A 43,565-nucleotide genomic window follows, 5' to 3' on the forward strand; every position below is an offset into this window, starting at 1 on the left:
GTGCGCGGTCCGGCCCCGCCGGCATGAGGGGGAGGGGATTTCAGGCGGCTTCGGGCTGCTTGCCGTCGTGCAGGGCGATCGCGCGCTGCATCGCCTTGCGGGCCCGCGGGGTGTCGCGGGCGTCGTGATAGGCGACGGCGAGGCGGAACCAGGTGCGCCAGTCGTCGGGAGCGGCCTCCGTCTCGGCCTTGCGCCGGGCGAAGACCTCGTCGGCGGAGTCGCGGTCGATGCGGCCGCTGGGAGTGCGCTTCAACTCGTCCACGGGCAGGCCGCCCTCGGCGTCGAGTTCCGCGGCGAGGGCGTTGGCCCTGCGGACGAACTGGGTGTTCTTCCACAGGAACCACACGCCGATGACCGGCAGGATCAGCACCGCGAGACCGAAGGCGACGGTGACGGGCGTGCCGGTCTCGATGAGCAGGACGCCGCGGCTGCCGACCAGGACGAAGTAGACGACCAGGACGGCGGCCGTGAGGGCGTAGGAGAGCTTCGCGCGCATGACGGTCAGGGGCTCAGTTCAGGTCCAGGAAGTGTTCCAGGCCGAAGGTCAGGCCCGGGGTGCTCACCACGCGGCGGGCGCCGAGCAGGATGCCCGGCATGAAGCTGCTGTGGTGGAGCGAGTCGTGCCGGACCGTCAGGGTCTCGCCCTCGGCGCCGAGCAGGACCTCCTGGTGGGCGAGGAGCCCGCGCAGCCGGACGGCGTGGACCGGGACGCCGTCGACGTCGGCGCCGCGGGCGCCGTCCAGGGCGCTGGTGGTGGCGTCGGGGGCGGGGGCGGAGCCGGCGTTGCGGCGGGCCTCGGCGATGAGCTGGGCGGTGCGCGTGGCGGTGCCGGAGGGGGCGTCGACCTTGTTCGGGTGGTGCAGCTCGACGACCTCGACGGACTCGAAGTACGGGGCGGCGATCTGCGCGAACTTCATGGTCAGGACGGCCCCGATGGAGAAGTTCGGCGCGATGAGCACGCCGGTCTCCGGGGACTGCTCCAGCCAGCCGTTCAGCTGCGCGAGGCGCTCGTCGGTCCAGCCGGTGGTGCCGACGACCGCGTGGATGCCGTGGCGCACGCAGAAGTCGAGGTTGGCCATGACCGAGTCGGGCGTGGTCAGTTCGACGACGACCTGGGCGCCGGCTTCGGTCAGCGTCTCCAGCTTGTCGCCCCGGCCGAGGGCGGCGACCAGCTCCATGTCGTCGGCGGCTTCGACGGCCCGTACAGCTTCCGAGCCGATCCGGCCCTTGGCGCCGAGGACCGCCACGCGCAGCTTGCTCATCTCTTGTGCTTCCTTCACCAGGGGGTTGTCAGGCGACGGCGTCGTGCAGGCGGGCCGCCTGTTTGTCCTTCAGCGGGCCGATGACCGACAGGGAGGGCCGCCGTCCCAGGATCTCGCGGGCGACCGAGCGGACGTCGTCCGGGGTGACCGAGGCTATCCGGGACAGCATGTCGTCCACGGACATCTGCTCGCCCCAGCACAGCTCGCTCTTGCCGATACGGTTCATCAGCGCGCCGGTGTCCTCCAGGCCGAGGACCGTGGAGCCCTGGAGCTGGCCGATCGCGCGCCCGATCTCGTCGTCCGAGAGGCCGTGCTCGGCGACGTGGTCCAGTTCGTCGCGGCAGATCTTCAGCACGTCGTGCACCTGCGACGGCCTGCAGCCCGCGTACACGCCGAACAGGCCGCAGTCGGCGAAGCCCGAGGTGTACGAGTACACGCTGTAGGCCAGGCCGCGCTTCTCGCGGACCTCCTGGAAGAGGCGGGAGGACATGCCGCCGCCGAGGGCGGTGTTCAGCACGCCCAGGGCCCAGCGGCGCTCGTCGGTGCGGGACAGGCCCGGCATGCCGAGCACGACGTGGGCCTGCTCGGTCTTGCGGTCGATCAGCTCGACGCGGCCAGCGGTGCGCAGGGCGCGCTTGCCGTCGCGGGGGGCGACGGGGTCGGCGGTGAGGTCCTTGAAGGCGCCGGCCTTCTCGAAGGCGGCGCGGACCTGCCGGACGACCTTGGCGTGGTCGATGTTGCCGGCGCACGCGACGACCAGGTGGGTCGGGTCGTAGTGCTTCTTGTAGAAGCGGCGGATGCGGTCGGCGGTGAGGGCGTTGACCGTGTCGACCGTGCCGAGGACCGGGCGGCCGAGGGGGTTGTCGCCGAACATCGTGTGCGCGAACAGGTCGTGCACGCAGTCGCCCGGGTCGTCCTCGGTCATGGCGATCTCTTCGAGGATGGCGCCGCGCTCGACGTCGACGTCCTCCTCGAGGATGAGCGAGCCGGTGAGCATGTCGCAGACGACGTCGATGGCGAGCGGCAGGTCGCTGTCGAGCACGCGTGCGTAGTAGCACGTGTACTCCTTCGCCGTGAACGCGTTCATCTCGCCGCCGACGGCGTCGATGGCGGAGGAGATGTCCAGGGCGGACCTGCGGTTCGTGCCCTTGAAGAGCAGGTGCTCCAGGTAGTGCGTGGCGCCGTTCAGCGCGGGGGTCTCGTCACGGGAGCCGACGTGCGCCCAGATGCCGAAGGTCGCGGAGCGGACCGAGGGCAGGGTCTCGGTGACGATGCGCAGGCCGCCCGGGAGGGTGGTCTTGCGGACCGTGCCGATGCCGTTCTGGCCTTTGATGAGGGTTTGGGTACGGGCGACGGCCCGCGCCTCGGAGGAGGTGCGGGCCGTCGCCTTGGAGCTGCTCGACGTCACTTGTCGGTGTCGTCCTTCTGGTCGTCGTCGGCTTCGCCCTCGATCACGGGGATGAGGGAGAGCTTGCCGCGCGAGTCGATCTCGGCGATCTCCACCTGGACCTTCGCGCCCACGCCGAGGACGTCCTCGACGTTCTCCACGCGCTTGCCGCCGGCCAGCTTGCGGATCTGCGAGATGTGCAGCAGACCGTCCTTGCCGGGGAGCAGGGAGACGAACGCGCCGAAGGTGGTCGTCTTCACGACCGTACCGAGGTAGCGCTCGCCGACCTCGGGCATCGTCGGGTTGGCGATGCCGTTGATCGTGGCGCGGGCGGCCTCCGCGGCGGGGCCGTCGGCGGCACCGATGTAGATCGTGCCGTCGTCCTCGATGGTGATCTCGGCGCCCGTGTCCTCCTGGATCTGGTTGATCATCTTGCCCTTGGGGCCGATGACCTCGCCGATCTTGTCGACCGGGATCTTCACGGTGATGATCCGCGGCGCGTTCGGGGACATCTCGTCCGGCGTGTCGATCGCTTCCATCATCACGTCGAGGATGTGGAGGCGGGCGTCACGGGCCTGCTTGAGGGCGGCGGCCAGGACGGAGGCGGGGATGCCGTCCAGCTTGGTGTCGAGCTGGAGGGCGGTCACGAACTCCTTGGTGCCGGCGACCTTGAAGTCCATGTCGCCGAAGGCGTCCTCCGCACCGAGGATGTCGGTGAGGGTGACGTAGTGCGTCTCGCCCTCGATCTCCTGGGAGATCAGGCCCATGGCGATACCGGCGACGGGGGCCTTGAGCGGCACACCGGCGTTCAGCAGCGACATGGTGGAGGCGCAGACGGAGCCCATGGACGTCGAGCCGTTCGAGCTGAGCGCCTCGGAAACCTGGCGGATCGCGTAGGGGAACTCCTCGCGCGTCGGCAGGACCGGGATCAGGGCGCGCTCGGCGAGGGCGCCGTGGCCGATCTCGCGGCGCTTCGGGGAGCCGACGCGGCCGGTCTCGCCGGTGGAGTACGGCGGGAAGTTGTAGTTGTGCATGTAGCGCTTGCGGGTCACCGGGGAGAGGGTGTCCAGCTGCTGCTCCATGCGGAGCATGTTCAGGGTGGTGACGCCCAGGATCTGGGTCTCGCCACGCTCGAACACGGCGGAGCCGTGGACCCGCGGGATGGCCTCGACCTCGGCGGCGAGCGTACGGATGTCCGTCAGCCCGCGCCCGTCGATGCGCTTCTTCTCCTTGATCACGCGCTCGCGGACCAGCTGCTTGGTGAGCGAGCGGTACGCGGCGGAGATCTCCTTCTCGCGGCCCTCGAACTCCGGCAGGAGCTTCTCGGCGGCGAGCTGCTTGACGCGGTCCAGCTCCGCCTCGCGCTCCTGCTTGCCGGCGATGGTGAGCGCCTGGGCGAGCTCGGGCTTGACGGCGCCGGTGAGCGCCTCCAGGACGTCGTCCTGGTAGTCGAGGAAGATCGGGAACTCGGCGGTCGGCTTGGCGGCCTTCGACGCGAGGTCGGCCTGGGCCTTGCAAAGGACCTTGATGAAGGGCTTCGCGGCCTCCAGACCGGCGGCGACGACCTCCTCGGTCGGAGCCTCGGCGCCGCCCTTGACCAGCTGGATGGTCTTCTCGGTGGCCTCGGCCTCGACCATCATGATCGCGACGTCGCCGTCCTCCAGGGTGCGGCCCGCGACGACCATGTCGAAGACGGCGTCCTCGAGCTCGGTGTGCGTCGGGAAGGCGACCCACTGGCCGTTGATCAGCGCGACGCGGACGCCGCCGATCGGGCCGGAGAAGGGCAGGCCGGCCAGCTGCGTGGACGCGGAGGCGGCGTTGATCGCCACGACGTCGTACAGGTGGTCGGGGTTGAGCGCCATGATCGTGGCCACGACCTGGATCTCGTTGCGCAGGCCCTTCTTGAAGGACGGGCGCAGCGGGCGGTCGATCAGGCGGCAGGTGAGGATCGCGTCCTCGGAGGGACGGCCCTCGCGGCGGAAGAAGCTGCCGGGGATCTTGCCGGCGGCGTACATCCGCTCCTCGACGTCCACCGTGAGCGGGAAGAAGTCGAGCTGGTCCTTGGGGTTCTTGGAGGCGGTGGTGGCCGACAGCACCATGGTGTCGTCGTCCAGGTACGCCACGGCGGAGCCGGCGGCCTGCTTGGCCAGGCGGCCCGTCTCGAAACGGATGGTGCGGGTGCCGAAGGCGCCGTTGTCGATGACGGCCTCGGCGTAGTGGGTCTCGTTCTCCACTAGCGTTTTCTCCTCGTCTTCGTCCCGGCTGCCCGTGTGGCAGGGGGACGGTTGCGGAGATGCGCGCCGTGCTGTGCTGGCCGGTCTTCGATCGAAGCACCCGGGGCTCGCTTCCCCCCGGGGGCCACTACCGAGGACCGGCGGCGGCCTGGTGCGCCTCTCCTCTTCTTGTCGTGCTGTGTCGTCCGTATTGCGTTGTGCTACCACACTACAAAGGGGTGGTGACACTCCGCACGTACAGTTCCGCGCGTACAGCAAAGGGAGCGGTCCCGTTTCGTCCGGGAACCGCTCCCTTCACGGCGTCTTACTTGGCGCCCGCCGCACCACGGCGGATGCCGAGGCGGTCGACCAGCGCACGGAAGCGCTGGATGTCCTTCTTCGCCAGGTACTGGAGAAGGCGGCGACGCTGACCCACCAGGATCAGCAGGCCACGGCGGGAGTGGTGGTCGTGCTTGTGGGTCTTGAGGTGCTCGGTCAGGTCGGAGATCCGACGCGACAGCAGAGCGACCTGGACCTCGGGGGAGCCGGTGTCACCCTCCTTGGTACCGAACTCGGCCATGATCTGCTTCTTCGTAGCGGCGTCGAGCGACACGCGTACTCCTCATAATCTGTGGGATAGCCACCGAGTGCCCCCGGTCTGCTTCTCGGGGGAGCTTCCATGACTCGGAAGGCGGGGATCCGCTGGGCGCGGCCTCCAGGGCGATCGGCTCCGGGGGTGCGTACACAAACGGCCGTCGACCAGGGTACCAGGCGGTCGGGGGTGTCTTTGCCCTGGTCCCCGAACCTCCCGGGCGGGGCCGGGGCGGCCACTAGGGTGGGCGGGCTCGGATCGTTCGTACGTCGGGAAGGGGTCGCTGCGAGATGGCGGAGACGGCTGAGGAGATCAAGGCACGCAAGGAGCGGGAGCGCGACGAGCTCTACGCCCTCGACATCTCCGGTGTCGAGTGGCACTGCGCGCCGGGCACCGAGGAGCACGAGGAGCGGGTCGAGATCGCCTATCTGCCCGAGGGGGCCGTGGCCATGCGGTCCTCACTCGACCCGGGGACGGTGCTGCGCTACACGGAGGCGGAGTGGCGGGCGTTCGTGCTGGGGGCGCGGGACGGGGAGTTCGATCTGGAGCCGCGGTCGTCCGACGAGGGCCTCGCCGCCACGTGAGCCCTGTCAAAGCGGGTGGCACGCGCGCGTGCCACCCGCTTTGACATGCGGTGCCCTAGCGCATGCGCTAGCCGGTCATGGCCCGCGCCTGCGCGTATACGTCGAAGACGGCCAGGGCCAGCGGGATCAAAGTGAGCAGGACGAAGCCCTCGGCAATCTCCAGGAAGCGCCCCCAGACGGGGGTGACGCCGCGGCGCGGAGCGATCAGGCCGATCGCGGTCACCAGGGCGGTGGCTCCGGCGATGGCGGCTGCGAGCCAGACGGAGCGGATGTCGAGGCCGGCGGTGTCGCCTTGGAGGGCGTCCCGCCAGGACTCCACGGGCGGGTTCAGGGCGAGTCCGAGGCCGAGGAAGATCAGGGCGGCCAGACCGGCGGCGAGTGTGGCGCCGACCTGCGCCGTGTAGCGGAACAGCTGGGCTCGCATCAGCATCGCGACGCCTGTGGCCAGGGCGAGGAGCTGCGCCCATACGTTGCCCTCGAAACCGAGAACGATCGACGCGCCGACGGCGACGAGTGCGCATCCGCCAACAAGGCCGACGAGGAGTTCGTGGCCGCGGCGGGCCTGGGCGGCGATGCGCTCGGCGTCGAGGGGCTCCTGCAGTGCGGTCTCCTCCCTCGTGTAGCCGCCTGCGGGGGTGGGAGCTTCGAAGCCGATGGGCAACCGGGCGAAGCGCATGGACAGGCCGGGCAGGAAGGCGAGGGCGCAGACCGCGAGCGGGGCACATACAGCGGCGGTCTCAACGGGCCTGAGATGGGTGAGCATCGCAACGAACGTGGTGAGCAGGCCGATCGCGGAGGCGAATACGAACGCCACGAAGGGGCCGTCGCCACCCGGCGACACCAGTGTGAGGACGACGGAGGCGACGAGGACCGCCGCACAGGCGAGCAGGAACTGCAGCCGCCCGATGCCCTGCCCCGCCGACAGGGGCAGCAATCCGGATCCCGCGACGGCGATGTTAGGGAGGGCGCCGAGGCCCAGGGCGACCGCGGAGCCCCGGTCCGTGTACACGCGCGCGCGAACGCACGCCATGGTGGTCAGGAGGACACCGGCGACGGCGGCCAGAATGCCCTGGAGGCTGTGCATGTCGTGGCGGGTCTGGGAACTCCAGATCACGAAGGCGAGCAACGCGGACAGGATCCCACCCGCCATCAGCCCGGCGACACGGGTGAGGGCGCCACTCCAGAGCGTGCGATCCTGGGTGACAGCGGCAGCCACCGCCTCGGAGACGTCGTCGAAGACCGCGGGGGGCAGCGACTCGGCAAAGGGCCGCAGCGTAAGCAACTCGCCGTCGAGGATCCGCTGTGCCGCGAAGGAGCGGGAACTGTCGAGAACGGTGCCGTCACGGCGTACGAGGTGATAGCCGACGGGAGCGCCCTCGGCGGGGCTCTGCCGGGAGAGCCGCAGGATCTCAGGGTAGAGGTCGGCGACCGCTAGGTCGTCGGGCAGTGCCACGTCGATCCGGCTGTCAGGCGCCACGATGGTGACCCGGCAGAAGCCAAACCCGGTGCCCACCCCGAGAGGGGCTCCGGTGCCCGCTCCGCTGGTCGCGCCGGTCGGCACTGAGGCCGTCATACTCACCTGCTGTTCCCCTCGTCAGTGGTGAAGGCGATCGCGGCGCCAAGCGCCCGACCGCCGGTAAGGATCTCCGTGCGTCGCGCCCGCCGCCCGCGCCGCCGGTCACATGCGCTGCTCGGCTGAGGAGCAGGCGGCGGCACTCGTATCGAACGTTGCGGATTGCCCGGTTCTCCTGGTCCGATTCGCAACTGCTCACACGTCTCGGGAGGCACCCTACCGTCCGCCGATGTCATTGCTTGTCAGTAGGATCACGCTTCGCGATCGACGTTCGCCGGACACGGGGCGGCAAATGGAACTGGTCGGCTGGGCAAGGGAATTGGTGCGAAGTGAGCCACATCGTCGTCAAGCGCCCACCGCGAGCACTGCCTAGGGAAGTGCCCACGGAAGAAGTAATGCTGCAACCACCGCCCGAGCTTCCGCGCGGGCAGCAGGAAGGCGCCCTGATGCAGCTCCTGCCCATGCTCGGCATGGGCGGGTCCGTGGTGTTCTTCTTCAACCCCCAGGCCCATCCCTTCATGAAGATCATGGGCATGGTGATGGTGGCCTCGACGATCGCCATGGGCATCGCCATGCTGATCCGATATCGGCGGGGCAGCCAAGGTCAGTTGGCCGACATGCGCCGCGACTACCTCAGATATCTGTCCCAGACCCGCCGGCACGCGCAAGATACGGCCAAGGCCCAACGCGACGCCCAGTACTACCTGCATCCTTCACCGGAGCAACTGTGGGCGCTGGTGGCAGAGGGCAGCCGGGTGTGGGAACGCCGCACTGGTGATGAGGACTTCGGGCAGGTACGCGTGGGCCTCGGCCCGCAAGCCCTGGCCACACCTCTGATTCCGCCGCAAAGCGCGCCGGTGGACCAGTTGGAGCCGTTGACGGCGGGCGCCATGCAGCGTTTCCTGGCCGCACACAGCACCCTCGAGGACCTGCCGATGGCGGTCTCTCTGCGCGCCTTCTATCACGTGTCGATCAGCGGCGAGCCGGCCACCGTACGCGGCACCGCCCGCGCGATGACCGCTTCCCTCGCGTCGCTGCACTCCCCCGAGGATCTCGTCATCGCCGTCGCCGTCACCGGTGAGGCCGCACCCGAGTGGGAGTGGGCCAAATGGCTGCCACATGTGCAGACGCAAAGCGAAGCTGATGGTGCCGGCAGCCTTCGTCTGATCACCACCAGTACGGTCGAACTCGAGGAACTGCTGAGCACCCGGCTCCAGGGCCGTCCGCGCTTCCATCCCACCGCACCGCCGGTGCCCGAGCAGCCGCACGTGGTGGTCGTTCTCGACGGTGTCTCCCTGCCCCCCACCTCACTACTGGCCAGTCCGGAAGGCCTGCAGGGCGTGACAGTTCTCGAGGTGGCACCCGGCCACCTCACGGGCGGACGCGGTGATCTCTCCGTCGTCGTGCATCCTCGCGAGCTGCGCCTGGAATCGGCGCACGGCATGGTCTACGAGGGCACGCCCGACGTGCTGTCCTACGAGGCAACGGAAGCCCTGGCCAGGCAGTTGGCTCCGCTGCGGCCGGCGTCGGGCGGTGACGACGACCAACCTCTCCTGGCGAACCTGGAGTTCACGGACCTGCTCAACCTCGGCGACGCCGCCGCCGTCGATCCCCGGCGCACCTGGCGGCCACGCTCGCAGTCCGAACGGCTACGCGTGCCGATCGGTGTCGGCGAGGACGGCCGGCCCGTCATGCTCGACCTCAAGGAAGCCGCGCAGGAAGGCATGGGCCCACACGGCCTGTGCGTCGGTGCCACGGGCTCGGGCAAGTCGGAGCTCCTGCGCACGCTCGTCCTCGGCCTCGCCGTGACTCATTCCTCGGAAACCCTGAACTTCGTCCTCGCGGACTTCAAGGGCGGTGCGACCTTCGCCGGCATGGCCCGGATGCCGCACGTCGCCGCGGTCATCACCAATCTTGCGGACGACCTGACCCTCGTCGACCGCATGGGCGACTCCATCCGCGGTGAACTCAACCGCCGGCAGGAGATGCTGCGCGACGCCGGCAATTACGCCAACATTCATGCCTACGAGAAGGCGCGCGCGGCCGGTGCCCCGCTTCAGCCGATCCCCTCGCTCGTCATCGTCATCGACGAGTTCAGTGAATTGCTCACAGCCAAGCCGGACTTCATTGAGATGTTCGTGCAGATCGGCCGTATCGGCCGATCGCTCGGTGTGCACCTGCTGCTGGCCTCACAACGCCTTGAAGAGGGGCGTCTGCGCGGCCTGGAAACGTACCTGTCGTACCGGATCGGCCTGCGGACGTTCTCGGCTGCGGAGTCGCGTGCCGCAATCGGCGTCCCGGACGCCTACGAGCTGCCGAACGTCCCCGGTTCCGGCTTTCTGAAGTTCGGCACCGACGAAATGGTCCGCTTCAAGGCCGCGTACGTCTCTGGTGTGTACCGCGCTGGTTCCCAGCAGGCAGCGGCGTTCAACGGACCGATCCCGGTCGACCGCAAGCCCGTGCTGTTCACCGCGTCCCCGGTGCCGGTCCAGTACATGGCGGTGCCCCAGCAGCGTCAGGAGGAGGAACCGGACAGGGCCGACGACGCACTCGCCGATACCGTGCTCGACGTCATCGTGCGGCGTCTTGAGGCGCAGGGTCCGGCGGCCCACCAGGTGTGGCTGCCACCCCTCGACAGCCCGCCCTCACTGGACTCGTTGCTGCCTGGCCTGGCTGCGGTACCGGGCCGCGGTCTCACCCAGCCCGGCTACGAGGGCGCGGGCCGGCTCGTCGTCCCGATCGGGCTCGTCGACAAGCCGTACGAGCAGCGACGCGACCCGCTCTGGACGGACTTCGCAGGCGCGGCCGGCCATATGCAGATCCTCGGTGGCCCGCAGTCCGGCAAGTCGACCTTGCTGCGCTCGATCCTCGCGTCGTTCGCGCTCACGCACACCCCGCAGGAGGTGCAGTTCTACGGGCTCGACTTCGGCGGTGGCGGCCTGTCGGCGGTGGCGGGGCTGCCGCACGTGGGCGGGGTGGCCTCGCGTCTGGACCCCGAGAAGGTCCGGCGTACGGTCGCCGAGGTGTACGGCATCATGACGCGGCGCGAGGAGTACTTCCGCACCGCAGGCATCTCCTCCATCGCCGAGTTCCGGGCCCGTCGCGCGCGGGGCGACATCTCGACGACCGACCAGCCGTGGGGTGATGTCTTCCTCGTCATCGACGGCTGGGGCAACTTCCGTTCGGACTACGACGGGCTGGAGCCCGCGGTGCTGGACATCGCGGCGCGCGGTCTCGGCTACGGCATCCACGTGATTCTCACCGCCTCGCGCTCGATGGAGGTCCGTGCCAATCTCAAGGACCATCTGATGAACCGCCTGGAACTGAGGCTCGGTGACCCCATGGACTCCGAGTTCGACCGCAAGGTCGCGGCCAATGTGCCGACCGGCGTGCCGGGCCGCGGTCAGACCCCGCAGAAGCAGCACTTCATGGCGGCGGTCCCCCGGATCGACGGTCTCTCCTCCGACACGGACCTGGCCGAGGCGACGCAGGCCCTCACCACCGAGGTCTCCCGGCACTGGCAGCAGCCGGGTGCCCCGGAAGTGCGGCTACTGCCGAGGGAGTTCCGGGCGGACCAGCTTCCCCCTGGCAACCGCTTCCCGAACCGCGGGATCTCCTTCGCGCTTGACGAGGACAACCTCCAGCCGGTGTTCGTGGACTTCGACCAGGACCCGTTCTTCCTCATCTTCGGCGAGAGCGAGTCCGGCAAGTCCAACCTGTTGAAGCTGCTCATCCAGCGCCTCACCGAGCGCTATGACGGCGACGAGTGCAAGCTGTTCGTGGTCGACAACCGGCGCTCTCTGCTGGGCCTGACGCCGAACTCGCATCTGGCGGAATACATCCCCATGTCGAACCAGATGCAGCACCACATGGACGCGCTTGCCAACCTGATGCAGCGCCGTACGCCCACCGCGGACGTGACGCCCGATCAACTGCGCGACCGCAGCTGGTGGCGTGGCCCGACGGTCTACATCGTCATCGACGACTACGACCTGGTGTCCACGTCGAGCGGCAATCCGCTGTCCGGCCTGACGGAGCTGCTGCCGTTCGCGCGGGACGTGGGGGTGCGGTTCATCATCGCCAGGTCGACGGCGGGCGCGGGGCGCGCTGGGTACGAGCCGTTCATGCAGCGTATGAAGGAACTCGGAGCGCAAGGCGTGGTTCTCGCCGGCGATCCCGGCGAAGGAGATCTGCTGGGTGGCGTGCGGCCGCGTCCGATGCCTGCGGGCAGGGGTGTGTTCGTGTCCCGCAAGCGGGGCAAGCCGCTGGTCCAGGTCGGGTTGGTGCCTGAGGGGCACGGAGGGTGAAGCGGCTGCGGCGGGTCGCGTCCGACCACCCGACCGTCGCCCTCCGCGGCGACTGACCCGGTTCGAGCGCCATGGGAGGCTGGCCGCGGCGACCGCCCGCGACGCGACCGACGGCTGGCCCTCCCCGCAAGGACATCCACATCAGTGGGTGGTCTGATGCAGGAAGCCGACGAGTCCTGGTTCGTCCCGTACGCGCAGCCCGCATGGGCATGTGCGAGAGTGCCCCGGCCAGGCATGGGCGATCTTCCGCATCCAGATTTGTCACCCGGCTGCTCAAGGGGCCCTCGGGGCAAACGCAGGCGGGGGTGGGCGTCTCCCGCGCACGCCCACCCCCGCAACTGAACCCTCCGCGCTCTACATGAAGTAGCTGGCGGCTTTCTTGTCGCCCTCCATGTACGTACCGCCGGACTGGCCGACGACGTGGCCGATGCCCATCAGGGCCTGGTGGATGTCGTTGGCTTCCTTGTCCCAGCGGCGCAGCTTCTCGTTGAACTGGTCCTGCGCCTGGCCCGCCCAGTACTGCCGACTGTTCTCCACCATCTGTCGGAGTTCCTGCAGATCCTGTTCGAGCTGCTTTGCCTCGTTACCGATCCTGGTGGCCGCGAAGTCCAGCCCGTCATAGGCGACGGAAAGACCGTCGTTGTTGCGGCTCATGCCTGCCAACCTCGTCTCATGTGTGTGCCGAGTGGTGTGCGGTGAAAGCTACCGATGACGGACGCCCTGGGGTCCAACCCCTCCGTCACGGTCGTCTCACATCGAGTTGAAAGCAGACGGCTGAACCGTGGGTGCACCGTCATTGACGCTGATTCGGCTGACCGCGGCGCGCACCTCGTCTTCCTTGCTGTCCGTGATGTTGCGCGCCGTGGTCATCGCTTCCATGACATCGCCGAGAATGCTGCCGATGTTCTTCAGCGACTCGTTGATCTCGTACTGCTTCCGGTCGAACTCGGCACGGCCGATTCCCTGCCACTGACCTTCGAGACCATCGATGACGCCCTGGAGCCCGTGCACGCGCTTCCGGATGTTCTCGTACTTCTCGTACATCTGCTTCTGCAGCTTGATTACCGCTAGGTCTTCAAGCTTCTGGTCGACAGCCATAGCCAGCCTTTCCTTGCTGTGTCTGTTGTCTGACGGTTTGGTCCTGTGCTCTCCTCGAGGAGGCAAGCACGCCGCGGATGCCCTGTCCCGTGTCTCAGGCTCATATGGCCACCGGGGTGCGGGCGGCTGGTCGCGTCACCTCGAACGCCGCGCCCGCAGGACGGCCCCGCCGGCGCCGCCGATCACGACCAAAGCGACCGTGACACCGAGGGCGATCCAGAGGGTGTTGCTGTCGTCCGCGGATTCCGCGCTTGCTCCTGTCGCCGAGGTGCCGCCCGTTGACGTCGCATCAGGGGTCTGGGACCGGTCCGCCGCAGACGGTGTCGGTGCGGTGCCGGCCCTCTCCGTCTTGTCGGCGGACTTGGCCAACAGATCTCCGCCGTTCACGTTCGCGAGCGGATCGACGTCCGGCGCTCCCGCGTCGTAATCGGGGTTTGCCAGGACGATGCGCGGCCGGATGAACCCGTAGCCCACGTATCTGCTCGGCTTGTCCTTGGGCCAGGAGCGGCTGGCGGTGTCGATCAGTGCGCGGGTGACCTGGTTGACCGTCCAGTCGGGGTGGGCGGACCAGATCAGTGCGGCGGCAGCGGAGACGAGTGCGGTCGCCTGGCTCGATCCCGCTTCGTCACAGTATGAACGGAAGGTCTGGTCGCACCAGGCGGGGATCGACTTGCCAGGCGCCGCGAGGTCGGCATATCCCTGTGACGATATTTCCGAGCTCTTCGTAACCGTGTAAGAGGAGTCGACCGCCGCAATGCCGAGTACGTAGGGGTGGGCGGCCGGCATGTCGGGGTGGCCGTCATTTCCTACTGCCGCCACGAGCAGCTTGCCCTTCGAAGCAGCGTATTTGACCGCGGCCTTGGATTCCTCGGAGTGCATGCCTCCGAAGGACATGCTGATGATCTTGGCGTCAGTGTCCGCCGCCGCCCGCAATGCCTGCCAGGCATAGGGTGTCCTGTCCTTGTCCGCCCCGTCCTTGAGTCCTTCGAGTTGCACCCGATACGGGACGACTCCGGCTCCCGGTGCCAGCCCCCGGAGGCCACCTTCGGCACCGGTACCGGCAATCAACTCGGCCATGCTGGTTCCATGGCCCGAGTAGTCGTCAGTGGCGCGGTAGGCGACCGACTTGGGCACTTCGTCGGCCAGAACCTGCCCCTTCAGCGAGGGTGTGTCCGGGTTCACGCCCGTGTCGATGAGAGCGATTTTCACGCCCTCGCCCGTGCTGACCTTCCACATTTGCTCGGTCTGCATCGGCCTCAAATACCACTGCCGCGATTGGGCGTCAGCCGCAGCGGCACCAGGGGCCGGCCCCACGCTCAGAGCCGCCAGAGTGCCGACGATCGCGCCCACCGCGCCCGCTCGCCTACCGCACCGTGTCCCGAGGAGCGCTGCCCGATCGGCTCGTCGGCTGATCCCTGACTTCATGACGTTGTTAGTCCTCGCTAGAGCTCAGTTGGCGACCGGCGGCACATCACGCCGTGGCTTGTCGGGCGGGCCTGGCTCCCCGTCGTCGCCCAAGTAGTCGGGGCACGGGGTTCCCGGCGCGTTTCTGCCCTCGCCAGGCTTCCCCTTGTCAACCGGCACACGGACGAGGCCCGTGCCTCCCCGCGTCATGCCGTTACGCTCGGCCTGGGCGGCGGAGTTGCGCGCGCTCGGGTTGCCGGTCACAGGCTTGGACCCGCCCGTTCCTTCCCGAGCGGCACCACCGGTGCCACCCCCGGGCCTCACCCCGGCCGGGGGCGTTCCGACGACCCCACGCTGCCCGGGACCACCGGTCAACGGCTGAGGCATGGCCTTCGGACCAGCGCCGATCACCGTGCCACGAGGAACCCTCGCACCGCCCTTCGCCGGGAGACCGCCGGCGGTCGTAGGCCGCCCACCGACGACACCGTTCGCGCGACCCGCGCCGGTTGCGGGGCCGGCGGTGGCTCGCGGTGCTGCCGTGCCGCCGACTCGAGGTGTACCCCCGGTGACCCCGTGGCCCATCGAGGACGACTTCGCAGTGGAGCCGGTCGCCCTGCCGGCCGGCTGTCCGGTCGGCGTGGGGCGTCCCGTCTGGCTCGTGGAACCGGCCCCTGTGGCACGCCCAGTGCCGGAGTTGGTCAAGCCGGGCTGAGCGCGACCCTGAGCAGAGGCAGGAGCACGAAGACCGTTCGAACCGCCTGCCGTCCTTCCGGAGACACGGTTCGGAACCGGAGTCCCGTGGCTGTCGAACATGCCGGTCTGCCCACCCACCGTGGGCTGGGTTCCGGTGGCTGGCGGCGTGTGCCCAGTTGCTGTCGTTGTCGTGGCGGGCGGCAGAGTACCGACGCTGTCGATGTTCGTGCGGACAGAGTCCTCCGGGTACGCGACCGTCCCCACGGATGTCGATGGAACCGGAGTGTCGCTTGAGCCGGGCACTCCGCCACGTCCTGCCGATTCAGTCGGCGTGTAACGGCCTGTGCTTGCTGCCGACCCGTCACTGACCGAGGCCGATCCGCCTGCACCAGAACCTTCCGTCCGACGAGGCTGAGGCACGCCGACGTCGGGCATGGACCTGAACGTCGGAGGCTTCTCCTGCAGCGTCTGAAGTTGCTGGCTCGAGACCGCGTAGTACGACGCCAGCCGATTCATCTGGTTGATCGCCTCTTGGCGGTCCTTCTCCACCTTCACAGCGGCGTCGTACTCGCCCTTGTCCGCAGCCTTCTCAGCGTCCGTGAAGCTTTCGGGGCGCTTCCGGTTGTGCGGGTCACGCGCCGGCATGGCACGGCGTACCGACGCGAGGCCGACCGCGGCAGCGGTGATCTGGTCACCCGCTTTTCCGGCGAAGTCGCTCAGGTCGTGTGTGCTGGCGACGAGGGAACTACCCCAGTCCCGGAAGGCAGTGCCGGCCTGGCCGATCCAGCGGAGCTTGTTGATGCGACCGTCGAGCTCGTCGGCTGCCGCCTTCACAGCGTCGCGTGCGTCCCACAGGGCCTTGCCCGACGACTCCAAGTCCTCCGGGTCCGTCTGATCGACCAGGTCGATCATCTCGTTGAGGTCGAGGTTCTTCGCATCGAAGTCCGTGCTGCCGAACACGGCCTTCCCCGGGGCGGTGGCCCCTACCACCGCTCGCAGCGGGTCGCTCACCAGCCTGGCGAGTAGCCCGTTTCCCTCCGGTTCCTCGACCTTCCGAGCGATGTCGGCGAAGGAGTTCTGGTCGGAAACCCTGCCGAGGTCGGCCTTGTGCTGCTCGTCGCTCATCGTCAGGCCCCCATCCCGGACTTGCCATCACCGGAGGAATGGCCGCTCGCCCTGCTCTGGATCTCGTCGATCTCCCACTGGATCGCCCAGAACCTCTGACGCTGTTCCTCTTCGAGGTTGTCGAAGCCGATGGAAGCGCCCCTGACAGCGATGCCGATGGCCTCGATCTGCAGATGCAGGGTCTTGGACAAGGTGGTGAGCTGGTCATGCACGCTGTTGTACTGGGCGTACAGCGTGTGTGCCTCAGGGAAGACGTCGGTCCGACCGTTGCTCAGGGACGATGCTTTGATGGTCTGAGCGCCGACCTTCGTTGGGTCGCCGGCCGAACTCTCAAGATCCCGAAGTACCGCATCCACCCGCGACACGAAGTCGCTGAGCGCTTCGCCGCTGGCCTCCAGATCCGCCGCCCTGGCTGCCGACACGCCCCCCACCATGTCCGCCGGAAGCAAGACATCCCTCCCTGTTTCCCCGTGATAGCCATCGGCCCCGAACAGATCGGGACCGATCGCTCGCTGCCCGCGCGTCAGCAAAGCGAGCTGCGCCTGACAGCGCCATCACCACTGTAGTCACCCTGCGCAACTGGGCCAACCGAGGCGCGTGTTAACTCAGTTACGGGACCGAATGCGATGCCACAGTTGACCGAAGGGAGACTGGCCGCGACCCGCCGCCACCCGGCTCTCGGCTCACTCATCAGCCTGTACGCCGTGAGTCCTGCGGGCCTTGCATGACCTGCCGGGGCACGCCTGCAGCTCCCCGAACCTTCACGCCGGACAATCCACCCGTAAGAGACCTGCGCCTCTTCCTCCCCGGAGCCCGTTGCTAAGTTGGCCACCAAACCACAGCACCGGAGCCACGGCATCCACCTCGCCCCGGATCCGGCGCCGAGCAGCACGGGGGAAGGATCCGCCCATGGCATGGGACGAGTGGGAGCAGCTCAAGACGCAGGCGGTCGAACGTCATTCCGCGCAGATGCAGTTGAACCAACTCGACCCGGGCGACGGCTCCCCCGGCACGGCCGGCGGCGCCGGCAAGTACGGCGACCTGAAGGTGGCGAACGCCTCGTTGGCCAAGATCAGCAAGTCGGCGCATTCCCTGTACAACGCGCTTTGGGACAAGGCTCGCGTCGCCGTTCCCAGCAGCGACTCCGCGGCCAGTGATCTGTCGAAGCAGGGCTTCGCGCTCGGGGCGGGGCTGCAGCACGTGTCGAACCGCTGGGAGCAACAGCTCAAGTCCCTCATGGACGCCTGTGCGCAGATCACGAACCACCTGCAGGTCACAAAGAAGATTCACGCAGGCGACGAGAACTTCATCGTGCGCCAGATGAGCAGCATCGACGCCCTGGACGCCGGCTTCGACGAGCGCGTCGGGCAACCCGGTGAGAAAAACCCTGTGTACGGGGAGAAGAAGGAAGAGAAGAAGAAGGAAGAGTAGCGGAAGGGCCACCTGGGGACACCGGAGTGCCCCCTCCTCGGCCCGAGACCGGCCAGCATCACACCGACTCGCTCTGCCACTGCTCGACACTTCTGGGGATATTCACCGATGGACCTCGAAACCCTGCGCGACGCCAACTTCAAGCTGCTGGACGACGCCGTCACGGACTGGTCTACCCTCGTCAAGAACCTCGCAACGCTGAAGAAGGACGCCGAGGACGAGCTGCACCAGGCTGCGAACAAGGCGGACTGGGCCGGCGTGAACGCTCAAGTTTCGAAGGAATTCATCGGCAAGACGGCCGGCGAGTTCAGCGACGCACACACCCAGGCCAGCACGATCCATAAAATCCTCGCGGACACACGGGGCGAGCTGAAGGGGTATCACCAACAACTCGTCGACGCCATCGAGGGCGGTCGGAAGAGGAATCTGACGGTCATCGGCTACGAGGGTGGATTCACTGTCACGTCGAGCGTGCCGCCGGAGGGTCGGGCACAGCAGGACAAGGACAACCAGTCCGAGATCACCTCACTCCGCGATCAACTCCAGAGCATCCTCGACAAGGCGACCGAGAGCGACAACTCGGCCATGACCGTCCTGCAGGCCATCGCCGATCAGAGCAAACTAGGATTCTCGGACGCCTCGTACAAGGACCGGGACAGCGCCGCCGAGGCCCTCAAGCAGGCCACCGAGCTGGCGAAGCTGGCGCGGAAGGATCCCAAGGACCTCAGCCCTGAGGAATTCGACCGGCTCCTCAACGGGCTTAACAAGTACGGCACCGACGATTTGTTCGCCGAAAGGTTCGCCACGACGCTTGGTCCGCAGAAGACTCTGGAGTTCTGGACCGGTGTCAACGACCCGCACCGGGGCAACTACGAGCTCGGGCAGAAGCGGCTGGACAAGTTCGACGACCTGCAGCGCAGTCTGGGCACCACGCTCGCCAATGCCACGCAGAGCGATTCGGTCGCGATGACCGAGTGGAAGCGCACGTTGATCGACATCGGCGACAAGCCGGTCTACGGCAACAACTGCGGCGGCCCCATGGGCTTCCAGGTCATGAGTAATCTGATGCGGACCGGGGACTATGACGACCAGTTCCTGAAGGACTACGGCAGCAAGCTCATGGCCACCGAGCGCAGGCTCACGGGCAACGGCGAGCACGCCAACATGGCGTGGCAGCACATGGGTGCGGACCCCTGGCTGAACCGCATCGGTGAGGACAGCGGCTCCGACCCGCTTACCGGCTATTTGAAGGGCCTTTCGAACAGTCCTGGCGCGGCCACCGACTTCTTCAACCAGCAGTTCGTCTCGAAGGATGACCCAGACAACCCGTTTGAACGAGACTCGGATGACGAAAACACCCACAAGGGCAAGGTGTCGCTGTCCAACTTCGAGTATCTCTTTGAAGAGCGGGAGTGGCCTCAGGAAACGGACCTCAAGGGAGACGATCTCCACACGGGCCAGAACAATCTGGCCTTGGCTTTGGAAGCGGCTACTACTGGGCACCCGGCAGGCGAGAAGCCGACCGTAGACACTCCTGCTCACAGTGACGGACAGGCCAAGCTTATGCAGAGCATTGTCGCGTCCATCTCGGACAATCCGTCACGCCTCACCAACAACAGCTACATGTCCGACAGTATGGGGCAGATCGCTGCCGAATACATGCCAGATATACACCGGGCTCTGCACCCTGGCACTGAAGGCGAGGAGAACCTCTTCCCAGTGGCAGGTACAGCAGCCAGCCTAAGCGAGGTCGACAGTACACGCTTCCTGTACACCGTCGGACGTAATCCGGAAGGCTATGCCGCTATCAATCTGGGGCAGCACAGCTATACCACTCACATGATGCACCATCACTTCGAGAATCCCAACGCGTACATCAACGATACGAATTTCTCTGAATCCGAGAATCTAAAAAAAACCATCGAGGACATCGCGAGGGTCGCCGGCGAGGTCGAGGGTACCATCGGAGCAGGTCGGGCCTACGAGGGAGAAATCGAGGGTGGCAAGAAGGACGAGGACTACAACTCGGCCCTCGAGAAAGCCAGTACGTGGGGTGGAACCGGTATCGGCATCGGCGTGGGGCTGGCCACCGCGCCGATGACCGGACCGGGAGGTGTCGTCATCGGCGGGGTAGCAGGCACGGCTGCCGATCAAGTCATCGGTGCCATCACCGGCGGCGCCATGAAGGACAGTTCGGGCGAAGTCATCTACCGCAACGGCCAAGATCTGGACGGGACAAAGGAGTCGACGTACCAGCTCGTGGAAATGGCTGCGAAGAAGGCTGGCGACGGCACAGGAAACCCGTCTCCCATGATTGTTTCTTCCGCGGCGACCGCAGCGGAAGCAGGGTTTAACAACGCTGGCAAGAACGTCCATGACGCATTTGAGGGCGAGGGCGTGCCCAGGCAGCTCGAGAAGGAAGACTGAGACGTGAACACCACACAGGTGAAAATCCCGATCGCTGTTGGCGCTGTCGTGGCAGTGGGCCTCCTGGGGTGCGCCGCCTATCTGTTCGAGATCCCCCCATTCGACAAGCAGGTGGCGAAGATCGAAAAGAGCGCGGTATGTGAATCGCTGGGTCCGCCCTCCCAGTCCGTCGCCGCCCTCAAGTCCGTGCTCCCGGAGGCATCGACGTACGCCTTCGACGACGAAGTGACTCTGCGCGTGGATAACCAAGACGATGGATACACCTCGGACTGCTTCGTGTCCGGAGATGGAAAGGATCTCATGAGTGCTCGGACCCAGATGATGCGGGCCGAGCCGGCTCAAACCTGGGTGAGTGGCGAGGTTGAGCAGTATGGGGAGGACTCAGGCCAGCTCACCTCGTTTCAGGCTGGAGAGAAGGGAGTTGCATCATCCTCGCTAGCCGCTGTACTCGTACCTTGCGCCTCCGCCGGAAACATCCCGGGCGGACAGTACAACCTCAGCATTGTCGTGCAGCTGAAGAACGCCGGAAGTTCCGGCACTAATGAAACGCGTTCTGGTCTGATCGAGCTGGCGAAGAGCGCAGCATCGTACGCTCACGCCAAGGCAAAGTGTGACATGCCGTCCACGGTCGGATGACGCTCCCTATTCTCGAAGTGACGGTAGGGGACCTGGCCACGTCGGACATGGCGTATCTTCCAACAACTCCTCGCACCTCTAAACTCGAGGGCCGGAGAACGCTCGACTTACGACGAATTATGCGATCATGAAACTTGACACGGCCCGGTGTTACAAGGGTTCGAATTAGTTGCTCTGGAGTTAGCAGATCCCCGAGCTCGTGCTCTATTTTGGGAAGGCGCGGCCAAAACGATGCCACCCCGGCTCGGGGAGATGCTTCAGAACGGTTCGAAGGCCTTTACTGAACAAATGTGCTTCATGAGCGTCATTATGTTGCCGCGTATGAAGTCGGTCTGGCATGAGTACGCCGATTTCACACTTGGGAAGTTCGCCGCTCTAATTGCCCAGAGTGCGCCGAGCAGGCACAGCAAAGCAGGGCACTTTCGCCACCTCTGAATGACGTCGCCTGGCGGATCAGCACTCGCCCTTGTGGGTGGTCACCGCGAACTTGTAACTCGGGACGGTCACCGTCCCGGGGCCGCCCGCCACACCCGGCGGCTCGTAATCGCCCTCCTTCGAGCGCGTGCGCGTCACCTGCATGCAAAAGGACAGCTCCGCGTCGGAGGCCCTGATCGTGTAGTTGACTTCGTTGGCGTTCCCCGTCGCCTCGGGGGCCGCGTCCACGCCCGACTGCGGAGCATCCCCGCCCCCGTGTTCGACGATCTCGCCTTCGATCGTCGTGGCGTACGCGTCGGCGTCGAAGTCAGCGTCAGAGGCATGAATCTCGCCGTATTGAGAGCTGCCGTCGAGAGCCGTCGTGGCACCCTCGACCGCACTCGTCAGCTCGTCGTCGCTCCACCCCACGTTGTCCTCCGCGGCGATGCCCTGGAAGCCGACGACGACGCCAGCGACGGCCATGACGACCAAGAGGACCCGGGCGGCGGTGAAGGCAGAATCCGGGATCTCCGGGGCCGAGGGGTTCGCTGACTCGCGCCAGGAGCGGACGCGGTCCGCCTTGATGCAGGCCATGAGAATCAGCAGGGCGGAGAGTACGAAGATGAAAACCGTCAGTCCCTTCATGCCTGGCCACCTCCATGCGCGCCCCGCCGCCCCGCATCCCGGATCGCCACCGCGGCACCTCCAAGTCCCGCCACCAAGACCAGTCCACCCACGACCACGTATGTGCCCAGCCGCGTGTTCCGTTGCTCCGGTGTCTCGCCGAAGTGGACCGGTGACACCGACGGCGCCACCCCCTTCGCCACGCCGCTCTCGGGCCTGGGAGACTCCACCGGGTTGGCAGGGTCGATGTCCGTCAACGCCTTGACCGGGTCCACCACCCCCCACCCCACCAGCCGGTCACGGCCGGGGATCGAGCGTTCCGCTGTCTGTTGGATCTGGGCGACGACCTGCTGGGCCGTCCAGTTGGGGTGTTTCGCCTTCAGGAGCGCTGCCACTCCGGCTACATAAGGGGCCGAGAAGCTGGTGCCGTTGTCGGAGCAATGGCCGTCGCCGGGGACAGTGGAGATCATGTCGACACCAGGGGCGGCCACGCCCACGAACTCGCCCGACTGGGAAAAGGACGCGCGCTCGTTGTTGCGGTCCGAGGAGGCCACCGCGAGGACCCCTTCGAATGACGCCGGATACGTGATCTTGACGTTGCCGCCGAGGCCGTCGTTGCCCGCTGAGGCAACCACAACCACCTTGTGGTCGAGAGCGTAATCGACGGCTTGCTTGAGGCTGGCCTCAGGCCTGACCGCGTTGGCCGTGTCCTGGGAGATGTTGATGACGTCGGCACCCGCGTCCACGGCGTAGCGAATGGACAGGGCCAGATACTCGGCCGTCCCGTTGCCCTGGGCGTCGTTTTGTTGGATGGGGATGATCGTGGCCTCAGGAGCGAGGCCGACGAAGCCGGTCCCCTTGGCCGGGCGGGCGGCGATGATGCCGGCCACCCGCGTGCCGTGGCCGACGGTGTCCGTCGTGCCCTGCTCGTTGCCGCGTTCGATCTTCTCGCCCTTGGCGTTCTTCGGTGGGAGGAAGTTCCTGCCCTTGGCGACGTCGACAGCACGGGCGAGTTGGGGGTTTTTGACGTCGACGCCGGTGTCGATCACCGCTACCTGGGCTCCCTTGCCCTTCGTCTCCGCCCAGAGCTCGTCGAGGTTGACCCGTTGCAGCGACCACGGGCGGCCCTCGTACTTCTTCGAGGGGAATGTGCACTGGCCGCTGTCGTCCGCTCGTGCCACGGGTGCCAGAAAGGCGAGATGCGCCGTGGCCGCGAAAGAGGTCGTGGTGACCAGGGCCGCCGCGACCGTACATCCCCTCCGCGCTGCCAGGGCCTTACGCGCCTTGGGCCTCATGTCGCCCTCTCCTCAGCATGAGTTCGCTCTCCTACAGGACTGTGCCGGCTACGAACCCTGTGGCTGCCGTGCCGCCGCCTCCGACAGGCGTGGTCCGGTCGGCAGGAACGTCGACCACTCCGCCGGGACAGGAGTCGGGTCGACCTGCTCGTAACCCAGCCGGGTCTGGGCGATCTTGGCTTCGGTCAGCTCCTGCTGACGCTGCTTGGCGGAGGTTCCGATGCCCTTGTCGTCGCTCGCGCTGTCACTGTTGGACTGCAGGGCATAGCGCAGGCCGGTGTCGGTGACCAGGAAGACGCTGCCTGCCTTGGTCTCCTTGCCCTTGAACTGGCGGTAGAGCTGGCCGGAGCCCGGGGTGACGTAGGCGCTGGACGACCCGGTGGGCAGCTGCGCGGGGAAGTCGGTGCCCACCCAGGTGGACAAGGTGGTCGCGCCGCTGCCCACGTCGACCGAGCGCAGGACGTTGCAGACGGTGTTGCGCCCGCTCGTCGCGCTGGCGCCGTCGTTGACCGTCCTCGGCTTGTACGCCGGCCACTTCTTGCTGCCCATGAAGGTCGTGCTCTCCACGACCGCACCGGGGCTGACCTGCTGCGCCTCGCCCGCCTGCCCGACGGCTACCAGGTCGCTGCTGTTGAGCAGCAGCGTAGCGGTGAACTCGGAGATGCGGGCTACGCGGCCGGGGAGTACGACGTAGTACTGCATTCTCGTGCCGTCGTAGGCCTTGATGACCATGCCCACCTTGTCGTACTCCCCGAGGCTGTCGGAGGCGCCTGCCGCCTGGCCCGGCGTGCCCTCGATCGTCGGAATCGAGAGCGGGTCACCCGTGCGCAGGGTGTCGAGCCACTCCTGTGACACCCGCTGCGGGGCGCGGCTCCGGGTGTCGAGAGCCTTGAGGAGTTCCTTGTCGGTCGGGTTGGCGATCCGGTACGCGTAGCCACGGGAGTCGATGACGTACTGGGTCTTGCCGTCCGGGCCGACGACGTACATCAGGTCACCCCTGGCGAGCTTGTCGTCGCCCTCGGTCCTGGACCACTCCTTCTCGGCGAGGACGAACGCCGCCTTCTGAATGGCACGGCCGCCGTCTGCGGGACGCTCGCAGACCATCCAGCGCTTGGGGGCCTCCGCCTCGCCGCCGGACGGCAGCCGGTCGGGGGCGTACGGGATGCCGATCGTGGCGCCGTGCGGCGGTTTGCCGCTGTCCAGGACCTTCTCGTCGACGGTGATGACGCTGGTCTTGCTCGGGTCCAGGAGCAGCTTGGCGGACGCCATGTTGAGCACCGGATGCAGCTGCTTCTCGCCGCCCGTTTTCAGCACGACGTACCGCGTGGTCGAGTCACTCGCGACGATGACGTGCTCACCCGGCTCGTCCCAGCCTCGGGGGGCCGTCGGGCTGAACAGGCCTACGGCCCCGAACACCGCGAGGACCACCACGCCGACGACGGTGCCGGGCCAGACCGCGCTCAGTGGCTTGGGTGCTCCCTCCTCCGAACCCGAAGGCGAGGGACGCAGAAAGGATGCGAGTGTGCGGCGCTTCGCGAAGGTGTAGGCGTTGAGTTCGTCACGCCGTGATGCCATGTTGTCCGCTCACTCCTCGTGCGGAGCCATGGGGCACGTCAAGATCCGTCCCCCGGCTTTCGGTTCCCTCTGCTGCCTCGGTTGTCAGCTCCGGCCCCTACTATGCCTGTTGCGTGGGCCCACGTGCGGCACGGGTAGGGTGCCATGGCGGCCCCAAGAGGCTTGCGCTGCGCTGGATTCGGGATCATTCGGGGGTTTGTGAGTGATGGCTTCCGCACCGCGGGCCAGGTCGCGGTCGCAATCGGGGTCGCGTCCGCGTAGCGTCGGCCGACCAGGCCCTCAGGGCTCCGCACCGGCCACGCCTGGCAGGGCGGCGACCGGCAGCACCGTCACACCTGCCTTGAGGGCGCGCTCGAATCGCGGTGGTTCGTTCGCGGTGCAGCGGCTCGTGCTGCTGGAGCTGGCGGCGGCGCTCGTGGTCGGCGGCTGGTGCGTCGGCACCTACGCACTGGTCCCGGCTGCCGCTGTCGCCGCCCTGCTCGTGGCACTCGCGTTCGTACGGCGCCGTGGACGCTCCCTGCCCGAGTGGCTGGCGTCCGTGCAGGCCTTGCGATCCCGTCGCCGGAGTGCCGCGAACTCACCGGTACCTCCCGGCACCGACTCCGGTCTTGTCCCTGCCGTCGAGTGCGTCCCGAGCCTGCGCACGTACAGCTACAGCCGTGGCGACGACCGGCGGCCGGTCGGCATGGTGGGTGACGGGTCCTTCCTCACTGTGGTGCTCCAGGTGGAGGCGGACGCCGGTGCCCTACGCGCCGAACTGAGCCGCAGGCCGCTGCCCGTGGCCCACGTGCGGGACGCTTTGGAGGTGGACGGGATACGTCTGGAGTCGGCGCAGATCGTGGTGCACACCCAGCCGGCTCCCGCCCCGCATCTGCCGCAGCAGTCGGTCGTGGTGACCAACTACACGCAGCTGCAGGCGCAAGTCGCCTCACCTGCCGTCAGGATCATGTGGGTCGCGCTGAAACTGGATCCCGAGCTGTGCCCGGAAGCGGTGGCCGCGCGCGGGGGCGGACTCCTGGGGGCGCAGAAGTGCCTTTCGCGGGCGGGGGAACACCTGTCGAGCCGACTGGCCGGTGCCGGATTCCGCGCAACCCTGCTCACGGAGGAGGAATTGACGGCCGCCATCGCCACCTCCGTGTGTGCCAACCCGATGGTCACCGCCCAGGCCGAGCGTGGTGAAGCCCCGCATCGGCGAACCGAGGAATCCAGCCGTAGCTGGCGCTGCGACAACCGTCGGCACACCACCTATTGGGTGCGCCGCTGGCCTCCACTGGGAGGGGCGGGTGCTGCGCCGGCGCAGTTGGTGGCATGGTTGACCTCGGTTCCCGCACTGGCGACGACGTTCAGCCTCACGCTCGCCCGGGGCGGGCATCAAGATGTGACGGTGGCAGGACACCTGCGCATCACAGGCAGAAGCAGTGATGAACTGACGGCTGCCCGGCGTGATGTCGAGCATGCGGCACGGCAGGCCCGGGTCGGGCTCGCCCGTCTGGACCGCGAACAGCTCCCCGGCGTTCTCGCCACTCTGCCGCTCGGAGGGGCCCGCTGATGGGCATGACACCGACTGCGCCCTCGCCTCGAACCGGCGGCGAGCCACACACTCCCGGCTTCGGACAGCGACTGCGCACGGGCTTCGGTCTGCTCGGCCCCCGGCACCCGCGGCACTCACTGTCGGTGGAAGAGATAGACGTCCTGTCCCTGCCCGTGGGTGACGACGGCGTGGTGGTCGGAGTGAACACCGAGGGCCAGCCCGCCGTGCTCGGGGTGAATCGTCCTTCGCCCTACGGTGTCGTGCTCATCGGTGGCCTGTGGACGGCCCAGGTCCTCGCTCTGCGCTCAGCGGCCACGGGTGCCCGTGTCGCCGTAGAGACGGGACGCCCGCAGGCCTGGGCGCGGATGGTGCATGCCTTGGGCGGCGGGCAGAACGGCCTGTCGGTGTACGACGTCGGCCGGGTGCCCCCGCAAGGTGCCTCGGCGGGTACGCCGGTGCTGGTGGTGAGAGATTGCGGTATGCGCCCGCCGCGTGGACGGGTCGTGTCAGGCCCTTGGCAGTCGGTGCTGACCTTGCTGCCGTATCTGAGCCCCGTCGCCCCGCGACTGATTCGGCAGGCACAGCTCGTCGGTGTGCAGCGGGTCTCGCCCGACGAGGCGGCGGAGCTGGGCCGCACCTTGGCTCTGCCTCAGGGTGACGTGGGGTCGCTGCCTACGCTGCCCGACGGGGTCACGCTGTGGTGTGCCGAGGGCGACCGGCAGTATGTGACTACGCAGCCCACGGATACCGAGACGGGGCTCCTGGGCACCCCGCGGCGAGTTGACTGACGTCACGTCTCCCTGAGCTGAACGTTCCCGTCCGGTTTATGCCCATTGAGCAGTGAGCGTACATCCCGTATGCGTCGCTTGTGGCAATCGGCTGTGGATGGAGAGGTGGGCGGGCCTGACGCGTTCGGGTCGGTCGTGATTAGGCTGGGACGGGGCGCGACGTCAGAACCCGTGGAGTGGGCGTCGGTGCCCCAGGGGGAGAGCGGGGAAGCCTGTGGAGCGGACTGCCTCGGACGACCTCGATACGCCGCAAACGACTTCGCACGACGCCGGACGACAAGCAAGGGTCGCCCCCAGCACGGCATGAGGGTGCTCGACCACACCAGGAGGAACACTGTGAGCAGCGATCGGGACGGGATCCGCGGGGGCTGGGCGACACCCGGCGATGACCAGCCCGACGCGGAGTCCGCAGCGGAGATGACGGGCGAGTTCACCATCGACTACGCGCCGCCCGCCTGGTACACGCAGAACGCCTCGGGGAGTTCGGGCTCGGGGCAGGGCGCGGGGGCGTCCGAGGAGTCCAGCGCGTCGGGGGCGGCCGCGGATCCCGGGGCCGCGAAGGGGCCGGTGCCGCCGTTGCCGGGGCTGACTCCACCGCCGCATGCCCATCCTGGTGGGGCCGCGTCCTCCCCGTCGTCCCCTCAGGGGCAGGGCTCCGCGCCCGCTCCGGCTCCCGGGGCGCCCTTCACTCCGCCCGTGCCGCCGCCCGCTCCGGGCGCCCCTTTCACGCCTCCCGCGCCCGCGCCGGGTGCGCCTTTCACGCCGCCGGCGCCTCCCACGCCTCCCGCGCCGTCCGCCGGAGGGTCGGCCGCCATGCCCAAGCTTCCGATGGGGAGCGGTTTCGAGCCGCAGGGGTCGCAGCCGCAGCCCCAGGGGCAGACCGAGGGGCCCGCGGCCGACGGGCCCGCGTCCTCTCCGGCCTCTGCGCCGAACTTCCCCGGGGGATACCAGGCGCCGTGGCCGCCGTCGACTCCTCCGGTGGCGGCTCCCCAGGCTCCGCCCGCTGCTCCAACCGCTCCCGAGGCTCCGGTCACTCCCCCCGTTCCGGCTGCTTTCCCTTCCGCCTCCGAGGAGAAGGAGTCGGAGAGCAGTGATCTGGAGAGCGGTGCCACCATGCGCTTCTCCGCCGTCGCCCTGAAGCAGGAGATCGCGGAGCGCGCCGCCGCGGCGGAGGCGCGTCTGGACTCGGTGGACGCGGGCCGGGATCAGGACCAGGACAAGGACAGGGGCAAGACGGAAGCCGACCCGGTCGCTTCCGGCTCGGCCGATGACGCACCCGAGCCGCGTGAGGACTCCGGCGGTGATGTCGAGCGTGCGCCCTCCGACGCCGGCGAGGATGGCGCCGGGGTGACCGAGGGAGAGGCACCCGCAGCTTCTCCTGTGGACGCCGACGACTCCGTGTCGCGGGATGACGCGCCCAAAGACGCGGCCCTCGCAGCGGAGGCGCCCGAGGCGCCCGAGGCGTCTGCGGACGCGGTGGCCGAGGACGAGACCCCGACGGCCCCCGAGGCGAACGACGCGCAGCCCGCCGAAACCGAGTCCGCCGACACCGAGTCCCCCGACGCCCCTGCCACGGACGCCGCGGACGCCGCGGACACCCCGCCCGCCGATGCCGCGTCCGAGGACACCGGGTCGGCTGATGCCGCTGCGCCGGAGGCTCCCGACGCCCGGTCGGCCTGGACTCCCCCGGCCCCGCACGGCGTGCCGCCGCTGCCGCCGTCGTACCAGCCGGCCGCCCCGGCACCTGCGAGCCAGTGGCCCGCCCAGCAGCAGCCCCAGCCGCAGGCACAGCCCACGGACCCGAACGCGCCCGCCCAGCCGCAGCCGGCGGCCGCGCAGGGGCAGCCGCCGGTGCCGCCCCAGCCGTCGGTGCCGGCCCAGCAGCCGCCGTTCCAGCCGCAGGCGCCGCAGCCCGCGCCCGCCGGGTGGAACCAGCCGCCCGCACCGAACCAGCCGCCCGCCCAGCCCGCACCGCAGCCCGGCGGCTACGGCTTCCCCCACCCGGGCGCCCCCACTCAGCAGCCTCCGGCCCAGCAGCCCCCGGCCCAGCCGCAGCCGGACGGCCCGCCCGCCCCGGCGCCCGACGCGCAAGGCGGCTACGGCTTCCCGCACCCCGGCGCGCAGCCCCCGGCCCAGCCGCAGCCCGGCGCCCCTCAGGGCGGTTACGGCTTCCCGCAGCAGGGCACCCCCGCCCCTGCCGCGCCCGCCCCCCAGGGCGGATACGGCTTCCCGCACCCCGGCACCCCCAACGCCCAGGGCGGCTACGGCTTCCCCCACCCGGGCGCGCAGCCCCCGGCCCAGCCGCAGCCCGGCGAGCAGGCCCAGCAGCCGGTGGACCCCCGTACCGGCGCGGCCTGGCCGCAGCCCATGCAGCACGACCAGCGGCAGCCGACCAACCCCGGTGCGGCGCCGCTCGGTTACACCGCTGCGGTGGAGCTGTCGTCCGACCGGCTGCTCAACAGCAAGAGGCAGAAGGCGAAGAGCAGCCGTCCGGCGGCCGGCGGTGGCCGGTTCAAGCTGGGCGGGAAGAAGGAGGAGGCCGAGCGGCAGCGGAAGCTGGAGCTGATCCGCACGCCCGTGCTGTCCTGCTACCGGATCGCCGTGATCAGCCTCAAGGGCGGCGTCGGCAAGACGACCACGACCACCGCGCTGGGCTCCACGCTCGCCACCGAGCGGCAGGACAAGATCCTCGCGATCGACGCCAACCCGGACGCGGGCACTCTCGGGCGCCGGGTGCGGCGTGAGACCGGGGCCACCATCCGTGACCTCGTCCAGGCGATCCCGTACCTCAACTCGTACATGGACATCCGGCGGTTCACGTCCCAGGCGCCGTCCGGGCTGGAGATCATCGCCAACGACGTCGACCCGGCGGTGTCCACGACGTTCAACGACGAGGACTACCGGCGTGCGATCGACGTGCTGGGCAAGCAGTACCCGGTGATCCTCACCGACTCCGGCACCGGTCTGCTCTACAGCGCCATGCGCGGTGTGCTGGACCTCGCCGACCAGCTCATCATCATCTCGACGCCGTCCGTGGACGGCGCGAGCAGCGCGAGCACGACCCTGGACTGGCTGTCGGCGCACGGCTACGCCGACCTCGTCTCGCGGTCCATCACCGTCATCTCCGGGGTGCGCGAGACCGGCAAGATGATCAAGGTCGAGGACATCGTGTCGCACTTCGAGACGCGCTGCCGGGGCGTCATCGTCGTGCCGTTCGACGAGCATCTCGCCGCCGGTGCCGAGGTCGACCTCGACATGATGCGGCCGAAGGTGCGGGAGGCGTACTTCAACCTCGCGGCGATGGTCGCCGAGGACTTCACGCGCCACCAGCAGGCGCACGGCCTGTGGACGTCCGACGGCAACCCGCCGCCGGTGGCCGCCCCGCCGCTGCCCGGCCAGGCCGTCCCGCCCCAGCCTCCGTACCCGGGACAGCAGCCGGCTCCCGGTCAGCAGATCCCCGGGCAGCCCGGCCCGTACCCCCAGCAGCCGCAGCCGGGACAGCCGTACGCCCAGCCGGGCCAGCCCCCGGCCCAGCCGGGTCAGCCGTACCCGCAGGCCGCGGGCCAGCCGCCCTACCCGCAGCCGGGACAGCCGGGCTACGGCTACCCCCAGCCCGGCCAGCCGGCGTACCCGGCCCAGCCCGACGGGCAGACGCCGCCCCCGCCCCCGACGCAGTAATCGGCTCACCCGATCGGCCCCTTTCGAGGGGCCGATCCCCTGTCAGGCCCGCGCCGTTCCGACTCGGCGCGGGCCTCGGCGCGTCCAGGGGCGAAATCCGTTGCCAGGCCCTGGCCAGGGGCGCGTCAGTGGTCTCGACCAATGGGCACGAAAAGCTCGCCAATTCGTTATTTCCGCAGGCCACAAGGGGTGAACGTGCCGTTGACGGGTGGGAACGGCCGCTGATACACACTCAGCATCCACTGACAGCTGATCAACCCGTCCTTCCCGTCCGAGCGATGACGCGAGGTCCGACCATGGGCACGAACGATCAGACACGCAGCCTCCCGCGCGGCCTCCGGCTCGTCGCCGCGGCCGGGGCGGCCGCCCTCACCCTCACCGCCGGTCTCGCCACCCCGCTCGACCCGGCGCCCCGGCAGGCCCGGGCGGCCGACGACGGCAAGAAGGTGCTGACCGTCGCGGTGGCGCAGAGCGTGGACTCGCTCAGCCCGTTCCTGGCCGTCCGGCTGCTCAGCACGAGCATCCACCGGCTCATGTACGAGTACCTGACGAACTACGACCCCAAGGACAACCACGCCATCCCGGGTCTGGCCACCAAGTGGGAGTCGTCGCCGGACAAGCTGACCTGGACGTACACGATCCGCTCGAACTCGAAGTGGTCGGACGGCCGGCAGGCCACCGCCGAGGACGCGGCGTGGACGTTCAACAAGATGATGACCGACTCCGGCGCGGCCACGGCGAACGGCAGCTACGTCGGGAACTTCAAGAAGGTGACCGCCCCGAGCCCCACCGAGCTGGTCATCGAGCTGAAGAAGCCGCAGGCCACGATGACCGCGCTCGACGTGCCGATCGTGCCGAAGCACGTGTGGGAGAAGGTCTCGGACTTCTCCGAGTTCAACAACGACAAGAGCTTCCCCGTCGTCGGCAACGGGCCGTTCGTGCTGACCGGCTACGAGGCCGACAGCTACGTCCGCCTCAAGGCCAACAAGAGCTTCTGGCGCGGAGCGCCCAAGTTCGACGAGCTGGTCTTCCGCTACTACAAGGACCAGGACGCCGCCGTCTCGGCGCTGCGCAAGGGCGAGGTGTCCTTCGTCGCCGGATCGCCGTCGCTGACGCCCGCTCAGGCGGAGTCCCTGGAGGGCGCGGAGAACATCAAGGTCAACGACGCCCCCGGCCGCCGCTTCTACGCCCTCGCCACCAACCCGGGCGCGAAGGCGAAGAACGGCAAGAAGTTCGGCGACGGCCACCCCTCCCTGCTGGACCAGCGGGTGCGCAACGCGCTGTTCATGGCCGTGGACCGCGAGGCCATCATCGACAAGGTGTTCCGGGGCCACGCCGTCGAGGGCGAGGGCTACATCCCGCCGCGCTTCTCGCAGTACTTCTGGAAGCCGTCCGCGAGCCAGAAGCTGGCGTACGACCCGGCGAAGGCCGCTCAGCTGCTCGACCGGGCGGGCTACCGGAAGAACGGCGACGGCAGGCGCGTCGGCAAGGACGGCAAGCCGATCACCTACCGGGTGCTGTGCCACGCCACCGACCCGAACGACAAGGCGGTCGGCAAGTACCTCCAGGAGTGGTGGGGCGACCTCGGCATCGGCGTCCGGCTCGACTGCCTGGACAACGTGACCGACCCCTGGCTCGCCGGCAAGTACGACCTGGCGTTCGACGGCTGGTCCGTGAACCCCGACCCTGACTTCGTGCTCTCCATCCACACCTGCGGCGCCCTGCCCGCGACCCCGCAGGACACGGGCGCGACCGACAACTTCATCTGCGACAAGCAGTACGACGAGCTCTACGCCCGCCAGCTCGCCGAGTACGACCCCGCCAAACGGGCGGACATCGTCAAGCGGATGGAGTCGCGGCTGTACGACCTCGGGTACATGAACGTCATGGCGTACCCGAACGCGGTCGAGGCCTACCGGACGGACCAGATCAAGTCGATCACGACCATGCCGGCGAAGGCGGGCAACATCTACGGCCAGGACGGCTACTGGAGCTGGTGGTCGGCGGTGCCGGCGGACGCGAGCGGCTCGTCGGACAACGCGTCCTCGACGGGGGTCGTGGTCGGGATCGTCGCGGCAGTCGTGATCCTCGGCGGGCTCGGCGCCTTCGCGGCGATGCGGCGGCGGGCCACCGCCGAGGACCGCGAGTAGACGGGCGACCGGGCACTCATGACCGCTGACGCGACCCCCGCGCTGGTCGAGGACAGGCAGACGGCGGCCGGGCCGCGGGTACGCAGGCGTTCCCCGTACCCGCGGTACCTGGCGGGCAAGGTGGCCGGTGCGGCCGTCTCGCTGCTGGCCGTCCTCGTCACCAGTTTCTTCCTCTTCCGGCTGATCCCCGGCGACCCGGTGAAGACCATGACCGGCGGCCGTCAGGTCTCGGCCGAGCAGCTGGCCGCCTACCGCGAGGAGTTCGGGCTCGACCTGCCGTTGTGGCGGCAGTTCACCGACTACTGCGGCAAGGCGCTCACGGGCGACTTCGGCACGTCGTACCAGTTCCGCGCCCCCGTGGTCGACAAGATCACCGAGGCGCTGCCGAACACCCTGCTGCTCACCGGCACCGCCTTCGTCCTGTACACCGCGCTCGGCATCTTCCTGGGCACCCGCTCGGCGTGGCGGCGCGGCGGGCTCGGCGACCGGGTCAACACCGGCCTCGCGCTCACCCTGTACTCCATCCCGTCCTTCTGGCTCGGGCTGCTGCTGATCATCGTGCTCTCGGTGGGCATCGGCCCGCTGCCGGGCCTGTTCCCGACCGGCGGCATGGAGTCGGGCGGCGAGGAGGGCTTCGGTCACGTCCTCGACGTGGCGCACCACCTGGTGCTGCCGGTGGTGACGCTGGTGGCGGTGGAGTACGGGCAGACGCTGCTGGTCACGCGGTCGGCGCTGCTGGACGAGATGGGCAGCGACTATCTGACGACCGCGCGGGCCAAGGGGCTGCGGGACGACCTCGTACGCCGCCGGCACGCCGTGCCGAACGCGCTGCTGCCGACCGTGACGCTGATCTTCATCAACCTGGGCCGGACGGTGGCGGGTGTGATCCTCGTGGAGACGGTGTTCTCCTGGCCGGGCCTCGGCGGGCTGTTCTACCAGGCGCTGAGCGTGCCCGACCTGCCGCTGGTGCAGGGCCTGTTCTTCGTGTTCGCCGCCGCGGTGATCCTGATGAACACCCTCGCCGACCTGGTGTATCCGCTGCTGGACCCCCGGGTGGCCCGATGACGACGACGACCGGACCGGCCCCGAGCCCGCGCGCCCTCGCCAGGCAGCGCCGCCGGGCGTCCGTCGCCCGCTTCTGGCGGCAGTACCGGGCGGAGCGGGCGGGGCTGTACGGCCTGGCCGTGCTCGTCCTGTGCGCGCTGCTGGCGCTGTTCGCGCCCCTGTTCGTCGGCTCCGACGTGAGCAGCGTGACGGACGCGCCGGGGCGTCCGATGCAGAGCCCGAGCGCCGAGTTCCCGCTCGGCACCGACCAGTTCGGCCGGGACCTGCTGGGCCTGGTGATCTGGGGCTCGCGCGTGTCGCTGCTGGTCGGGCTGCTCGCGGCCGTGCTGTCGGTCGCGATCGGCACCCTGATCGGGGTGACGGCCGGGCACTTCAAGGGCTGGTACGCGACGGTGATGATGCGGGTCACCGACTGGTTCCTGGTGATGCCGACGCTGGTGCTGGCGATCGCCCTGGCGACCGTGATGTCCCGCTCGCTGACCACGACCGTCATCGCGATCGGCGTCACCACCTGGCCGACCACGGCCCGTCTGGTGCGCGCCCAGACCCTCGCCGTGGAGACCCGGCCGTACATCGAGCGGGCGAAGGCGCTCGGCGGCGGCCACTGGCACATCATGTCCCGGCACGTCCTGCCGAACGTGATGCCGCTGGTGCTGGCCCAGACGACCCTGATCATCTCCTCGGCCATCCTCGCCGAGGCGACCCTCGCCTTCCTCGGCCTCGGCGACCCGACGGTCGTCTCGTGGGGCGGGCTGCTCCAGGACGCGCGGGAGGCGGGCGCGGTCAGTGCCGGGGACTGGTGGTACCTGGTGCCGCCGGGCATCGCCATCGCCGTGGTGGCGCTGGCGTTCACGCTGTGCGGACGGGCCGTGGAGTCCGTCCTCAACCCCAGGCTGGGGGTGTCGCGTTGAGTCTCCTCGACGTCAGGAACCTGACCGTGACGTATCCGGGCGGGGCCGCCGCCGTGCGCGGGGTGGACCTGCGCCTGGACGCGGGCCACAAGCTCGGGCTGGCCGGCGAGTCCGGCTGCGGCAAGTCCACGCTGGCCCTGGCCCTGCTGCGGCTGCTGCCGTCCGGGACCCGTGTCACCGGTGAGGTCCTGCTGGACGGCGAGGACGTGCTGGCGATGAAGTGGGGCCGGGTGCGGGCGGTGCGCTGGGCCGGCGCCTCGGTCGTGTTCCAGGGCGCGATGCACTCCCTGAACGCCGTGCACCGCGTCGGCGACCAGATCGCCGAGCCGATCCTGCTGCACCGGAAGGCGACGCCGGCCGGGGCGAGGAAGAAGACCGGCGAGCTGCTGGAGCAGGTCGGTCTCCCCGCCGCCCGTGCCGGCGCCTACCCGCACGAGCTGTCCGGCGGCCAGCGCCAGCGCGTCATGATCGCCATGGCGCTGGCCTGCGACCCCCGGCTGGTCATCGCCGACGAGCCGACCACCGCGCTCGACGTGATGATCCAGGCCCAGATCCTGCGGCTCATCGAGCAGCTGGTCGCGGACCAGGACCTCGGCCTGATCATGATCAGCCACGACCTGGCGGTCCTCGCCGACACCTGCGACCGGCTGGCGGTGATGTACGCGGGCCGGGTGGTCGAGGAGGGCCCGGCCCGGCAGGTGTACGAGGACGCCCGGCATCCGTATGCCAAGGCCCTGTCCGCCGCGTTCCCGCGCATCGGCGATCCGGGCTCCCGGTTCGCGCCGCAGGGGCTCGCGGGCGACCCGCCCGACCCGGCCGCGCTGCCGTCCGGGTGCACGTTCCACCCCCGGTGCCCCGTGGCGCTGGAGTCATGCGCCGAGCAGGACCCGGCGCTGCGGGAGGCGGGGCCGGAGCGCCGGGCGGCCTGCGTCCTGGCCGGGCCGCCGCCGGACGTGCCCGACGCGGAGCCTCAGGATCCGGAAGCGCTGCAGGAAGCGAGGCCCGGCACGCCATGACCCTCTCCCCCACGGCCCCCGACGTCACCACGGCGCCTCTGCTGAGCGCCAGGGGCCTCCACGTGACCTTCCCCGGCCGGCACGGCGGTCCCCGGGCCCGCGCGGTGGACGGGGTCGACCTCCACATCCGGCGCGGCGAGATCGTCGCCCTGGTCGGCGAGTCCGGCTGCGGCAAGACGACCCTGGCGCGCAGTCTGCTGGGCCTGGTGGAGCCGACCGCGGGCCGGGTGACCTTCGACGGCCGCCCCCTGGACTACTCCGGCCGGTCCCTGAAGGCGTACCGCAAGCGCGTCCAGCTGGTCCTCCAGGACCCGAGCGGCTCGCTCAACCCCCGGCACACGGTGTACGACGCGGTCGCCGAGGGCCTGCGCATCCACGGCTACGGCGGCGACGAACGGACCGCGGTCGCCGAGGCGCTGTCCCGGGCCGGCCTGCGTCCCCCGGAGCGTTTCTTCCTGCGCTACCCCCACGAGCTGTCCGGTGGGCAGCGCCAGCGGGTCGTCATCGCGGGCGCGCTGGTCCTGGAACCCGAACTCCTCGTCGCCGACGAGCCGGTGGCGTCCCTCGACGCCTCCGTGCGCGGCGAGATCCTCGCCCTGCTGCTCCGGCTGCGCACCGACCTCGGCCTGTCCGCGCTGGTGGTCACCCACGACCTGGGCCTGGCGTGGAACATCGCCGACCGGGTGGCGGTGATGTACCTGGGCCGGATCGTGGAGACGGGGGCGGTGGAGCAGGTGCTGACGGCACCGCGGCATCCCTACACGCAGGCGCTGCTGTCGGTGCTCCCGGAGGCCCCGGGCACGCCGGTGGTCCTCACGGGCGAGCCCCCGGACCCGTCCCGAATCCCGTCAGGGTGCCGCTTCCACGTGCGCTGCCAGATCCTGGCGGGTGGAGAGGCGGAGCGGGCGGGCGTGGCGGACGCGTGCAGGCACCAGGCCTTGGAGGTGCTGAGCGGGGACGGTGACTCGCAGGTCGCCTGTCACTGGGCGGTTTCGCACTCGCCCCTTAGGGGCGCGGGGAACTGCGCGACAAGCCCCCACACACCCGCAGACGGCCCACCAGCGAACTAGGCAGCCCCGTCGGCCGCCACCAACTCCCTGCACTTCTCGACGTCCTCGGCCATCTGCTCCAGGAGACCCTCGAGCGTCTCGAACTTCGCCTGCCCCCGCACGAACGCCAAGAAGTCGACCGCGACGTGCAACCCGTACAGATCGAGCCCCACCCGGTCGATGGCGTAGGCCTCCACCGTCCGCTCGGTCCCCTCGAACTGCGGGTTCGTGCCGACGGAGATCGCCGCCGGCATCGCCTCGCCCTGGGCGTGCAGCCACCCGGCGTACACACCGTCGGCCGGGACGGCCGTGTGCGGCAGCGTCTCCACGTTGGCGGTGGGGAAGCCCAGTTCGCGCCCGCGCTGGGCGCCCCGGACGACGACGCCCTCCACCCGGTGCGGCCGGCCCAGGATCTCCGCGGCGCCCTGGACGTCGCCCTCGGCGACCAGACGCCGGGTCAGCGTGGAGGAGAACGGCTCACCGCCGCCCGCCTCGCCGGTCACGTACAGGTCGACGACCTCGACCTCGAAGTCGTAGGTCTTGCCCTGCGTGGCGAGGAACTCCACGTTGCCCGCGGCCTTGTGGCCGAAGCGGAAGTTGGGGCCCTCGACGACCGCCTTGGCGCGCAGCTTGTCGACGAGCACCTTGACGACGAAGTCGGCCGGGGACAGCTTCGAGAACTCGGTCGTGAAGGGGAGGATGAGCACCGCGTCCACACCCAGGTCCGCCATGAGTTCGGCGCGGCGGTGGTGCGGCGCGAGCAGCGGCGGATGGCTGCCGGGGCGGACCACTTCGCTGGGGTGCGGGTCGAAGGTGACGACGACGGCGGGCACGCCCAGCTCCCGTGCGCGGCCCACGGCATGCCGGATGATCAGCTGGTGTCCGCGGTGGACTCCGTCGTAGGAGCCGATGGTGACGACGCTGCGCCCCCAGTCCTGGGGGATGTCCTCCAAGCCACGCCAGCGCTGCACTGTGCCTGCTCCTTGTCGAAAGCTCGTCGAACCCGTGTCCGGTCGGTTGTCCGTGTTGCCTCGTGCGCAGGTCTAAGGGTGCCATGCCGGGTCGCCGCCGCCCGCATCGGCATGGGGGCTGTGACCGGGCGCACGGCACCCCGCGCCGGTCAGGCGGGGACGCGTACGCCCGCCAGGTTCTCGATCGTCCGGTGGCAGCTCGGCCCGACCAGCGCCGCCCACTCCCCCGGCGCGTCGGCCAGCCAGCCGGCCACGCGGGCGGCGAAGCCGGGCACGTGCCGGGCGAGATCGACCAGGGCGCGGTCGAAGCGGCGCGCGCCCTCCGGGGTGCGGGAGAGGAGCAGGCCGATGCGGCGGACGAGGTCGCGCAGGTCGTCTCCGCCGTTCCGGGCGGCGGCGTGCAGCAGGGCGTCCAGGACGTCGGTGTCGTGCTCGCGGGCGAGGAGGGCGTCGCGCAGTTCGCGGCGCAGCGGGCGGGAGGCGGGGATGCCGGGCGGGGTGAGGACGGTGGCGAGGGCGCACCGCAGCCGGACCGGGCCGCCCTCCAGCAGGCCGGTGACCAGGGGCAGGAGCACGGCGCGGGCGGCGGGGCCCCGGTCGAGCCGCTGGTCCACGTAGGCGGCCGCCTGCCCGGCGAGTTCCGGCCGCCGCTCCACCGCCTCCCGGAGCAGCGTGGCGACCCGGCGGGCCAGGCCGGGCGGGGTGGCGTCGGCGAGGGCCCGCAGGGCGTCCTCCGGGTCGGGCCGCTCCAGCCGCGCGGCGAAGGCGCCGAGGACCGGCTCGGGGCAGGCCGGGAGGGCACGGGCCAGCGCGTCCGGCGGGAGCTGCGGGTCACCCGCCGCGAAGTGCTCCAGCGCCCGTGGCAGGTACCGGGCCCGGGTGTGCGGGTCCTGGACGAGGAGGGCGAGGGCGCCGCCGTGCAGGGCGCGGTCGGCGGGGCGGGCGAGCAGGGTGAGGGCCGCGTAGCGCAGGAGGGCGCGGTCGCCCCCGGCGGTCGCGTGCGGCGCGACGCGCAGCCCGTGCTCCATCGCGGCGCGCCGGCGTGCCGGCCGCTCGTCGCGTGCCCACCGGTCGACGGCCCGGCACACCGCCGACGGTTCCTCTTCCGCCAGCACGGCCAGCAGCTCCCCGGCCCGTCGGTGCGCGCGGTCGACGAGCACGTCCGCCAGCTCGTCCAGGGCGGTGTGGCGGTGGGTGTGCAGCAGCGCCTGGGCGGCCGTGGCCACGGTCGCGTGCGGGGTGGCGGGCAGGGGCTGCTCGTCGTCGAACCAGTCGGCGAGCAGGGGCTGGACGGCGGTGGGGTCGGCGGCGAGCAGACCGGCGACGGCGTCCAGGAAGCGCGGGCCGGCCTCGCACGGCGGGCCGTCGGCGTGGACCAGCCGCCTGAGCAGCGCGCAGCGCACGGCCTCCGGCAGCCGCAGCCCCGTCCAGAAGGCGGGCCCCGCCTCCTTGGGCACCGGCCGCCCCAGCCGCCGCCAGGCCACGATCCGGTCGGCGAGCAGCCGCAGCACCTCGATGTACGGCGTCGCGTCGGGCACGGCGGCCAGGGTGCCGGTGAGCAGCCGGGCGGCCCACCAGGACCGGGGGTCGGCGTCCAGGGCGTGCACCAGGTCGGCGAGACGGGCGGCCGGCCGGTCCGTGCCGTGCTGGCGCGCGAGGCACAGCAGGGCCTGGACGACGGGTCCGACGCGGTGGTGCGGGACGGGGTCGGGCTGCGGGCCCTCGCGGCGGTGGACGAGGGCGTGCAGGGCCTCGTCGAGGTCGAGGTGCATGCCCTGGAGCCAGTCGGCGAGTTCCTCGTGGGCGAAGCGGTAGCCGGGGCCGGCGGGCACGAGCAGGCCCTCGGCGAGGACGGCCGACGCCCAGCCGGTGGTGCCGCCGAGCCGGGCCGGGGCGGGCCCCCACGGGAACACCTCCTCGAAGGTCTCCCGGTCCAGGTCCCCGGGCCCGGGGCCGAGGCTGCGCCGGGCGGCCTCGTGCACCTGCCCGGCGACCTTGGCGGCCAGCCGGCGTACGGCGGTGCCGCGCAGGCCGTTCCCGGCGGCCAGGCGCTGGGCGACGCGCAGGGACATCAGGTCCAGGTAGGCGGAGAGGACGCCGTCCCGGTCGGTGGTGCCGGCGTGCGGGGGGCCGGGGGCGTCGGCGAGGGTGGCCCTGACCTCGGCGAGCAGACGGAGGGTGAGCGGGTGCCGGGCGTCGGCGGGGACGAGGGCGCTCTCCGGGATGCCGTGGCGCAGGCGGGCCTGCCTCGCCTCCTCCTCGGTGAGGTCGCCGAGACGTACGCACGCGGGCCGGTCCAGGAGGTCCGACACCTCCTCCCAGTACTCCGTCCGGCATGCCACGACCAGGCGCACGCCCGTCTCCCGCAGCCACCGGACCGTCCCGTCCGTCCAGTCGGCGAGGCGGCGGGCCAGGGCCGGCGGCATCTCCTCCGGGTTGTCGAGGAGGAGCAGCAGGGGGCGGCCATGGGAGCCGGCGAGGCGGGCGAGGCGCTCGGGCGCAGTGTCGCCCGGGTCGACGGGGAAGGGGGCGCGCGCGGCCGCCACGACGGGGAGGGCCCGGGTCAGTGCCCGGCGGGCCGCGTCCGCCACCGACCCGTCCTCCTCGCGCAGTTCGCAGCCGCGCAGCCACAGGGTGGGGTGCCCGTCGCGGCCGCGGCGGGCGGCGAGCGCCGCGAGTTCCGTCGTGCGGCCGCTGCCGGGTGGCCCGACGAGGCCGAGTACGGCCGCCGGGCCCGCCGTGAAGGCGTCGATCCCGGCGATCACCGCCGCCCGTTCGACCGGTTCCGGGAGTCCGGTGCCGCCGGGCGGGCCGTCCAGCCCGGCCGATGTGCCGGTCAGCTCCAGCACCCCGGCCAGGTTGAGGTCGGGGCCGTAGGCGGGCACCGTCGCCGCGTTCTCGGCGAGCAGGCCGGCGAGCGGTCCCGGCGCGCCGGGCACCCGGGCGTGCAGCGGTACGGCGAAGCCGACGTCGCGGTGGCCGGAGCTGAGCGCCGTGCCGAGCACGCCGACGACGGCGCCCGTCCCGGCGTCGAGCACGGGGCCGCCGGCCGCTCCGCCGCCCAGTCGCAGCGCGTCCCGCCCTGCCGTGCCGACCGCGAGCTCCAGCGCGCCCTCCACGCTGTGGTAGCGGTCCGTGGCCGCGTAGGTCACGTCGGTCGTGCCCAGCACCCGCGCCTCGCGCCAGCCTCCGGCGGCGATCCGCACGTAGGCGCCGGTTGCCGCGCCGCCCCGCACGGTGACGGGCAGCGGCGGCACGCCGAGCCCCTCGGTGCGGACAAGGGCGAGATCGAGCGCGGGGAGCGGGGTGACGGCCTCGGCGGTCACGACCCGGGTCCGGTCGCCGGCGCCGTACAGCACGAGCCGGGACAGTCCGTCGACGGCCTCGTGGCTGGTGACGAGCGTGCCGTGGTGGTCGGCCAGGAAGCCGGTGCCCCGGGGCCGGCCGGCCAGGTCGTGGATGCGGACGAGAGCCTCGCCGGGGGCCGCCCGGTCTGCGTACGCTGTTCCGGTTGTCTGTTGCGCTGTTCCGGGGTGGTCCTGGGAGCCTGCTGCGCTGTCGTGTGTCTCCCGGGACCGGTTCCGCGACGTCATCGTCGAGCCTCCCCGCCGTACACCCGTGCCCTTGTGTTCGACAGTAGGGGCGGGATGATCAGCGGGACAGATCGCTCTGCGAAAGCGCCCCCTTCCGCTCCCCCGGTTCACTCCGAGCGCCCGCACAGACGGGTGAAGGAAGCGGGGCGGCTGGATACACCCTAGGGGTGGGGGAACCGAGGGGGGACCGTGGAGCGGCGGCAGTGGAGGTACCCCGTGGTCGCCGCTCCACGGGCGGACGGCGCCCCGCGGTCCGTCAGCCGAAGACGGCGAGGCTCTTGGCCTTGCCCCGCTGTTCCTCGACGAGGGCGAGGAAGCGGCCCTCCGGGTCGAAGACGGCGACGGGGCCGGAGCCCGCGTACTGGTCGGGCATGTCCAGCCGTACACCGTTGGTCAGCAGCTTGGCCCGGCGGGCGTCGACGTCCCAGCGGGGGAACGCGGCCGCGGCGGCCTCGGCGACCGGCATCACGGTCAGCTCCTGCTGGAGCTGGTCCAGGGTGCGGGCCGCGTCCAGCTTGTAGGGGCCGACGCGGGTGCGGCGCAGGGCGGTGAGGTGTCCGCCGACGCCCAGGTCGGCGCCCAGGTCGCGGGCGAGGGCCCGGATGTAGGTGCCGGAGGAGCAGACGACCGACACGACCAGGTCGAGCACGGGCGTGCCGTCCTCGGCGACGGCGTCGCGGACGTCGTGGACGCCGAAGGACGAGACCGTCACGGGCCTGGCCGGGATCTCGAACTCCTCGCCCTCCCGGGCCCGCTTGTAGGAGCGCACGCCGTTGATCTTGATGGCGCTGACCTTGGACGGCACCTGCATGATGTCGCCGGTCAGCTTGGCGACACCGGCGTCGACGGCGTCCCGGGTGACCCGGGAGGCGTCGGTGGAGGAGGTGATCTCCCCCTCGGCGTCGTCCGTGAGGGTGTTCTGGCCGAGCCGGATGGTGCCCAGGTACTCCTTCTCGGTCAGCGCGAGGTGGCCGAGGAGCTTGGTGGCCTTCTCGACGCCGAGGACGAGGACGCCCGTCGCCATCGGGTCGAGGGTGCCGGCGTGCCCGACGCGTCGTGTCCTGGCGATGCCGCGCATCTTGGCGACGACGTCGTGCGAAGTGAAGCCCGACGGCTTGTCGACGATGACGAGGCCGTCGGGCGTGGTGTGCTTCTGGGTCATTCGGCGGTGTCGTCCGTCTCGTCGTCCTCGTCCGGCTTGCGGTACGGGTCGGCCTCACCGGCGTACTTCGCACCGGCGGACGCCTCGCGCACCTTCGCGTCGGACTGGCGCGCCTTGTCGAGGAGGTCCTCGATGGTGCGGGCGTTGTCCGGCAGGGCGTCCATGACGAAGGTCAGGGTCGGCGTGAACTTCACGCCAGCGGCCCGGCCCACCTCGGAGCGCAGGATGCCCTTGGCGCTCTCCAGGCCGGCGGCGGCCGCCGCGCGCTCCTCGTCGTCCCCGTACACGGTGTAGAAGACGGTCGCCTCCCTGAGGTCACCCGTGACCCGGGTGTCCGTGATGGTGACGTGCGAGCCGAGCCGCGGGTCCTTGATCCCGCGCTGCAGCTTCTGGGCCACCACCTCTCGGATGAGGTCCGCCAGCCTTTTAGCCCGCGCGTTGTCGGCCACTGGTCCGTCTCCCGTTCTTTCCTGTCCGGTTCGTTCTGGGGTTCGTCAGTCGTCTTCACCGTGGAAGCGCCGCCTGACGGACAGCAACTCCACCTCGGGGCGGGCGGCGACCAGCCGTTCGCACCGGTCGAGCACCTCGCTCAGGTGCCCCGCGTCGCCGGAGACCAACGCCAGGCCGATGACGGCCCTGCGGTGGAGGTCCATGTGGTCCACCTCGGCCGCGCTCACCGCGTACTTGCGCTGGAGCTCGGCGACGATGGGGCGGACGACGGAGCGCTTCTCCTTCAGCGACCGTACGTCGCCGAGGAGCAGGTCGAAGGACAGAGTCCCCACGTACATGTGTGTATCCGGATGACCCGCCGGTACGGGATCGGTGGCCCTGCCGGTATGGGTGGCAGGGACACCAGGAACGTTACCGCGAACGGGGCGGGTGCTCGATCGGGTTTTCCCGCGCGCACCGCGCCCCAACGGCCCACCGGCCCGCCTACCTCCGCTACGCGGTGGAGGCGTCCCTGCGCCGGCTCGGCACCGACCGGATCGACCTGTACCAGTACCACGAACC

The 43,565-nt window shown here is 69.9% G+C and carries 32 protein-coding genes; 13 read left to right on the forward strand and 19 right to left on the reverse strand.

Annotation, left to right across the window (positions count from 1 at the left end; genetic code table 11):
* Window positions 1-40: 40 nt before the first annotated feature.
* The 5 genes from ABZ948_RS33370 to rpsO all read right to left on the reverse strand — a co-directional run bounded on the left by ABZ948_RS33370 (window position 41) and on the right by rpsO (window position 5,475).
* Window positions 41-496, reverse strand: a complete 456-nt coding sequence (locus ABZ948_RS33370) for a hypothetical protein (RefSeq protein WP_359765933.1) — start codon at window positions 494-496, stop codon at window positions 41-43.
* Between the two features lie 13 nt (window positions 497-509).
* The gene (gene dapB / locus ABZ948_RS33375; protein ID WP_359765935.1) at window positions 510-1,262 is read right to left on the reverse strand and encodes a 4-hydroxy-tetrahydrodipicolinate reductase; all 753 of its coding nucleotides are present in this window, start codon (window positions 1,260-1,262) and stop codon (window positions 510-512) included.
* Between the two features lie 28 nt (window positions 1,263-1,290).
* Complete coding sequence (locus ABZ948_RS33380; protein WP_359765937.1) at window positions 1,291-2,670, reverse strand: M16 family metallopeptidase; 1,380 nt, start codon at window positions 2,668-2,670, stop codon at window positions 1,291-1,293.
* Window positions 2,667-4,883 carry a polyribonucleotide nucleotidyltransferase gene (locus tag ABZ948_RS33385; RefSeq protein ID WP_359765939.1) on the reverse strand — a complete coding sequence of 739 codons (2,217 nt, stop codon included), beginning with the start codon at window positions 4,881-4,883 and terminating at the stop codon, window positions 2,667-2,669. The genes ABZ948_RS33380 and ABZ948_RS33385 overlap by 4 nt, the downstream gene beginning before the upstream one ends.
* A 304-nt stretch (window positions 4,884-5,187) precedes the next feature.
* A complete protein-coding gene (rpsO, locus tag ABZ948_RS33390) occupies window positions 5,188-5,475 on the reverse strand; it encodes a 30S ribosomal protein S15 (RefSeq protein WP_031484852.1) in 288 nt (95 codons plus the stop codon).
* A 269-nt stretch (window positions 5,476-5,744) separates the two neighbouring features.
* Between rpsO and ABZ948_RS33395 the strand changes: the two genes are divergently transcribed.
* Window positions 5,745-6,038, forward strand: coding sequence for a DUF397 domain-containing protein (locus ABZ948_RS33395; protein WP_359765942.1), 294 nt, complete (start codon window positions 5,745-5,747; stop codon window positions 6,036-6,038).
* A gap of 67 nt (window positions 6,039-6,105) precedes the next feature.
* On the opposite strand, the gene eccD is transcribed toward ABZ948_RS33395, so the two are convergent.
* The gene (eccD, locus tag ABZ948_RS33400; RefSeq protein ID WP_359765944.1) at window positions 6,106-7,611 is read right to left on the reverse strand and encodes a type VII secretion integral membrane protein EccD; all 1,506 of its coding nucleotides are present in this window, start codon (window positions 7,609-7,611) and stop codon (window positions 6,106-6,108) included.
* A gap of 329 nt (window positions 7,612-7,940) precedes the next feature.
* On the opposite strand from eccD, the gene eccCa reads away from it, so the two are divergent.
* Window positions 7,941-11,918, forward strand: a complete 3,978-nt coding sequence (gene eccCa, locus ABZ948_RS33405; protein ID WP_359765946.1) for a type VII secretion protein EccCa — start codon at window positions 7,941-7,943, stop codon at window positions 11,916-11,918.
* Window positions 11,919-12,272: 354 nt separating this feature from the next.
* Here the strand turns inward: eccCa and ABZ948_RS33410 are convergent, their stop codons facing one another.
* The 5 genes from ABZ948_RS33410 to ABZ948_RS33430 form a co-directional block, all read right to left on the reverse strand.
* Window positions 12,273-12,572, reverse strand: coding sequence for a WXG100 family type VII secretion target (locus tag ABZ948_RS33410; RefSeq protein WP_037767789.1), 300 nt, complete (start codon window positions 12,570-12,572; stop codon window positions 12,273-12,275).
* Window positions 12,573-12,668: 96 nt separating this feature from the next.
* Window positions 12,669-13,016: a hypothetical protein gene (locus tag ABZ948_RS33415; RefSeq protein WP_037767790.1), complete on the reverse strand. Its 348-nt coding sequence runs from the start codon at window positions 13,014-13,016 to the stop codon at window positions 12,669-12,671.
* A gap of 135 nt (window positions 13,017-13,151) precedes the next feature.
* Window positions 13,152-14,366, reverse strand: coding sequence for a S8 family serine peptidase (locus ABZ948_RS33420; RefSeq protein ID WP_435857701.1), 1,215 nt, complete (start codon window positions 14,364-14,366; stop codon window positions 13,152-13,154).
* Window positions 14,367-14,465: 99 nt separating this feature from the next.
* Window positions 14,466-16,238, reverse strand: a complete 1,773-nt coding sequence (locus ABZ948_RS33425; RefSeq protein WP_359765950.1) for a hypothetical protein — start codon at window positions 16,236-16,238, stop codon at window positions 14,466-14,468.
* A gap of 2 nt (window positions 16,239-16,240) precedes the next feature.
* Window positions 16,241-16,660, reverse strand: a complete 420-nt coding sequence (locus tag ABZ948_RS33430) for a DUF2563 family protein (RefSeq protein ID WP_359765952.1) — start codon at window positions 16,658-16,660, stop codon at window positions 16,241-16,243.
* Between the two features lie 487 nt (window positions 16,661-17,147).
* Here ABZ948_RS33430 and ABZ948_RS33435 point away from each other — a divergent pair, with 487 nt between their 5' ends.
* From ABZ948_RS33435 to ABZ948_RS33445, 3 genes are all read left to right on the forward strand, one after another.
* Window positions 17,148-17,669, forward strand: coding sequence for a hypothetical protein (locus ABZ948_RS33435; protein ID WP_037767793.1), 522 nt, complete (start codon window positions 17,148-17,150; stop codon window positions 17,667-17,669).
* A 108-nt stretch (window positions 17,670-17,777) separates the two neighbouring features.
* Window positions 17,778-20,096: a hypothetical protein gene (locus ABZ948_RS33440; protein ID WP_359765954.1), complete on the forward strand. Its 2,319-nt coding sequence runs from the start codon at window positions 17,778-17,780 to the stop codon at window positions 20,094-20,096.
* Window positions 20,097-20,099: 3 nt separating this feature from the next.
* Window positions 20,100-20,732, forward strand: a complete 633-nt coding sequence (locus tag ABZ948_RS33445; protein WP_359765956.1) for a hypothetical protein — start codon at window positions 20,100-20,102, stop codon at window positions 20,730-20,732.
* A 453-nt stretch (window positions 20,733-21,185) separates the two neighbouring features.
* Here the strand turns inward: ABZ948_RS33445 and ABZ948_RS33450 are convergent, their stop codons facing one another.
* The 3 genes from ABZ948_RS33450 to eccB are packed head-to-tail and all read right to left on the reverse strand — an operon-like array spanning window position 21,186 to window position 24,640.
* Window positions 21,186-21,791, reverse strand: coding sequence for a hypothetical protein (locus tag ABZ948_RS33450; protein WP_359765958.1), 606 nt, complete (start codon window positions 21,789-21,791; stop codon window positions 21,186-21,188).
* Window positions 21,788-23,065, reverse strand: a complete 1,278-nt coding sequence (gene mycP, locus ABZ948_RS33455) for a type VII secretion-associated serine protease mycosin (RefSeq protein ID WP_359765960.1) — start codon at window positions 23,063-23,065, stop codon at window positions 21,788-21,790. The genes ABZ948_RS33450 and mycP overlap by 4 nt, the downstream gene beginning before the upstream one ends.
* A 48-nt stretch (window positions 23,066-23,113) precedes the next feature.
* On the reverse strand, window positions 23,114-24,640 hold the full coding sequence (gene eccB, locus ABZ948_RS33460; protein ID WP_359765962.1) for a type VII secretion protein EccB: 1,527 nt from the start codon (window positions 24,638-24,640) through the stop codon (window positions 23,114-23,116).
* A gap of 205 nt (window positions 24,641-24,845) precedes the next feature.
* Between eccB and eccE the strand changes: the two genes are divergently transcribed.
* The 8 genes from eccE to ABZ948_RS33500 all read left to right on the forward strand — a co-directional run bounded on the left by eccE (window position 24,846) and on the right by ABZ948_RS33500 (window position 36,849).
* Window positions 24,846-26,189 carry a type VII secretion protein EccE gene (gene eccE, locus ABZ948_RS33465; protein WP_359765964.1) on the forward strand — a complete coding sequence of 448 codons (1,344 nt, stop codon included), beginning with the start codon at window positions 24,846-24,848 and terminating at the stop codon, window positions 26,187-26,189.
* A complete protein-coding gene (locus tag ABZ948_RS33470; RefSeq protein WP_435857702.1) occupies window positions 26,189-26,959 on the forward strand; it encodes a hypothetical protein in 771 nt (256 codons plus the stop codon). Before eccE ends, ABZ948_RS33470 begins: the two co-directional genes overlap by 1 nt.
* 303 nt (window positions 26,960-27,262) lie before the next feature.
* Window positions 27,263-30,637 carry an SCO5717 family growth-regulating ATPase gene (locus tag ABZ948_RS33475; RefSeq protein ID WP_435857703.1) on the forward strand — a complete coding sequence of 1,125 codons (3,375 nt, stop codon included), beginning with the start codon at window positions 27,263-27,265 and terminating at the stop codon, window positions 30,635-30,637.
* Between the two features lie 296 nt (window positions 30,638-30,933).
* Window positions 30,934-32,787 (forward strand): ABC transporter substrate-binding protein, encoded by a 1,854-nt coding sequence (locus tag ABZ948_RS33480; RefSeq protein WP_359765968.1) that lies wholly within the window; start codon window positions 30,934-30,936, stop codon window positions 32,785-32,787.
* 18 nt (window positions 32,788-32,805) lie between these two features.
* Window positions 32,806-33,852: an ABC transporter permease gene (locus tag ABZ948_RS33485; RefSeq protein ID WP_359765970.1), complete on the forward strand. Its 1,047-nt coding sequence runs from the start codon at window positions 32,806-32,808 to the stop codon at window positions 33,850-33,852.
* Window positions 33,849-34,763, forward strand: a complete 915-nt coding sequence (locus ABZ948_RS33490; RefSeq protein ID WP_359765972.1) for an ABC transporter permease — start codon at window positions 33,849-33,851, stop codon at window positions 34,761-34,763. The genes ABZ948_RS33485 and ABZ948_RS33490 overlap by 4 nt, the downstream gene beginning before the upstream one ends.
* Window positions 34,760-35,779: an ABC transporter ATP-binding protein gene (locus ABZ948_RS33495; protein ID WP_359765974.1), complete on the forward strand. Its 1,020-nt coding sequence runs from the start codon at window positions 34,760-34,762 to the stop codon at window positions 35,777-35,779. The genes ABZ948_RS33490 and ABZ948_RS33495 overlap by 4 nt, the downstream gene beginning before the upstream one ends.
* The gene (locus ABZ948_RS33500; protein ID WP_359765976.1) at window positions 35,776-36,849 is read left to right on the forward strand and encodes an oligopeptide/dipeptide ABC transporter ATP-binding protein; all 1,074 of its coding nucleotides are present in this window, start codon (window positions 35,776-35,778) and stop codon (window positions 36,847-36,849) included. The genes ABZ948_RS33495 and ABZ948_RS33500 overlap by 4 nt, the downstream gene beginning before the upstream one ends.
* Here the strand turns inward: ABZ948_RS33500 and ABZ948_RS33505 are convergent.
* From ABZ948_RS33505 to ABZ948_RS33525, 5 genes are all read right to left on the reverse strand, one after another.
* Window positions 36,846-37,799, reverse strand: coding sequence for a bifunctional riboflavin kinase/FAD synthetase (locus tag ABZ948_RS33505; RefSeq protein WP_359765978.1), 954 nt, complete (start codon window positions 37,797-37,799; stop codon window positions 36,846-36,848). The two genes, ABZ948_RS33500 and ABZ948_RS33505, sit on opposite strands and share 4 nt — an antisense overlap.
* A gap of 149 nt (window positions 37,800-37,948) precedes the next feature.
* Window positions 37,949-41,392: a trypsin-like peptidase domain-containing protein gene (locus ABZ948_RS33510; RefSeq protein WP_359765980.1), complete on the reverse strand. Its 3,444-nt coding sequence runs from the start codon at window positions 41,390-41,392 to the stop codon at window positions 37,949-37,951.
* 256 nt (window positions 41,393-41,648) lie between these two features.
* A complete protein-coding gene (truB, locus tag ABZ948_RS33515) occupies window positions 41,649-42,554 on the reverse strand; it encodes a tRNA pseudouridine(55) synthase TruB (protein WP_359765982.1) in 906 nt (301 codons plus the stop codon).
* A complete protein-coding gene (gene rbfA, locus ABZ948_RS33520; RefSeq protein WP_311688512.1) occupies window positions 42,551-43,003 on the reverse strand; it encodes a 30S ribosome-binding factor RbfA in 453 nt (150 codons plus the stop codon). The genes truB and rbfA overlap by 4 nt, the downstream gene beginning before the upstream one ends.
* Before the next feature lie 45 nt (window positions 43,004-43,048).
* On the reverse strand, window positions 43,049-43,342 hold the full coding sequence (locus tag ABZ948_RS33525) for a DUF503 domain-containing protein (RefSeq protein ID WP_010042759.1): 294 nt from the start codon (window positions 43,340-43,342) through the stop codon (window positions 43,049-43,051).
* Between the last annotated feature and the right edge of the window lie 223 nt (window positions 43,343-43,565).

This window comes from Streptomyces olindensis (genome assembly GCF_040645895.1).
In the GTDB taxonomy this organism is placed as follows: domain Bacteria; phylum Actinomycetota; class Actinomycetes; order Streptomycetales; family Streptomycetaceae; genus Streptomyces; species Streptomyces olindensis.

What these genes read in the sequence shown, in the direction of transcription:
- eccD (WP_359765944.1), bottom strand. Translation starts at nt 7,611, where the DNA reads ATGACGGCCTCAGTGCCGACCGGCGCGACCAGCGGAGCGGGCACCGGA.
- ABZ948_RS33475 (WP_435857703.1), top strand. Translation starts at nt 27,263, where the DNA reads ATGAGGGTGCTCGACCACACCAGGAGGAACACTGTGAGCAGCGATCGG.
- eccB (WP_359765962.1), bottom strand. Translation starts at nt 24,640, where the DNA reads ATGGCATCACGGCGTGACGAACTCAACGCCTACACCTTCGCGAAGCGC.
- ABZ948_RS33500 (WP_359765976.1), top strand. Translation starts at nt 35,776, where the DNA reads ATGACCCTCTCCCCCACGGCCCCCGACGTCACCACGGCGCCTCTGCTG.
- mycP (WP_359765960.1), bottom strand. Translation starts at nt 23,065, where the DNA reads ATGAGGCCCAAGGCGCGTAAGGCCCTGGCAGCGCGGAGGGGATGTACG.
- ABZ948_RS33435 (WP_037767793.1), top strand. Translation starts at nt 17,148, where the DNA reads ATGGCATGGGACGAGTGGGAGCAGCTCAAGACGCAGGCGGTCGAACGT.
- eccE (WP_359765964.1), top strand. Translation starts at nt 24,846, where the DNA reads ATGGCTTCCGCACCGCGGGCCAGGTCGCGGTCGCAATCGGGGTCGCGT.
- ABZ948_RS33525 (WP_010042759.1), bottom strand. Translation starts at nt 43,342, where the DNA reads ATGTACGTGGGGACTCTGTCCTTCGACCTGCTCCTCGGCGACGTACGG.
- dapB (WP_359765935.1), bottom strand. Translation starts at nt 1,262, where the DNA reads ATGAGCAAGCTGCGCGTGGCGGTCCTCGGCGCCAAGGGCCGGATCGGC.
- ABZ948_RS33450 (WP_359765958.1), bottom strand. Translation starts at nt 21,791, where the DNA reads ATGAAGGGACTGACGGTTTTCATCTTCGTACTCTCCGCCCTGCTGATT.
- ABZ948_RS33440 (WP_359765954.1), top strand. Translation starts at nt 17,778, where the DNA reads ATGGACCTCGAAACCCTGCGCGACGCCAACTTCAAGCTGCTGGACGAC.
- ABZ948_RS33415 (WP_037767790.1), bottom strand. Translation starts at nt 13,016, where the DNA reads ATGGCTGTCGACCAGAAGCTTGAAGACCTAGCGGTAATCAAGCTGCAG.
- truB (WP_359765982.1), bottom strand. Translation starts at nt 42,554, where the DNA reads ATGACCCAGAAGCACACCACGCCCGACGGCCTCGTCATCGTCGACAAG.
- ABZ948_RS33410 (WP_037767789.1), bottom strand. Translation starts at nt 12,572, where the DNA reads ATGAGCCGCAACAACGACGGTCTTTCCGTCGCCTATGACGGGCTGGAC.
- ABZ948_RS33470 (WP_435857702.1), top strand. Translation starts at nt 26,189, where the DNA reads ATGGGCATGACACCGACTGCGCCCTCGCCTCGAACCGGCGGCGAGCCA.
- ABZ948_RS33480 (WP_359765968.1), top strand. Translation starts at nt 30,934, where the DNA reads ATGGGCACGAACGATCAGACACGCAGCCTCCCGCGCGGCCTCCGGCTC.
- ABZ948_RS33395 (WP_359765942.1), top strand. Translation starts at nt 5,745, where the DNA reads ATGGCGGAGACGGCTGAGGAGATCAAGGCACGCAAGGAGCGGGAGCGC.
- ABZ948_RS33370 (WP_359765933.1), bottom strand. Translation starts at nt 496, where the DNA reads ATGCGCGCGAAGCTCTCCTACGCCCTCACGGCCGCCGTCCTGGTCGTC.
- ABZ948_RS33485 (WP_359765970.1), top strand. Translation starts at nt 32,806, where the DNA reads ATGACCGCTGACGCGACCCCCGCGCTGGTCGAGGACAGGCAGACGGCG.
- ABZ948_RS33510 (WP_359765980.1), bottom strand. Translation starts at nt 41,392, where the DNA reads ATGACGTCGCGGAACCGGTCCCGGGAGACACACGACAGCGCAGCAGGC.
- ABZ948_RS33425 (WP_359765950.1), bottom strand. Translation starts at nt 16,238, where the DNA reads ATGAGCGACGAGCAGCACAAGGCCGACCTCGGCAGGGTTTCCGACCAG.
- ABZ948_RS33490 (WP_359765972.1), top strand. Translation starts at nt 33,849, where the DNA reads ATGACGACGACGACCGGACCGGCCCCGAGCCCGCGCGCCCTCGCCAGG.